Below are 57671 nucleotides of genomic sequence, written 5' to 3'. Positions count from 1 at the left end.
TCTCCTAATTTTTCCCTCTACCGCTCACGATCCACGGCCTTTCGTTCACGATTTCTCCTAATTTTTCCCTCTACTGCTCACGATTCACGGCTTTTCGTTCACGCTTTCTCCTAATTTTTCCCTCTACCGCTCACGATTCCGCGCGTTTCGTTCACGCTTCCTCCTAATTTTTCCCTCTACTGCTCACGATTCTGCGCCTTTCGTTCACGATTTCTCCTAATTTTTCCCGCTGTCGCTCACGATCCACGGCTTTTCGTTCACGATTTCTCCTAATTTTCCCTCTACTGCTTACGATTCCGCGCTTCCTGTTCACGCTTCCTCCTAATTTTTCCCTCTACTGCTCACGATCCACGGCTTTTCGTTCACGCTTTCTCCTAATTTTTCCCTCTACTGCTCACGATTCCGCGCCTTTCGTTCACGATTTCTCCTAATTTTTCCCTCTAACGCTCACCATTCCATTATTTCGCTTAATAATTCCTCTCAGCTTTTTCCTAAATGCGCGGCCAATCGTTAAAACACAAAAGGCCGACTCGAGCCAGTCACTAAATGTAACCTTCGAGTCAGCCTCTAATAAAGTGCCTAACGAAAAACATACAGAAAACAAAATGAGAAGAGGAACTTCAACTAAGTTCCTCTCCTTCCTTTATGATAACGCTAAGATATTATATCCGCAGTCTACGTGGATCATCTCACCAGTAATCCCACGGGCTAAGTCACTCATTAAGAATAGTGCAGTATCTCCAACTTCTTCTTGTGTTGTTGTACGGCGAAGCGGTGCACGTTCTTCAATTTCTTTTAGAACATCATTAAAGCCAGAAATTCCTTTGGCTGCTAATGTACGAATTGGGCCTGCAGAAATCGAGTTAACGCGGATACCGTCTTTCCCTAAGTCATTGGCTAAATATTTTACACTTGCATCCAATGACGCTTTGGCAACGCCCATCACATTATAGTTCTTCACGACACGTTCTCCACCTAAGTAAGTAAGAGTTACAATACTTCCGCCTTCTGTCATTAATGGACGCGCTGCTTTTGCAACCGCTGTTAAAGAATATGAGCTAATATTTTGCGCGAGTAAGAACCCATCACGAGTTGTATTTAAATATTCGCCGTCCAGCTCATCTTTATTTGCAAATCCAATACAATGAGCCAGTCCATGAATGACTCCTACTTGTTCCTTTATGCTGGCAAACGTTTTATCAATTTCCTCATCATTTGTTACGTCACACGGGAGAACTAAATAATCATCGCGCTCTAACGTTGCTGCTAAATCACGAACGTTCTTTTCCAAGCGTTCCCCAGCGTAAGTAAAAATTAAACGGGCTCCAGCTTTTGATAGCGATTGAGAAATCCCCCAAGCGATACTTCGTTTATTCGCAACCCCCATAATGACGTATGTACGACCTTCTAATGATAAATTCATATTTTCCAATCCCCTCCTACTATATTAGAACTATTTAATAGTAACTTCCTCAAATAATGTATACTTACTATTAGTACTAGGTACCAATAGTATAAGTATATCACGTTTTTCAGATGTTGGTACAGGTTTCCCTGTTAATATTCTTCATCAATCGGTATTACCCTTTTTTTGTCATAATATTCCGTTTAATAAAATGACAGTTTTCACATTCAAAAATGACATTTTGGTTCGATTGGGCTGTTAATAAGTGATTTAATGGTTTTTCAAGTTTACATTTAGGACAAATGACGGTTGGTTCCATCTCCATATGCTTTTCCCTCTTTTCTGTAAATGTTTGGTATTATTATCACCAACAAAAAACCTCCTAATAATAGGAGGTTTAAAAATTGTTGTTGTTTTCATATACTTTGTTGCTTTTGGACCGTTTCAAAAGCTTCACGCAAATCGTCAAGGGCCAAGCCCCCGCTTAGCTTAAGGTCATAAAACAAGAGTATCCATCTATGAGAAAAGATCCGAAAATTAATCATCAAATTCCCTTCTCGGAAGTAGAGTTCTTGGTACATCCGTTCCTCTTGAACCACGTAAATCTACTTTATCTCGTTCTGGCGGGAATAAAATAATAAAGCTTTCAGGGATAGACTTCGCTAAGATTCTTGGGATTTCTTCTAACTTTGGATGCCACGCAATCGTTCCTCTTCTAGCACTTAATACAACGACTAAGTCATCTTTTTTGAGCATTAATAGATAATTATCAATCAACTCATTCCAAGTCTTTACGTTCGCAAATTTCATGGAAACATCCGGTTTCATTTGTTCAAATGATTTCTTGTAGTACTTACTATCATCTTTAATGATTAGAACTGATAATTTGGCACCAATGTTATTGGCCATTTCTTTAATTGTCTTTACACCCTCATAATACCCTGATTTATGATCGACACCCGAAGGCAGAATAAGTACGATGCGTTTCGTCGTATTTAATGGATGGCCAAGCATAGATACTAAAACCATCTCATTGGTCAGATTGAGTAACTGATCGAGTACCCCACCAAAAATTTTCTGGGGCGTTGATAACTTACCATTCCAACCGATAACAATCTTTGTAATTCTCGTTTCTTCTATCGCTCTAATTATTCCTGAAGATACGTTTGGATCAACACGTGTTAACAAATGGACGGGAATGTTGGCTCCCGACGCATAAGTCAGTGCTTTGCCTAACATTTTTTCAGCTTCAGCTACTTTTTCTGCCGATCGACCATTTTGTTCCCTAGCAACCGTTAACGGATAGATCGGTTCTGTACTATTTCCTCGAAGACTAAATGATAAATTCAATAAATTTTCTACTGAATTTGGATTGGCCAATGGAACTAAAATACGGTCTGGTGCACTACTCGGTTCATACGGTTGTTGTTCTTCTAATAACGCCAGTCTCCGTCCATACTTTTCAACGGTATACGGTCCAACCATGCAAGTCACAAGGATCATCACAATTACACCATTGACTGTCGCTTGATCAAATAAGCCTAAGTCAAAGCCGACTAGGGTTGCTGCAAGGGTTGCTGCCGCTTGCGGAACAGATAAACCGAACATTAGTCGTACTTCATCTTTTGAATATTTGTAGAGTTTTCCACTTACCCATGCTGCTAAAAACTTACCCAGTTGCACAAACAAAACAATAGCAGCTGCCAAGATCCAAGCACTAGGTTCACTCAATAGTACTCTTATATCCATCAGCATACCGACAGATAATAAGAAGAAAGGAATAAAGATCGCGTTACCAACAAATTTAATCCGGTTCATTAACGGACTATGTTCTAATATAAAACGGTTCAACGCTAATCCAGCTAGGAACGCACCAATGATTGGTTCTAACCCGGCTACCGTTGCGAAAAAAGCTGTCACAAACAAAACGGCCATGACAAAAATATAATCCAACGTGCCTTCACTGCTCATCGAACGGAAAAAGTAACGTGCCAGCGTTGGGATAATGAGGAATACAATCCCAACATAAAGGACTAATGACAAGATCATCGTAAACCAGAAGGCTAGATTTAATTCCCCTTCCATCGACGCTGCTATGATCGCGAGAATAAGTAACGCTGACGTATCAGTCATAATCGTTCCACCGACAGTCGTTGTTACACTTTTATTTTTTGATATCCCTAGGCGACTAGCAATCGGGTATGCGAGTAAAGTGTGCGAGCCTAACAAAGAACCTAATAAAATCGCTGCTGGAACTGAGTATTGAAGCAATAATCCTAGAGACGTCCCAAAAATAAATGGTATAGTGAACGAGAGTGAACCGAACACAATACTTCGTTGACGATATTTTTTGAAGCCTTCTAAATCAATTTCTAGTCCTGCGATAAAAATAATATATAAAAGTCCAACAGTTCCTAATAATATAATTGTCGGGTCACGATCAAGAATGCCCAAACCTTTAGGTCCAATAATGACACCTGCAAAGATTAACCCAATAAGACCAGGTACTTTTATTCTCGCCATTATTATGGGAGCTAACAGGAATACTACCATAGCAATTGCAAAGATTAAGACTGGATTTGATATTGGATTTTCTAAAATATTCATGGCTCCCTCCTTTTTAATCGATTGTTTTCATATGTAATGTTCCATGTTCAATCAATGGTACAAAAACCAACTAATATAGGACACCATATTCCCCTCATTTTATGGGTATTTGGCTTGTACTATGCAGAAGAACAAGTTTTTATAATACTATACTTTTACATTGGAGGAAACTATTATGTCTATAGATATTATTGGTGATATTCATGGTTGTTATGATGAATTCGTCCAACTAACTGAAAAGCTTGGCTATGAGTGGCAAGAGGGCATTCCGCTTCATCCAAACCGGAGAAAGCTTGCTTTTGTTGGCGATTTAACAGATCGAGGGCCTTATTCTATTAAAGTCATAGAAGTCGTTTATGAGCTCGTTAACCGACAGCTTGCTCATTATGTACCTGGAAACCACTGTGATAAACTTTATCGTTATTTTCTTGGTCGGAATGTCCAAACGACTCACGGTTTAGAAACGACAGTCGCAGAACTTGAACAGTTATCTCGCAAAGATTATAATTCAATAAGCTCGAAGTTTCGGAAACTCGTCGAAAACTCTGACTTGTATGCTGTATTAGATGAAGGAAGGCTCGTGATTGCTCATGCTGGTATTAGACAGGATTACATAGGCAGACAGGATAAAAAAGTAAAAACGTTTGTCCTATATGGAGATATTACGGGCGAAAAACATCCGGATGGTTCACCTGTAAGAAGAGATTGGGCAAAGAAATACTCAGGTGAAGCTTGGGTTGTGTACGGGCACACGCCAGTTGCCGAACCACGATTTATTCATCATACCGTAAATATTGATACCGGTTGTGTTTTCGGTGGAAAACTAACGGCACTGCGTTACCCTGAATTAGAAACCATTTCTGTTCCTTCAACAATGCCTTACGTTGGAGAGAAATTCCGAAAGTTTGACGATACAATTGAGTAATTTTAAGAAGGTGAAAAATAATGCATTTTTTAAAACTAATCCTCCTTTCTTTAACACTTTTTGTCCTTGCGAGTTGTGGTCCCCAATTAGAAATTCAAGGGGATATGGAACAAAGCAGAATCATTATGGATGAGGACAGAAACTTGCTGACTTTCTACGTCCGCCTTGAAAATACGAGTAACTTATCTTCTCCTAATTTATTTGCGAAGTTTGAATTACTAAACGAAGAATTAGTTGAAGCATTTGGACAAGAAACACTTGTCTTTGTTAATGAAAGTCAAGTTCCAGAAGCCTTTAAAATTGGAGCAAACAGCGGTTTTTTTATTGGGGAATCATTTGAAGTAGAACAAACCTTTGCTGAAGAAGAGTTAACAGAAGCTGTCGAAGTTGTTATTTTTGATGAAGCGGGCGATGATATCACTCGATTTACAATCACAAATGTTGAACTAGAAACCAATTAATTTTTCTAGTAAGTGTTCAAAAAGGAGGACAAAAAGATCCGAAAAGTTCGAGGAAGCGCAGTCTCTGAGCACTGGAGCGTATGGTGTTAATACGTGAAGCGTGGAAGAGCAAGCTGACAAAGAAATTTGACAGAGATTTTTCCCGGACTTTTTGAACATCCTCTATAAAAGCAGCCTCACCTACTCATTGAATTATGAGAAGGTGAGGTTTTTTATTCAATCCAATTCTTCATATCAGGTGGTAGTGGCGCTTCTAAACTGACTTTTTCCAATGTAAGAGGATGTAAAAAAGAACAGTAAAAGCTATGCAACGCTTGTCTTTCGATTTTTGTACGTTCACCGCCGTATAAGTCGTCACCAATTAATGGATGTCCCAGATTTGAAAAGTGAACGCGTATTTGGTGAGTTCTCCCTGTTTCCAGTTTAACTCGGACTACTGTTTCCTCAGCAGTTCGTGAAAGAACTCGGAAATGGGTAATAGCCTTTTGTCCATCTGAACGGACTTCTCTTTCGATAATACTATCCGTTTTCCTACCGATCGGTGCGTTTATCGTTCCTTTTTGAGTCGTGATGATCCCATGTGTTATCGCTATGTATTCTCTATGGATCCCGCCATTTTGTTGTTCTTTTGCCATTAAGTCATGGGCAAAGCGGTGTTTAGCAATCACAACAATCCCCGAAGTATCTTTATCGAGCCGGTTGACGGCATGAAACGTTGACGAAATCCCATGTTGATCATAATAATATAAGACCGCATTTGCCAGTGTCCCGCTTACATGATCTCTTGAAGGGATTGTCGGCATACCAGCTGGCTTATTCACGACTAGAAGATGCGCATCTTCATATAAGATATCAAGACCTATCTTCTCCGGAACAATACTGCCGCTTCTCACTTCGGCTGGAAAAATAATTTCTACTTCATCATTCATTTGCAATGTTTTCCGAACGGTAGCAAATTCTCCATTGACAAAAATGGAGCCTCCAGCAAATTTTATATCCGCTAAGGCTCGTTTTGACAATTTTTTTTCTTCTTTTAAAAATTCCCGTAACAGTTTCCCGTCCCAATCGTCTCCGACAAGCCATTGAAGTTGTAATCCAGTCATGACTTTTTAGTCTCCAATGAACGATTCTCTTACACGCTTCCAAAATGGAAATGGACGGAACCTTGCAAACTTTATTTTTTCTTCAGCAACCCGGCATTGTATCGACTTCACCTTTTGATGGCTCCACGAGAAATGATCGATTGTAATTTGCAGTTTCACATAGTTTTGAGGTTTTAAAAGACACGTATGGTGCTGTGGTAAAACGAGCGGTGACCCCACCGTTCGGTAGACTCTATTATTAATAGAAGCCATTTCAGCTAATTGAATGCATGCAAGTGAGGGATGCAATATTGCCCCGCCTAGTGCTTTATTGTATGCTGTACTGCCAGATGGTGTAGAAATACACAGTCCATCGCCGCGAAACGTTTCAAACTTTTCACCTTTAATTTCAACGTTACAAACGAGCGACTCTTCGGGACTTTTCACAGTACATTCATTAAGTGCAAGCAAACGCTCAGATTTATTTTCTCCGTAATGCCTTAAAACAACTTCTAACAGAGGATACTCCACAATTTGAAAAGGTGTTTTCGCAATATGGATAACTAATTTTTCTACTTCTTCCGGCATCCAATCCGCATAAAAGCCTAAATGCCCCGTATGAATTCCAACAAACGATGTATCTTCTAACCGATGTTTATATGTATGGAAAGCATGAAGTAAGGTACCGTCCCCGCCGACCGTAATGACAATCTCTGGGTTTTCATCATCAAAAGTTAATCCAAACTCTACTAGATAGGTTTTAATTCTTTGTTGAAGCGCATTAGATACGTTATCCCCTCTAGAAGTCACGGTAAATTTCATAACATCAGACTCCATCTTTAAAGATTTATTAATTACTAACTCGATCATGTTTCTTAGAAAAAATTCTCTGTGCTTCTTGAACTTCTTCACGGATTTCCGACATTTCTTCATCTAATAGGAATGCCGCTTCAGCAGCACGCTGTAATCTTTGTTTAATGTCTTCTGGAATTTCCCCGCTGTATTTATAATTTAACGAATGTTCAATTGTAGCCCAGAAGTTCATAGCAAGTGTCCTGATTTGTAATTCGACATAAATTTGTTTTTTTCCTGCGATCGTTTCTACGGGATACTTTAATACCATATGATAAGATCTATAGCCACTGTCTTTTTTCTGATGTATGTAGTCACGTTCTTCTAAGATTTCAAAATCTGTACGACGTCGAATGAAATCAATAATAGTATTAATATCTTCTACAAACTGACAAACAATACGAATTCCGGCCAAGTCTTGCATGTCTTCTTCAATCCGTGTAAGTGGCATATTTTTACGTTTGGCTTTATCAATAATACTTGCAACAGGCTTTACCCTGCCCGTTACAAATTCAATAGGTGTATGTTTAGATGATTTTTGATATTGTTCACGAATACCTTTAAATTTTATCTTTAATTCTTCAACGGCTTGCTTATATGGGATCAAAAATGTGTCCCAATTGTACATGCAACCACCAACCTATCTTCAATAATCAACCACTTATTAAAGCTATGTTGATTATTTTGTAATAATTCTTCCAACAGCTTCTACCATTTTATCGCCATAATTACTGTTGTCTTGAATATTTTCCAACAGGTATTGAAACTCATCTTTAAAGGAATTACAGTGCAGCTCTTCGTCTGGAAGTAATTCGATATACACGTTTTCTTTTTCCTTCAGTTCTGAATATAACTCAGTCCATAAAAATTCTGGAATACTTACATGACGATACCGTTGATCATCTTCTAAAAGGTAAATGAATGACAATTGGTCTGAATCTGCTAACATTCTTCCAGCAGCCTTTAATGTTGAAGCTTCTTCTTTTAACAAAGGTTGCGAGGTATGTAAAATTATTTTATCCTCTTTTGTTGAAACTTGGTTTATTTCTATAGGTTTCATACTCGGGACCTCCTAATACCACTTATTATTACGTAACTATCTTACCATAAGTTACACATTGACAAGAATATAAATCCATTACGTCACCACATTGTTCCTTATTACCATCTATGACATAATGAGGGGGTGTAAATACCAATTAAATTCTTTTATACTGCAACCTAATATATAAAACTTAAATAGTAAGGAGTTAGATTAATGACTCGGGAAATAGAAATTGAAGCAAAAAACCTCTTAACTAAAGATGAACTTCATCGTTTACAACGCTACTTTTCAATAAAGGACAATCAGTTTGTCTCGCAAACTAATCATTATTTTGAAACCAATGATTTCGCTTTAAAGGGAAAAAAATCAGCATTGCGTATTCGCGAAAAAAATGGACAGTATGTTATGACCTTAAAGCAGCCGAATGAAGTAGGTTTAATGGAAACTAATCAAAGTGTTTCGAAAGAAGAAGCCGACCGGATGATTGAAACAGGTAAGCTTCCTGAAGGTGAAGTGAAAGAGGATATTATAGCATTAAATGTTCCCCTTGATCCATTTACTTGTTTAGGATCACTCACTACTTCCCGAGCTGAGGTCTCTTATAAAAACCAATTAGTTGTTCTGGATATTAGTCAATATTTCGATATGATGGACTATGAACTCGAAATTGAAGGAACAAGTATAGAAGCCGTCAATTCTTTGTTTGAAAGACTACTGCAACAACACGATATACCAAAAAGACCAACGAAAAATAAAATTATACGATTTTTTGAAAGAAAACAGGAGCTACAAAGCTTCTAATTATATGATATCCAAAAATCGGATATTGTCTATTTTTGTAGTGTACTATAAACTAGATTTTAGTATTCTATTCAGTCCGAGGTGCCGTATATGAACATTATGATGTTCCAACAAATTTCAGAAATGAATGCAATTAGACAATTTAGAGGACCAAGTTCCGCAACTGGTAATTCCCCTTTTCAATCTTTATTTTCAGAATTCATACAAGAAGAAATGGGTAAAATGAAAATCAAATTAAATCAAAATCAACGGAATATGGATCTGTTTTTACATCCGATGGCCAAATTAGACATGCCAAAGTTTGAACCACAACATCCCGTATCAACTGAAGCTGTTAAACCGTTAAAGGAAACGGGAAATTCACGTGTTGATAATTATAAACAGTGGATTAACGAAGCTGCGCAAAAATATAACCTAGATCCTAAGCTCATTGTTGCTGTCATTAAGCATGAGTCTAACTTTAACTCAAATGCAACGAGTCGTGCTGGAGCTGGCGGACTAATGCAACTTATGCCTGCAACTGCAAGATCATTAGGTGTGACCAACGTTTATGATCCGCAGCAAAATATCGAAGGCGGTGCTAAATATTTACGGCAAATGCTAAACCGCTATAATGGAGATACTCGTCTAGCGTTAGCCGCATATAATGCTGGTCCTGGAAACGTAGATAAATATGGCGGTATTCCACCATTTAGAGAAACACAAAATTATGTACCAAAAGTAATGAATACTTTCTTAAATGCTTAAATGAATACAGTAGGAATTTAAATTGCTTGGAAAATTAATTTTCAGGCATTTTTTTATGGTTAAAAACCCCATAGTTACAACATGATAGAATTCCAAATCAGATTATTTGATGTTCGTACACACCATTGCTAAAATGGGTTTAAGTAATTAGTTACTAAAACAGCCTCTTAAAGGAGATTACTATGTCAGAACATCAAACACCATATGACGCAATAGGTGGCGCTGAGCTTTTAAGCAAACTAGTGGATACCTTTTATGATAAAGTAAGCCGACATCCTGAGCTTGCACCGATTTTTCCAGATGATTTAACAGAAACGGCAAGAAAACAAAAACAATTTTTAACACAGTTTCTTGGAGGACCAACGTTATACTCTGATGAACATGGCCACCCTATGTTAAGAGCCAGACATATGCCTTTTAAAATTACTCCAACTGGTGCTTCCGCTTGGTTAGCTTGCATGAAAGAAGCGATGGACGAAGTTGGTTTAGATGGACCCGTCCGAGAGCAAATCTTTAGTCGTCTTACCTTTACAGCACATCATATGGTTAATCATCCGCACGATACGGAATAGGAAGGGAGGACTCTCAATGACTTCAAAAGAAAATCAGACTAGCTGTGATCATATTCGAGGCTTTTGTGGTCCTATTGAAGAACCATCCGTATCCCAAGAATCGAACCCTTGCAAGAAAAAGCCGTTAGAAATCTATATATTTATTGATCCATTATGTCCTCAATGTTGGGCTTTTGAACCGCTATTAAAAAAGATGCAAGTTGAATATGGAAAGTACTTTAAAATACGGTATTTTGTTGCCGGCTCACTTGAACTTTGGAATAAGAAACAATCCAAAATAGAGGAAACAAAAATATTAGAGGAAATTGCAAATATATGGGAAAAAACTGCAAGCCGTACCGGCATGAGTTGTGATGGAGATGTGTGGTTTGAAGACCCAATCACTTCCCCTTACACGGCTTCAATTGCAATAAAAGCTGCAGAAATGCAAGGTCAATTTGCAGGGCTCAAATTCCTAAGAAAATTAAGAGAATTTCTATTTTTGAGTAAACGGAACATTACTAAAGAAGAGGTCTTAATTGAATGTGCTGAGTCGGCTGGATTAGATGTTGATGAGTTTATTCGTGATCTACATTCAGAAGGCGCAGTAAAAGCTCTTCAATGTGATGTAAAAATGACAAAAGAGCTTGGGGTAGATTACTCTCCTACCTTTGTCTTTTTTAATGACAACATTGAGGAAGAAGGATTAAAAGTAACAGGGTTCTACCCGTATGAAGTTTATGTTGAAATTATTGAACAGCTACTCGGTTTTTTACCAGAACCTTCCACATCGACTTCACTGGAAGAATTCTTATCTTGCTATAATTTCGTTGCAACTAAAGAAGTAGCCGTTGTCTTTAATATTTCAATGCAGGAAGCTGAAAAACAGCTCAAGCGATTAATGTTAAAACAGCAAGTCGAACGAGTGCCTGTGAAGTATGGTACTTTCTGGAGATACATTGCGGATTAGATATGACAAACAAAAGTAACTTATCGTGAAAAAAGAGCGGAGTTTACTTAAAGTTGAACATTCGAATAAAAATAAAGAGGCTGACATTTATGTCAGCCTCTTTTTAATAGGGGGAGAAAATGTTTAACACTAATTATTTTACAATAATTAATTTAACATATTCAGCACCTGAATAAAACCCTTTGATTTATCGTTCGAAACATCGTCACATTTTTTCTAGTATTTGTTTATTCTTCCTACCAAGTTTTCATATAAATAGCATGTCTAACAGAACAATCACATACTATCTTATAGGAAGGTTGATAACAGTAGAGGTGAGTTTCATGAAAAAAATCTTGCTTACAATTGGTGTTCTCTTAATTATTGTTAGTTTCTACTTATTGATGTTAGGTTTAATGAATGTGTTTCCGTTGTTCCTTGCAGCACCTGCCTTATTTATATCGGTTGTCTTTACAGTATCTGTTTATAATCAACGAAATCGATTTCGCGGATTTCGTTAACTAGTAAAAACACTTGGACGTTGTGTTAATTTGAGATAAATTGTTGCTCTACTAACTTTTTATATAACGGGTGACTCCCCATTAATTCCGCATGAGTACCCGTTCCTGTTACTTTTCCGTGCTCAAGGAATACGATTTGATCGGCTTTCACCACCGTTGAAAGTCGATGGGCAATCACGATCGTTGTTCTTCCATTCATCGCATATTTTAATGCTTTCTGCACTTCAAATTCCGAATTACTGTCTAAGCTTGATGTTGCTTCGTCCAACATTAAAATGGGAGCTTTCCTTAGTAGCGCTCGGGCTATCGCGATCCTTTGACGTTGCCCCCCGGACAACTTAATCCCTCGTTCCCCGACTTCTGTATTCACTCCTTCTGGTAAGTCCATAATAAATTCCTTGGAATTCGCAAGTTCTAATGCATGAAACAATTCTTCTTCCGATACGTCGTGTTTAATTCCTAACATTAAATTTTCTTTTATCGTTCCTGGCATCAGTGGACTTTCCTGAGAAACATAGGCTAATTGTCTTCTCCAGTCACTTAACGAGATCGCCTCGATATTTTCATCTGCAAATGAGATCGTACCCTTACTCGGCTTATAGAACCGTTCGATCATAGAAAAGATTGTTGTCTTTCCACTTCCACTCGGGCCAACAATAGCTGTAATTTTTCCTGGAGAGATCGTCAATGAAACCCCTTTTAATACATCCTCTTTATTCTCATATGAAAAATGAACTACATCAAAAGTAATGGCCTTCTCTCCTGCATCGAGTTCCTGCCCAATTGCTAGGTCCTCACCATCGTGTTGTAAAATTCCTTGAATTCTTTCAGTCGCTCCCATCGCTTTTTGTAATTCAGCGAAGAAGCTTGCAAACTGACTGACAGGGATAATGATTAAAAATAAGTAAAGGATAAAAGCAACTAAATCCCCAGCGGATAAGGCACCGTTCGCAACTCTTACCCCGCCGTACCCTATAATCACTACTAACATTCCCATTAAAGCTAACATGATCAAAGGACTTAGAACAGCTTGTATTTTAGCTTCTTTAATCCCAAATTGAAAAAGACCTTTTATCCGTTCTTCTCCCTTTTTCTCCTCGCCTTCTTCCGCTCGGTATGCTTTGATCAAACGAATATCTGCCAAAACTTCAGACAATACATTTGTGAAGTTAGCCATTTCTTTTTGTGTTCCTTTTGCAATTCTATACATCTTATTCCCAATCGGAATAATAACGAGCAGCATAATAGGCACAGCTGACAACATCACAAGCGTCATTCGCCAATCTAGTAGTAATAAAATAATAACGGCTCCAATAATTGAAATAAAGCCAGAGATTGCAGTTACGACATGTCTCGTAATTAAGGTCATGACTACATTTGTATCATTCGTTATTCTACTGATCGTTTCTCCTGTTCGATGGTTATCATAGTACGGAATAGGTAGATGAAGCATATGGTTCCAGAGCCGTCTACGTAAATTAGCGACAATCGTTTGTCCTGAATATGCTAATAGATAGTAAGATACACCTCCAGCAATGGCTTGCAAAAAGAAAGCCCCCACTAATAATCCGATCATTTTACCTTCAAGGTTACCCGCTGAAAATTGGTCAACAAAATCTCGAGTAAATAACGGAACAATTAGACTTGCTGCCGTTTCAATAAGACTAATGATGATCGCAAACGTCAATAGAAGGATTGGTGGATTACTTTTTTTCAAAAGATTATAAAATGATGCAAATTCTAATTTTGATTCTCTCTTTTTCATATGTACCTGCCTTTATTAATCGTCGTTTTTGCAGTGCACTATATATTTTACATAAATAACTTCTTGTGATCTATCAAAGAAAGGAAAGCTGACTCCATATGGAATCAGCTTCCCCTATTTATTATTCGTTTTCAAGCAGTTTTTCCATTTCAGTTAATGTTTGTTCGAATACTGCACAAGCTTGTTTAATTGGATCTGCAGAAGTCATATCTACTCCTGCTTTTTGCAGTACTTGAATTGGATAATCCGAACTTCCAGCTTTTAAGAATTCCAAATAGCGATCTACAGCTGGCTGTCCTTCTTCTAAAATCTGTTTAGATAACGCGGTTGCTGCACTATAGCCTGTTGCATATTGGTATACATAGAAATTGTAATAGAAATGCGGGATACGTGCCCACTCTAAACCAATTTCTTCGTCTATGGTAATTTCATTCCCGAAGTATTTTACATTTAAATCATAGTAGGTCTTTGTTAATAATTCTGGAGTTAAAGCCTCACCCGCTGCCGATTTCTCGTGAATTAATTGCTCAAACTCTGCGAACATCGTTTGTCTGAACACAGTACCTCGGAAACCTTCTAAGAAATGATTTAACAGATAAAGTTTTTTCTTCTTATCATCTGTTGTTTTTAATAAATAATCATTCAGTAATGCTTCATTCAATGTAGAAGCTACTTCCGCCACAAAAATCGTATAGTCTCCATAAGGGTACGGTTGATTTTCTCTCGTGTAGTAGCTGTGACAAGAATGCCCAATTTCATGTGCCAATGTAAATAAATTGTTCACATTATCTTGCCAGTTCATTAAGATGTACGGCATTGTCCCGTATGCCCCTGAAGAATAAGCACCACTGCGCTTACCAACATTCTCTTCTACGTCAATCCACCGTTTCTCGTAACCTTCTTTAATGATATTTACGTATTCTTCGCCAAGAGGAGCAACACCTTTTAGAACTAGTTCTTTAGCTTCTTCGTAAGGAACTTCCATCTTCACGTCTTTCACGAGCGGTGTATACAAGTCATACATATGAAGCTCTTCTACACCTAACACCTTTTTGCGTAATGCTACGTAACGATGAAGTAAATGTAAGTGATCATTGATTGTTGACACTAACTGATCATACACGACTTCAGGAATATGGTTTTTACTAAGAGCCGCTTGTCTGGCAGACTCATATTTACGTACGTTTGCATAAAAAATATCTTTCTTTACTTGCCCGCTTAACGTACTTGCAAATGTGTTTTTAAATTTATCATACGTTTCATATACAGCTTTAAAAGCATCTCTTCTAACTCTTTGATCAGGTGACTCTAAAAAACGGATGAAGCGTCCATGAGTGACTTCAATCTCTTCTCCTTTTTCATCCGTCACTGTCGGGAATTTAAGGTCCGCATTGTTTAAGCTTCCAAATGTAGAACTTGGTGTACTAAGTGCTTCTGCTGCTTGAGCAAGGATAGCTTCTTCTGCCTCTGTTAAAACATGCGGTCGGCTTTTATTTAATTCTTCTAATGCATGCTTATATAGTCTTAACCCTTCATGTTCTTCTACAAATTGATTAAGGGTATCTTCTGGGATTGACATAATTTCTGGTGTCATAAATGATGCCGTTTGTCCTGCTTTTGCAGCTAACCCTTGCGCACGATCATTTAACCCTTGATAAAAAGAGTTGGTCGTATCTTGGTCATAACGCATATGTGCATATGTATATAACTGATGCAATCTCATTGAAATGTCATCTTGTTGTTTCAACGCCTGATACAACTGTTCTGCTGTTTCTCCTAATTTTCCTTTGTATTGAGCTAACTTTGGTAAGTCACTGTTTACTCTTCCAAATTCTGTTTCCCAGTCTCCATCTGTTGCAAAAATGGCTTCTAGATCCCAAGTTAACTCTTTTGCAATTTCCTCACGTTTTGGTAGTGATTTTGTTGCTTTTGCCATAATCATAAACCTCCAGTATCTCTCTATTTCCTTTTTAAAAGGGTGGACCCACTATTAAAGGATAATTTACATTCTACTTAATATACGTTCTATATAGATAATAACATTCCTTTATTTACACATTAATATTTAATTAATTTTAAAACGGTTTGCAAATGCTTCATCTCTAACGATTGCTTCATCGATTGACTGCGGATATTGGACATTTTTCACTCTAATAAATTCTTTCGTGTTTGTTCTACGAATCACACCACACTGAATTAATAATTGTAAATAAGACATAATTGCATACGAATAGTGTCCATCGTAATAAGTTAGTGTTCGTGTACTGCATACTCCTCTTTCTATTAACTCTTTTATAAAACGGTAAACATCTTTAAACGTAAAATGGGTTTGAATCGGGTAAGTGGAAAGGTAAATGAGGATCAACGTCTGCCAAATATGAGGTGAAGTCTCCATCCATTGATGATTTTTAGTCGGCCAACCGGCTTCGATTGGGTATAGGTAGTGGGAAATATTTTGTTGTAAGCAGTATTCACGAAAAAACTGCTGTGCCCTATTCGGATAAGGTGTAACGCTATAGCGCCATTTCTTTTTAATCGTGAGCCATAATTCGTTCGAGGGTTGTTCCAGTGAGAATTCGCCTTTAATGATCGTTTGAAAAGGGGTTTCTCGTATTTTGCTTGTAACGAGATGCGATAACGCAGATTGGGATGACAGTGACTTACTGTTCATTAAGGAGAAAAATTGACTGATATCGGAACAGTAATAGTGCAAGAAGTTATTCAACTTAACATGTGGCTGTAAGGCTGCCCATTCAATGGGAGATAATGAGAAGAGTGATGAGGATTTACGTGTCATGCGATTACCGCCAAAAATCCAAATGGGAGTTATGTCTTCTTGCAGATATCCATTTGTTCTTTTTTCAAAAGCAGTTAAGGGAATAGGTGAACACTGATATTCGATCGCGTAGTATCGTCCGTCATAATGAACGAGAATATCAGGTCTTTGATGAATAGAGGATAAATACGGCTCAAGGAGGGCTTGAATATGTTGAGAAATGATCCAGTCATAAAGTTGTTCCTTACCTAGCAAATGATAATCAGATTCAGCTTCTAATTCAATAGAACACTTTACTTCACCATAGTGAGAAAAATGCCACCTTCGTTTTGTACCTAGCTTGAGTCTCACTGGCGCCTTACAGACAGGACAGACAAACCGGTGATTGAGACGAAGCTTTTCTAACTGTTCTTTCTCCCATCCTCGGATTAAACTAATTCGTTTTCGATCTTCTGTATATGCAACGAGCAAAAGCTTTCCTCCTTTAAAATAAAATTCAGTTTTTAGTTTCTACTATGCATGCTCAATTCCTCCTGTCTTTATAAAACTTTACAAATAAAAAGACTCTCTTAACAAAGAAAGTCTTTCATAACAGCGGGCTTAACAATCGACACGTTGATTCCATCAATCGATTTATAACCGACCGCTTCTTGAACAGTTCCAAATCCATTTGATTCGAGTGTTCCAAATCAAAGATATAATCACTAACTAGTGTTGTCACACTTTTTGTACGATATAAATAGGCATTGACTTCAAAATTCAGATGAAAACTTCGCATATCCATATTTGCTGTGCCAATTGAAGCAATTTCATTATCAACTATTATCAACTTACTATGCATAAAGCCGCGATTATACTCATAGATTTTCACCCCTGCTTCAAGGAGTTCAGGGAAGTACGAACGAGATGCGTAAAACACAATCCGTTTATCAGGACGATTGGGTACTAAAATTCGTACATCTACTCCACTTAAGGCAGCTATTTTTAAAGCACTTAAAATATCATCATCTGGTATAAAATAGGGTGAGGCAATCCATATCGATTTTTTAGCAGAAGAGATCATCGAGAAGAACAACTTTTTAATAACTTCCCAGCGCGTATCTGGCCCGCTGGCAATCATTTGTACGCCACCCTCATCATTTCGTTCAACTAGTACAGGCGAGAAATACTCTGGATCGAGAACAGCTTCCTTTGTTACATAATACCAGTCTTTTAAAAAGATAAGCTGTAGTGTTCGTACAGCCTCTCCCCTGACATATAAATGCGTATCTCGCCAATACCCGAAATATTGATCTCTTCCTAAATATTCATCACCAATGTTAAGTCCCCCGACAAAGCCAACATGGCCATCAATGACAACAATTTTGCGATGGTTGCGGTAATTAATTTTATGAGTAAAATATGGTAATTTAACGGGAGCAAAAGGGCGCATTTCTACTCCGGCTTCCCGTAACTCCTGTATATATTTTTTAGATAGCTTCCAACTTCCAACCGCGTCATATAAAAAGCGGACCTTTACTCCTTCTTTCGCTTTTGCAATTAATATATCCTTTATTTCTTGCCCTACCTCATCGTGTCGTACAATATAGTAAACGAGGTGAATGTGCTGTTTAGCCATTTTCAATGTTTGTAAAATATGAGCGAAAGTTTCTTTACCATCCGTTAGAACTTTAGTTTCTGTAGAAAAAGAAATCGGATTATTTCCTAGCCGATGAGCTAATCGAAATAATAATTGTTGATGTCCGCCCATTTTTTCGAGACGAGCTTCATCAATTTGTCGGTTTCCTTCAATATTTTCAAACGCTTGTTCATCTTGAATCGCCTTTTGTATAAAGGAACGCTTTTTGCGATAATTTTGACCAAATAAAAGATAAAAGAAAAATCCAACGACTGGGAATACACCTAATACCATTAACCATGTCAGCGTCTTAGTTGGGTGTCGATTTTCAAAAAAGATTACAATTGCAATAAATAAGACAGACATAGAAAATAAAATACTAAATGCCCCGACAATCCAACCTTCCCAGTAATCTCTAAACAAATAAAGAACACCGATAAGTAACAATAAAAAAGCAATAACATTTAACCTAGTTTTCATAGCATTCTCCTTTAATAAAAAAGAGGCTGACTCTTATATTAAGTATCATCTAACCACATGTCATACATAGAATGAACTTCTATAGCATGATATGCGAGAAGAGAAGACACTTATGAGTCGGCCTCACTAAACTCTAAACTACGATCACTCTTTAGTTTGGGAGTGGTTTAAATTAAAGTAGTTACGTACAGTTGTTAATGCACAGTCTTTCATTACTAACTTGCCGTATTCTTGAATGCGATAAATCGTCATTTCAGATTCATAGCCAAATTCTAGAATTTGACTTAACATGTCATCTTGTTCATCCTCATCATAACGTTCGTCGTTAAATACGACATGAAGATAATATTTCCCCTCGTAATGATAAAGTTCATTTTCCATTCCTTCAGGAACAAAACTATGACTTAAGGCAATTAAGTCTTCGAAGTCTGCAAAGCCAATAACGAGTTCTAACAGCTCATTATAGTCTTCTTCTAAGCCATCCTCAGACTCTCCATTACCAAACTGAGCATCCAGCATTTCAACAATATTTTGATCTACTGGAAGGTCAGTCATTTTATCATTTGAGAAAGGAATTTCTAATTTGACATGACCATCTGAAATTTGTCCTCTTGTCACGACAATCTCTAACCCTTTATCTAAAGCTTGTACTTGGATCCACAACGGACCTTCAAGCTCAAATTCTTCTCGATCATGTGCCTCACTCATCATTTCAAAAAAGAGTTCTTCGCCTCTTTCTCTGTTATACCAAATTTCATCCCGGTCGAAACCTCGGGACTCAATATCGTTATACGTAATGTAAAACTTAATCGTCGATTCATTTACTCTTTCGATTTCCATAACTCTCTCCCTCCAGACATTATCAATAGAAGAGCTTCTTCTAATTGATATTCATAGCTACCAAACGACGTAATCCTAACTAAATTTCAAACTACTCATTGAGGGTGTATTGTAAGTTAGAGTTTATCTATATTACTTCTATTGTATGACAAAATCAACGGAATTGGAAATTAAAAACGGGACAATTTTATTTTTTTTTAGAATTGTACGTCAGCCCGTTTAGATTTATGTTCTGAACTTTAACTATGACGTATAGACTAGCAATAAGACAACCTTCTAACCTTAATATCAGGCTATGCTTATTATTAACTATTTATTATGAGTGATTACGGTTTGTTTTGTCAATGAAACAGATAAGGATGATTATTTAAATGGATATTGATTTTTTAATTTCTCTCTTAACTATCATTGGTATCGATATTATTTTAGGCGGTGATAACGCCATTGTTGTTGCTCTAGCTTGTAGAAACCTTCCAAAAGAGCAACGAAACAAAGCGATTGTATTAGGAATAGGACTTGCTTTAGTTATTCGAATAGCATTAACCCTAGTAGCCGTTCAACTTCTAAAAATACCGTTATTATTGGCTATCGGTGGAGCATTATTAATTTATATTGCCTACGACCTTATTTCACAAATGAATAACGAACATAATGTACATAGCGGGACGAGTATATTAAGTGCCATAAAAGCCATTATTATTGCTGATTTTATCATGGGTGTAGACAATGTAATTGCTGTTGCTGGTGCAGCACATGGCTATCCTTCTCTTGTTATTCTTGGATTAATCATTTCAGTACCGATTATTATTTTAGGAAGCAAGCTCATCTTGGTCATTTTTGAACGGTTTCCATTCGTGATCTATATCGGTGCAGGCATCCTTGCATTTACTGCCGGCAGAATGATTACCCACGAGGAAAAATTAGCCCCATTATTTGAAAGTCACCCTATCGTTACGGTTATTTTTCAATTATCTATTATTATCGGCGTACTCCTGGCTGGTTATTTTAAACGACACGGTTTTCTTACCAATTTCTCAACTAGATACTGATTATAGGGAATACAAAAAGAGGCTGAACAATCTATCAGCCTCTTTTTACATTTAGTTGACCATCTTTTGCGCTTCCATTAAATGGAAATTTCTTACTTTTCTTGGTAAGAAGCGACGAATTTCTGCCTCGTTATATCCAACTTGTAATCGTTTATCATCAAAAATAATTGGACGACGAAGTAATCCTGGGTTTTCACTAATTAACTTAAATAAAGTTTGCAGTGGCAATGCTTCTAGCTCAACATCAAGATCTTGAAAAACTTTAGAGCGGGTAGAAATGATTTCATCTGTCCCGTCTTCCGTCATTCTAACGACCTCTTTTACTTCATCCACGGTTAACGGTGCAGCAAAAATATTTCTTTCCTGAAACGGAATATTATGTTCTTCTAACCAAGCTTTCGCTTTTCTACAAGATGTACAACTCGGCGATGTTAATAGGGTTACCATAAATGGACATCTCCCTTCAACAATGTATATCAACATCATTACAATAAATTTTTCCTTACATAAAGCATTATACAATAATAATTCTAATTTGAATACCCCTATTGAAAATATTATGAACACAAATTATACAACATGCTCATGTTAGAAACATTCCTCTTAATAAAAGTCTTTTCCCTCCTGTCTTCAAAAATAAACTTCCCTTTTTTTAACCAAGCTTCCTTCATTTATAGAAAAATGACATGAAAATAACATAGTTGTCACATGATTGTCACATCATATTAAAGTATTCTTATTTATTCAGTCTAACAATATATAGTAATTTGAATTATATAAGTGTGTGTTCAAAAAGGAGGACAAAAAGATCCAAGAAGTTCGAGGCGGTGCAGTTGCGAGTACTGCGAGTACCGCAGCGTATGCTTTTAATACGTGAGGAACGCAGCAACAAACCAACGAGCTTCCACAGGATGTGGTGACTTCGACGTTCCCACAGGACGTGGGGGGCTTAGTCGAAGATCATCTACTGCCAGAGATTTTTCCCGGACTTTTTGAACATCCTCTATAAATACTTTTAAATCGTTGTTAAGAATTAGTATTAGGGGTGACTGTCGGTGTATAAAACGAAGCATTTAATATTCTCTTTAATTTTTTTTCTATTACTATTAATTACAGGTTGTGCAACAGATGATATTACGAGTGATAGTGCAGAAAGACAATCATTATTAGTTTCTGTTGAACAAGCAAAGCAATCAAAAATACGTCAGTCTCTTGAATTAAATGGTCAAATGTTACCAAAAGAACAAGTGCCACTATTTACAGTTGCACCTCTTGAAGTAAAAGAAGTACATAAAAAAGTCGGTGAAGAAGTCAGCAAGGGAGATTTATTAATTACTCTAGATGCAGAATTAGCAAGAGAACAAGTTAATCAAGCTAAAAAAGCAGTAACTGAACTTGATAAGGCTCTTAATCAAGCCAATGAGTTAAATCGAACGGCCCAAAACGAAGTACAAAGACTTCAAGCACTTCAACAAGAACTTGAACAATCGTTAAATGCTACGAGAACTGTAATTGAAAACCTTGATGAAGAAAATGCAGATACAGCCCTACTTGAATTTATTCGTAATTCACTTGAACTGAGCCTTAAACAAGCTGAACTTTCTCAAGCTGCCGGTTCCATACAACAAGTTCCTCGAATTAATACGACCGAGTTAGAAATACAATTGGAAACAGCTAAACATAATGTCAGGCAAGCTGAACAAGGTGTACAAGCCACAAAACTTCATGCACCCATTTCTGGCGTAATTGCGCAAATGGACGTAACAGTTGGTCAAATGGCGGTACCTAATGCTCCACTTGCCGTTATTGTTAATTTAGACCCTGTTGTGGCTGTTTTTTCTGCAAACAGCTTTCAAATTTCAAAAATCACCCCCGGTATGGAAGTATCCATAACAATTAATGGAATAAACGAAACTTATGAAAATTCAATTACAACGGTTTCTCCTGTTGTTAATCCGCAAACCAATTCTTTTACGGTCGAAGCAGAAATAGATAACCCTGAACGAACCATTAAAGGCGGCATGCGTACGACAGGGATCGTTGATTTAGGAACAATTGATGAAGCGGTCGTCCTTCCGATAGACAGTATTTTATATGAAGATAATGAAGCCTTTGTTTTTAAAGTTAATGATGCTACTGTTGTCAGACAAGCGGTTGAATTAGGTTCAAGGGAAGGTAATCTTATTGAAGTTCTTGAAGGAATTAAAGTGAATGATACCGTCGTAACGACTGGAAAAGAGCGTCTTACGGAAGGTGCACAAATTACGATACGAAACGAGTGAAACACAATATGAAGATTGCGAAACTATCTGTTCTTAGACCCGTTGCGATGGGGATGGTTATTTGCCTGGTTCTCATACTGGGCATCGTTTCATTACGGGATTTATCTGTAGACTTATTTCCTGAGCTTAGTTTTCCTATCGTTGCCGTCACAGCCTCCTATGAAGGAGCCGGGCCTGAAGAAATTGAACAACTTATTACACAACCTATCGAAGAGATGATGTCCAGCCTTCCTAGCGTTGAGTCTGTTTCTTCTACATCAAGAACGGGTGGAGCTCTAATTCTTGTCGCCTTCGATTGGGGCACGGATATGGATTTTGCTACTCTTAATATGCGTGAACGGATTGATATGATTCGAGAAGGCTTGCCAAATGAAGTGCCAACTCCACAAGTCCTTCGATTTGACCCAAGCCTCCTTCCTATTGTGCAGCTAGCTGTAAGTGCACCAGATGGAAATATTATTGAAGCTAGAAAACTAGCTGAAAATGACATCAGTCCGCTGCTGGACTCAGTGGATGGAGTCGCTTCGGTTCAAATTGAAGGTGGTGCTGAACAAGAAATTCAACTTCATGTTGACCCTAATCGCTTAACCGCGTACGGATTAACGTTAACTGAACTGCAACAAATCATCGCTAGTGAAAATTTAAACCTTCCTGGTGGGCAACTTCAAGATTTTAACTTGAATTTACCTATTCGAATAACAGGACAGTTTACATCAATCTACGATATAAAATCGCTGCCAGTCCCAACAAGGGAAGGAATATTACCATTATCCGATATCGTCCATGTCGTTGAAACATTAAAGCCAACGACTCAAGCAAGTTATTTAAATGGACAACCAAGTGTAGGAATTTCTGTTCTAAAAGCTTCCGGAACAAACACTGTTGCTGTCGCACGTAATATCAACCGGCAATTAGAAGAATTAGAAGATCTTCTGCCAGATGGAGTAGAAATCCGAACAATATTTGATCAAAGTCGCTTTATTGAACAATCAATCCGTGCTGTTGCATGGAATATCGTGCTCGGAAGCATTTTAGCTGGTACCGTTCTTTACCTTTTTTTACGTAATTTACGGAGTACGATGATTATCGGCTTTTCAATTCCGATATCAATTATCACAACTTTTTTATTTATGTATTTTAGCGGTCAAACCTTAAATGTTCTAACACTCGGGGGACTCGCACTCGGGGTTGGGATGATGGTCGACAATGCCATCGTTATCTTGGAAAACATTTATCGGCTCCGTCAAAAAGGCATGTCAATTAAAGACGCTGCCATTGAAGGTACAACTGAAATCGGCGGTGCAATCATTGCTTCGACGCTCACTACTATTGTCGTCTTTTTACCGATTATATTTGTGGATGGGCTAGCGGCTCAATTATTTAAACCACTCGCTCTAACGGTGGCCTTTTCCCTATTTGCATCTTTATTTACTGCACTAATCATTGTCCCTTTACTCTCATCCACTTTTATGAAGGTCAATGAAGATTCGTCATTTTTTCAGCAAGGGTTTCAAAGGCTGTCCGCATTTTATAAAAAAGTTTTAACGAAGTCTCTTAAGCGTCCCAAAACCGTTATCATTGGTACTTTTGCTTTATTTGCGATATCCTTTGCAGGTATTCCTTTTATAGGAACTGAATTTCTTCCTGCTCAAGATCAAAGTTTTATAAGCATTGACACGCGGCTGCCTGCTGGGAGTTCACTTGAAAGTACTCAAGAAGTAGCCAACGAAATTGAAGAACGAATACAGGAAATTCCAGAAATTGATTTAATCTATGTTACTGTTGGCGGGACTGATAATTTTACAATTGGTGCAGGCACACAAACGAACCGGGCCTCTTATAGTATTTTACTAAAAGAACCTAACAAACGAGCAAAAAGCGATTTGATTGTCGCTGAGGATATCAGAAATCTGCTGCAGGATATTCCCGGTGCCGAAATTTCCGTTTCTGCAAGTGATACAGGATTTACTGAAAACCCAATTTCCATTACGGTAAAGGGTCGTGATTTACAGACATTAAATCAGTTATCTAACGAAGTCATTCGTTTAATTTCAACGGTTGAAGGTGTCAGAGAGCCGTCTTCTAACTTTACTGTTGGCAGTCCTGAAATTACGGTTACGGTTGATAGAGAACGAGCGGCTAACTACGGGGTTGGCAGTGCCCAAATTGCTAGTGCAGTTAATAATGCTACGAGGGGGATGGTAGCGACACGCTTAGCAAGAGGTGGAGATGAACTCGATGTGAGGCTGGTCGTCGAAGAACGATATACGGCTTCTGTTGAAGAATTGAGTCAACTGCTGATTGATACTCCAACAGGTGAACGGATTCCGCTTGAAGCAGTAGCTACCATTGCCAGAGATCAAGGACCAAGCACCATTCGACGTGCTGACCGCCTTCGTGAAGTAACGGTAACAGCGTCTATACTAAACAGGGATTTGGGCAGTGTCGTTAATGATATTCAAGACGTGTTAAAGGAAGAACTTGCTCCTGTATTACCTACAGGCTATCGAATAAGTTTCGGCGGACAAAATGAGCAAATGAATGATGCTTTCTTTAAGTTAGCTGGTGCGATTGCTCTAGCTGTCGTTCTAGTTTATATGGTAATGGCTGCTCGGTTTGAATCACTGTTTTATCCTTTTATTATAATGTTTAGTGTACCGGTTACACTCATTGGAATCGTATTTGGTCTATTAGTAACCTTTCAGCCATTCGGCGTAGGTTCGTTAGTAGGAATTTTAATATTAACCGGGATTGTTGTTAATAATGCAATCGTATTAATTGATTATATTAATACATTGAAACAAAAAGGGCTTTCTAGTTATGATGCCATCGTTGAAGCAGGCCCTACCCGTTTACGACCAATATTAATGACGGCATTAACAACGATACTCGGTCTCATACCGCTCACGTTAGGTTTTGGAGAAGGAACCGAGATACAGCAGCCTATGGCAACCGTCATCGTATTTGGACTAAGCTTTTCTACGTTTATAACGTTAATTCTAATTCCTGTCATTTATTACGCGTTTGATTTACGAAAGCAAAAGAAGCTGTTAAAAAAGCAAGAAATGCAAACATAATATGTAAGATTTTTTGTGGCAGTTGGACCGTTTATCTAAAGCTTCGTTCTATACGTTATAATGTAAGAACGAAGCTTTTGCATTGTCTAATAGCTTAAACCAACAATCTTTTAGAAAAAGGTAGAAAAAAAAGCAGATCTCAACAAAATGACTTGAGTCTGCTTTCAAATACTTTACTATGCAATTGTTTTCGTATTGGTGGTGGGTCTGCGCTTGGGAGCTTCTTTTAAGTTCCTTAATTTATTCCGGAGCATTTCTTTTATTAGTTCACGTTTTCTTCTTTTGCTTTTCTCTCTGCCCTTCATCGTTCTCACCACCTTACATAGCAAATTAGATTTGTTCTTGTTGTTCAACTACCTCTTCATCAAAGGTTAGTACATCATCGACCGGACTATAAGACTGACCATACAATTGCTTATCTTTGTAAGTGTGAATCGTTTCATACGTTTTCTTCATTTTTTCATAAATATTTTCTTCCGACTCATCCGTTGGCGACCAATATAAGATCTCAAGTTCGTTAATTTCGTTTGTTGCAAGTGAACGTCGACGGTAACCAATGGATTCAGCATGTTTAAAACCTTCTCTTGCATAGAACCGCTGTCTTTTTTGTGTGTCTGTATCTTCATAGTCAATTGGTTCTACTTCCAGAATAATCGGTTTTCCTTTCTTTTTCAATTGGTCAATTAATTTTTTTCCTGTTCCTTTTCCCCTTGCATCTTTAGACACGAACAAGTAGTCGATAAAAACAAAATCTTCCATTTCAACATACATGAGAACGTGCTCTTTACTCTCATCTTTAAAATAAATATCCGATTTTTCGGCTAGTAGCAACTCCATGTGTTCCTTTGATTTCATTTCTTCAATTGGAAAGTACTGATTTAGTTTCTCATACCAATTCACTTGACTATGACCTCCATTTGTCTTTAGTCTCTTTATTATATGCAAGAATGTTACAACGATAAACGGCACTAACAGGAGGTTATTGCCAACATTTAATAATATTTAATCATTATTGGGTCTCTCATCTCTTTCTTATATAAATCCCTTGTTTTCCTCAAAGATGATAGCAATCTTTCCCTTTTTGTTAGTACAGTAAAGAACTGAACAATTAAAGCGGTCTCCTTTTTTTGAAATCCCTTTCATTTTTCGCTTCCCTTCTGTACAATAAATGGTAAGAGGCAATCATCAATAGGAGGATGGAAGATGGCTAACTTAGTTATCGACTTTATTTTACTTGCACTTTGTATCATCGGTTTAACTGCATTAATGGGTACAATTACAAACGTATTTGGAATGAAAATATTTGGACGAGGAAATGTCGATAAATTCAAAACCAAATCGTCAAGCATCCAATCCGGCTGGAAAAAAGTCGGCGGTAGGTAAGAAAAGTGGAAGTGGCCGTTTAGCGACGTATGGACTGGAGCCCTCCGTATGAGATAAAGGATACACGGTGACGCAAGGAGCCGATGTTGACTTATCGTAAGGAGGAGAGCGAAGTCCACTAGGCGCTGGCCACTGGAACTAGACATGAAAAGTGGAAGCGGTCTGCTTATCGGCGACAAGCGCTGGAGGGCCAATTGAAGTGTCCTGGTTTTGGACAATTCATTGGACCGAAGCGACCTCGAGCCGATGGTCGCTGGAACTAGACAATTAGAAAGTAATGCTATTTAAAAGGGTGACCGAAACATTTCGGTCACCCTTTACTTTATGGCGTATAATTGACACCTTGCGTATAACGATTACTTGCATTCCACAAAAGATATTCGTTTATTCCATTGTCATTTAATGCTTTGATCTGCGCTTCCACTTCATCTTTACCGTAGCTTTTATAATTGCCCGCTCCCAACCAGCTAGCAGTAAAATCTTGGATCCAAGGCCTCGAAACAGGAGGCGTGTCTAATTGGCCTAATAATTCATTTTCGACCTTTGCATAGGCGTCAACGAGCTCGTATGGATATAGGTCTGGCTTATCAATTCCAAAGTACGAGGTCCAGTGACTTGGATAAATCATCGAAGAGATAACATCGACATTTTCAGAGATCTTCAAAAAGTTCTGTCCAATGCCTGGAGCTTCAGGAATTGTGGCTGCGTAGCCAAAGATATCGACGGATACATCAACATCGTAAGGTGCTAATTGTTCCCTCGCGTAGGCAACAAAATCTGCTACTGCCGTTACTCGCTTTTGTACGTTATCTCCGTCCCCGCCTTCATACTCCCCGACACTATACTTTAAATCCTCATCTCGGCGCTCAAATCCTTCGGGAAAGCGGACATAATCAAATTGAATTTCTTTGAAGCCCATCTTTGCTGCTTTTTCAGCGATCGCTACATTATAATCCCACACTTCTTTTAAAAACGGATTAACAAATGCCTCACCGCGACGATTTTTCCATACTTTTCCGTCAGCCGTCTTAAAAGATAGTTCTGGTTTCTTTTCTGCTAATACAGTGTCTTTAAAAACAACAATTCGAGCGATTGGATAAATTTGCTTTTCTTCCAATGTTTTCATTAAATCTTCTGTGTTTTTAATATAGTTTTGTGAAATGTAATAAAACGGTGAGTCATCTTCAGGTTTGTACGTTAAATAACCATGATCATCTTTTATATCGATAACCATTGCATTCAGTTCCGTGGAATCGATTAATTCCAATAAACTGTTCATCCTCTCTCCACCTGCTGAATTTCCAGTCACATATATTCCTCTAACAGCGTCAGGATATTGAAACGTAAAACCTGAATCAAAAACAAAGCGTGCCATGCGGTCTGGAAATTCCAAATCTTTTTTTACGATTTCCTTTGCCGAATGATATTGAACCGATTTACCCTCGTTCCCTTCAGCGTGTACTTCTTGAACAGTTACAAAAAATGAAAAAACAACCACTTTAATAAAAAGGAGCTTTATTAATTTTTTCCCCATCATCTCACGCCTTTCATGCCTTTACAGTTAGGATTTGTCCTTTTTTTATATGTATGTCTTAATCCTCGTCTTTAACATCAATATCTTCTGGGATATCTTCCAATGCTTCTCTTCTTAGCTCTTCAAACTTTAATTCCAGCTGTTGTTTATGCCATTCGAATTGGTCCTTATTCACTAGATACTGTTGTCCGTCAAAGATCGCTTTTACATTTCCTCTTCGAATTTGTTCAATTAAATACTCTTCGGGCAAACTTAAATATTCTGCCAGCTCTTTTACTGAAATGTACATAAATATCTCCTCCAAGGAAATTATATCGTTAATCATCCAGCCTGACCATAAGAACTACCATAATAGAACTAATGATGCATTTTGTGGTATATCTTGTTTTTTTGTCCAATAAACTTTTTATGGTTGCAAAACGAGTCCTTCCTCAATATAATAGAAAAAATACCTTGAATATGTAAGAGAAGATCTAACATGAGGAGGGAAAGGAAAATGAGAAATGTTACACTACTAGAAATTTATAGTCACCCTATAACTCAAAAGTATGTAAAGCGTTCTGGTTTAGCACATGCAATTGCAACTGCCTATAATGCCCTCAAGCTTTCAATAAAATATGATGTTAATCCCGACTTAGCAACGAAAGCCGCCTTTCTTCATGATATCGGACACTACACATGGTATAAAGATGGCGAATGGGATTTTGAACTTTATAAAGAAAATGACATTCACGCGATTAAAGGTGCAGAGCGAGCTCATAAATTGTTAGTTCGACTCGGTGAAGATCCGCGAAAAGCAAAGCAGATTGCTTTAGCTGTACTTCTCCATACCGACTCGTACCTGCCTGATGGACAGCTGGAGAGAAATAATTTACAAAAAGTCGTAGCACTTGCTGACGAACTAGATGAGGAACCAAACGGACAACATCATTATCGCCAAATAAGTAATGAAAAAGCTTTACAACAAATTAAACATTTAGATGCTTTAGTTGATGCACATATTGTTGAGCATATATATAGGAAGTCTGTCTGAAAAATCTTTGGTGGTTAAGCCAAAGATTTTCTTATTGACTATGAAATGAATCGTATGATAAATTGTACATAATCACATATGCCCTAAAAAGGGGAGTAGCGACCTTTCAAGGTTAATGAGTCGTCATTACGGTGGTCTTCCACTCGGTTCATTGAGCTTTGTTCTGAATTACTTAAACAAAGTACGCAAGACCTTTTTATGAGTGTTTAATTTTCGGGTAAACTCTCATAAAAGGGTCTTTTTTGTGTGGAAATATAGAGAGGGGAAACGATTTATGGTATTTATAATTTTTATCCTATGTGCAGTGATCACAGTCATCTGTGCCATCAAGCTTTCCACATATGCTGACGCTTTAAGTGAAAAAACAGCATTAGGCGGGATGTTAGTTGGTACGATTTTTTTAGCAGGAGCTACTTCACTCCCAGAAGTAACAACAAGCATTACAGCGATTGTCCTTGATAACCCGGATATTGCAGTTGGTAATGTTCTTGGAAGTAATATGTTCAACTTGTTAATTTTAGCTAGTTTTGATTTATATTATCGAAGAAAACAAATTTTTAAAGGTGCTTCCGGAGAACATTTTTACACTGCAAGCATTGGATTATTACTAGCTGTAACAACGCTTTTAGCCTTGACATTAAGACTAAATATTACTCTTCTTGGAGTAGGAATTGATACACTCATAATAGTAACAATATATGCTGCTGGTATGTATGTGCTCACCAGTCGAGCGAAAAAAGATACGTTAGGATATGAAGAACCCGAAGTTGAAGAGGAGAATAAACTTAATACATCAGCCATTTCATTAAAAAGAGCCATCTATGGTTTTATTATTGCAGCTGTTGTTATTTTAGTCTCGGGTTCCTTTTTAACCATTACTGGTGACCGGATTGCTGTTATTACAGGGCTTGGGTCCAGCTTTGTAGGAAGCTTTCTCATTGCTGCTACGACATCGTTGCCAGAAGCGATTGCTGTATTAATTGCTATCCAATTACGAAATTATAATTTAGCAATTGGTTCGATTCTCGGTAGTAATCTCTTTAACATGTTGATCCTGGTAGGTACTGATGTGTTATACCAAAAAGGTGCTGTTCTTTCTTTTGTTTCACCTGTAAACCAAATCACCGCTGCAGCTGTTGCCGTTCTTTCTGTGATCGTACTTTATTCATTATTAAGAAAGAACTATCATTCAGCGACTTCGTATGCTTTTCCATCGGTCCTGTTAATTATTATTTACTTAGTCTCATCTTATCTTATTTTTGTTCATTAAATAATAATTCCAGTAGTCCAACCCTAGGGAGTTGCGATAATTTGGAGAAAATCTGATATAACAGTTTAAAATAAGGATGGAATTGTGCAACATAAATAACAATATAAAAAGCACACAAAAAAGGTTGGGTTTCCTTGAATTTACCCCAACCTATTTAAATTTAAATTGTAATACAATTATTAAATTAAACACATCCATGCCATCATATGAAGGACACGCCACTTGAAGATCTGCCTTGGGGTGCCCTTCATCAAATCTATTCTTTCCCAAGCAAAACAGGAATGTGATTCGGCGTGACTATCCCATTAATTCTTTTTTCGATGATACCTCTTTCGTTCACTAGAAAAGTTGTTGGGATCCCAATAATATGGTAATTCTTCATCACTTTCCCGTCTACATCAAATACTACATCATATTGAGCTTTGTATTGCGATAAAAACGGTCGAACATCGTTTGCGTTTCTCTCTTGACTCGTCATATTTACACCAAGCATAACTATATTTTTATCCTTTAACTGTTCATCTAAATTAACTAATAGAGGCATCTCTTCCTGACATGGCGGACACCATGTTGCAAAGAAATTTAATATTACTTTTTGACCCCGGTAATCTTCCAATGAGACTTTTTTTCCTTCTAAGTTTAATAATTCAAAGTTTGGTGCTGTTTCATTTTCAAATGCCCCAACTTTTGAAGTCGCAGCTACTGTTTCATCAACCTGTTTAAAAATGTGATGTGACCCTTCATATAAATAGGCAACACCAAATAACAGAAAAAATAAAAGACAGCTATATATTGCATTTTTTCGATGTTGCATCACTTCACCCCTTTTTACGAAGCGTTTTTTGTCTGTTATACTAATTTATACGTCTAATGAAAATGAGGTTAGTTATGAATATCCTTCAACTTGCAGCACTTACTATGACCATTATTTTAGGAATTTATGTTATTATTGCCAACCAACTAAATTACACAAATGATTTATTGTTTTTTGTCTTACTTCTCATTACGATAGGTATATTTTCAACCCACCTATGGAAAAAGAAACGAAAGCGGTAGTTCTGTTATCTGACCGCTTGTTGCTTTTGCTCTAATGCTAAAATCATCTCCTCTACTATTTTTTCAGCAGCTGTAGGTTTCTTAATCTTTCTAGCCGAATGTCGCATTTCTTCACTAAGCTTCTTCTGAAATAAAACTCTTTTAATAATCAACGGTAATTCATCATCATCCTGTATTTTTACTGCTGCCCCTTTTTCAACTAAATATTGTGCATTATGTTCCTCATGGCCCGGAACAGGTTTATAGATAATAATTGGTGTTTCACAAATTAGCGCTTCTGACATCGTTAAGCCACCTGACTTTGAAATCACCACGTCACTAGCGCGTAAATAGTCTAAGAAACGATCGGTAAATGGAAGGACTCTTAGATGATGCTTACTTTTGTAACTTTCAATTTTTCTTGCTGCTTTAGTATTCGTCCCCGTCATACATATAATTGTTAATTCTTCATTACTTTTTTCCAGCGCTCGGATTACCTTTACATACTTGGCAAGACCAAATCCGCCGCCAGCAATCAAGACCATTTTTTTATTCTCATCCAATCCTAGAAGCTCACGGCTTTTGGATTTCGTTGATGTAAATGCGGGATGACCTGGTACAGGAATCCCTGTTAAACAAAAGCGATCAACTGGATAGTTATTCTTTTTAGCAAAATGAAAAGATGTTGGATCCGCTGTAAAATAAAGGTCAACGCCTTCTCTTAAATAAGCTGGGTGCATTAAAAAATCAGTGATTACATAATAGATCGGGATATTAATATTCCTTTTTTTCTTTACAGTTGTCAGAAATGGCGTAACAAACGGATGTGTTGAAATAATAAATGGGACATTCTCTTCTTCTGCAATCATTTTATGAAGCCGGTCCGTAAATAATGTGCTAAATCGATCAATGTACAGGAAGTATGATTGCTTTTCCGCATTAAAATAAATCTTCCTCCAAACTGAAGGACCTAATTTTAATAAGTTAAGATAGCTCTTCACAATACAATGATGCAATAGCGGGCTCAGGTTATAAAAGGTATCAATGATCTTTGGTGCATACCCTTTTTTTTCAAGCTCCGTGCACAGAGCTTTAGCCGCTTGTTGATGACCTTGTCCAATTGAAGCTGAAAAAATTAATGGTCTGGCCTTCATCCTGTTTTCCCTCTTTCCCTCAACTAAAATAGTCGATAAACTTCTCTTTCAACAACCTTTATTAAAATATTATTCGTAAAAGAAAAGAAAACATACCCTATTACAAATTCTTGATAATATCTTAATATGAGTAATGTTATTTACTCTTACGTCATAATTCGATAAGATGGTGTATACATACGTTTTTTGGAAAGGAAGAGATAGATGAAGACTGTTTTCTCTGGTATTCAACCGAGTGGGACGTTAACATTAGGAAATTACTTAGGAGCAATGAAGCATTTTGTTGAATTGCAAGACGATCACAATTGTTTCTTTTGTATCGTAGATCAGCATGCAATTACAGTGCCACAAGATAAAGCGGAATTACGAAAGAATATAAAAAGTTTAGCAGCGCTTTATATTGCTGCAGGTATTGATCCTGAAAAATCAACATTATTCATTCAATCTGAAGTTCCTGCCCATGCACAATTGGGGTGGATCATGCAATGTGTTTCCTACATCGGTGAGCTTGAACGAATGACACAATTTAAAGATAAATCAGATGGAAAAGAAGCCGTATCAGCTGCGTTACTTACATATCCTCCATTGATGGCTGCTGATATTCTTCTTTATCAAACCGATATCGTACCTGTAGGTGAGGATCAAAAGCAACACTTAGAATTAACTAGAGACTTAGCCGAACGCTTTAACAAAAAATATAACGATATCTTTACGGTTCCTGAAGTTCAAATTCCTAAAGTCGGCGCTCGTATTATGTCCTTAAATGACCCTTCTAAAAAAATGAGTAAATCGAACCCGAATGCAAAGAGCTATATTTCAATGCTTGATGATGAGAAAACCATCATCAAGAAAATGAAAAGTTCAGTAACAGACTCGGATAATTCCGTTCATTATGACAAAGAAAATAAGCCAGCTATTGCAAACTTAATGTCGATCTATTCGCTATGTTCCGGCAAATCATATGAAGAGATTACTTCGATGTATGAAGGCAGTGGATATGGAGAATTTAAGGAAGATTTAGCAAAAGTTGTTGTAGAGACATTGAACCCAATCCGTGAACGATATGAAGAATTAATTCATTCGCCTGAATTAGATGACATCTTAGATCATGGAGCAGAAAAAGCAAACCGTGCAGCCACAAAAATGCTCGCTAAAGCAGAACGCGCCATGGGATTAGGAAGAAAAAGACGTTAAAAAAACAAGGAGCAGAGAACCCTCTGCTCCTTGTTTTCTTATAGAGGATGTTCAAAAAGTTTGTCCTCCTTTTTGAACACGCACTTATAATGTATGATTGCATTAATATCCTTTTTGCTTCTTCCAAATCGCACCAACTAAGAAAGAAACTCCAAATGTTCCAACTACTACTACAACTGTAAGAAGTTGCATTAGAAAGTGTACAAATCCATCCACGACTATCCCTCCTACAAAAGATTTAGAACATCCATACACAGTTCTATAGAGATCTACTATTATATTATAGAGAACAAAAACTATCGTGTAAATGTCTGAAAGAACGTTTCCAAAAATGCTCACAATTTAAGTGAAATTTAGGTTCATTGATAAAACTGATAAAAATCCCGGGTTAGGAGCAATAACCTACTGGTAAAAACCTGGTTACCTATTAAATCTTAATCCGGCTCCATTTTTACAACATTAGAAAAAAATGAGGATATAAGTTGCTAGTTCCAGCTATTTTTTACATAATTAGTAATATCTGGGTTTATAAACGCTCTTTCTGACCTGCTTTTTACAGGATTAGGAAAATCCGGGGTTATAAACGCTCTTTCTGACCCGCTTTTTACAGGATTAGGAAAATTCGGGGTTATAAACGCTCTTTCCGGCCCACTTTTTACAGGATTAGGAAGATCCGGGGTTATAAACGCTCTTTCCGGCCCCCTTTTTACAGGATTAGGAAGATCCGGGGTTATAAACGCTCTTTCTGACCCGCTTTTTACAGGATTAGGAAAATCAGGGTTTATAAACGCTCTTTCCGGCCCACTTTTTACAGAATTAGGAAGATTTGGGTTTATAAACGCTCTTTCCGGCCCGCTTTTACAGGATTAGGAAGAATTGATCCAGTCCGCTCTCTTTCTGTACCACTTCTTACAAGATTACCCAAGAAGTGTTCAGTCTCAGCTTGTTCAGTACTAATTATTTTATCATCTTAGAAGTCAGTTTCGCTCATGCTGTCCTCAATATCTTAGTTTGAACTAAAAAAGGAGAACAAAGTGTCCTCCTTTTTACTTTATGTAACATTACTTTACGCTTTCACCATGCTCAAGCTCCCACAGTTTTTCAAAGAAGGGTTGTCCTTTCACAATAGCCTCGCAAAGATGATAGTGTCTCTGTGACCAGCCGTTTCTCACTTCTTCAAAAAGGCCTTCCCAAACTTCTTCGAAACTCATTGCTTGAATTTCCATGTATTTTGCAGGTTCCCACTCCGTAAACCAGTATCTAATTTCAGCTGCATTTCCAGTCGAATAGAGTTGATCGAGTGCCATAAAAAGCAATTGCTTTAATTGACGTTCTTTCCTCGTCAATCCTCTCATCTCTTCAGGATTAGGAGATAAGATATGGTACTCTTTTTGAAATTCAACATCCTCAAGATCATATACTTCCATAGTTTCTGACTCAATTAATTCTAAGACGATTTGTTCTTGTCTAGGTGTTAGTCTGCTTTTACGGATCGGTGTTTTATATCCGATCGTATCGACTGCGATAATACGTTCTCCATCAGTTGCTATAAAGCAATAATCAAGTTGAATACGCGACATATTTTTTCTCAGATAACTTTTTCGATGGACGTCTTCTAACAAATTTTCTGGTAAATCTGCAAGATTATTTTCAATGTAACTAAATAATTGTTGAGATACCTTGACAACAATCGCTTGATCTAGCACTTCAATCCTGTCATCAGTTCTCCATTCATAAAAATCACACACATTGTAACCATTTTCTTCACCTTCGAACCAATTAATCCAAACATCCCGAATGTGGACCAACAAAATCGCCCCCTCACGTATATGTGCTTGTACCATCAGTATAGTCAGAGGTTAGGCAATTTATTCCACAAGTACTATATTCATTCCAAATAAAAATTATGCTACTTTTTTCGATGGGTTGGCCAATATATAGATAAGGTAATGATAATTGCACCGATGATTACCATATAAAGTTCAATTCTTGTTGAAATAAAACGGAGATACGTCACGAAATCATATCCAGCGGTTAATAAATTTAAATATGCAAGTAAACTGACTCCACCAGCTACAGCCAAGCCAAATCCGACTAATAAAGAAAACACCCTAAAAATTCGCATCTCCTCCCTTCTTCTAATAGGTGCTCGTCCGTACCGTACCTAACTGTTCTCTTTTTTATATTGGCTGTTAATAGAAAAAACCCTCTTTACAAACTAAAAAGAGGGCAACTTAATCTTTGAAAACGGAATGTTTTAAGATTATTTCTGAGTCTAGTGAAAGTAACTTTTGTATACTATCCGGTTTCTGTTCCATCATCGAGCGGACCATTTCAAAGCCCATAGCATACCCCGACCATAAAGGGATACCTAAAGACTCGCTTCCGAATAGAAATGGACGGTGATAATGCTTACCTTTAACTCGGATTCTTTCTTTATAGAAATGATCCCATAAGGACTGGAGCTTTTCTTTCGTGAATTGATTGTGCCATTTTCCAAGTGCTCGTTCCCCGCATATTACTTTGACCGCATATTCAGCCATTCCTTCGATAATGAGAGAGTCAAGTAACGTTAATTCAGGTTCTCGTTTGCTTAAGTGCATTAAACGACAACTATGGTTATATTCATGTGTAAGAAGTGTTCTAAGATCAAAATGATTCGTTTTGGTCGTTACAAACAATATCACTTTATCTTGAAACCCAATGCCCATTTTTCCGCCTAAATCGTTCATAATAACTTCATTAGCTTCATTGCCTGGTAAGAGAATGACTTTGACGTCTGGCCCTTCCCATTCTTGTTTCAGTTCAAGATATACTTTTTGAACATATGCCCACATTTTTAGTTTTTTCATGTGCATATAAATTGACTTCACGTCTTGATCTGGTGAAAACATCCCCTGTTCAAGTAACGAACGGTGAAGACTGTGAAGAGGCAGATCATAAAAATGACGTGAAACTGGTTCAATGATCGTTTCCATTTGAACATTCCAGTTATTGTATCTATAAGAAGCTTTGCTTGATGCTTCAATAAACCCTTTAATCCATCGGTCAGTTGCAACTGTTCCCATATAAACTCTTCCTTTCTTCACATTACCATTGTATGCATTCACTTAAAGCTTGCGAAGGTGTTTGCCCTAAAACTATTGACATCATCTACATCTTATGTAAAAAAAGAAAGTAAGTGAAAGGAGATCCGTATATGAAAACAGAGCGAGAAAAACAATTCGAAAAATACTATAGACAAATAGAAGCGATTGAAGAAAGTATAAAAAACTTAAACGAACAAGCCGAGCATCTAGGAATTGAAACCCGCTTTATTCCTTATAAGTTATTTAAAGAACAAGTTGAACAGCTTGAAGAAATCCAAACCTATTTCAATGAAGTAAAAATGGCTCCAGACCAAAATACGTCTGAAGCCATCCTTACCATTTCTTTAAAGCAATTTCATCAATTTATTCAAGGTTTAAAGTCTTAAATCGCCTGCTTTTATTAAGTTAGACGATATCTAAGACATCTTTTTTTACTGTAACTTCTATAGGGGTTTCCCCAATGATTTCACCATCCCCATGGATAATCACGGGAATATCAGAAATGACTTTTATATTTTTTCCTTTTAAAACCGTTACCGCAGGATGATTAATATGCTGGCCTAGAAAAACTTTAGGGAAGATTTGCAGGATCTTAAACTTTGAGACGTTATTCACGATACATACATCAAAAACTCCATCATCACTTATCGCATGAGGACAAATGTACATCCCGCCGCCATAGTATGGTAAATTAGCCACGGCGATTAACCAGACTTTTTCATATTCATATGTGACATCGTCAAGCTCTACTGTAACTTTTGTTGGTTTATATTTAAATAATAGTTTTAATACGATAATTAAATAAATAAACTTTCCAAGTCCGAGACTATTTAATATTTTTTTTGATTTAGACTCATTAGCTAACTGTGCGACTTTTCCATCAAAGCCGATGCCAATGACTGTCATACATATACGTTCTCCAATATGGAGTATATCAATTTTTTTCTTCTCACCAGATAGTATTCTTTCAAGTGCATGTTCAAAATTTTTAGGAATAGACATTGAACGAGCATAGTCATTGCCCGTCCCTGCTGGAATAATTCCTAATGGAATTTTCTTGTGTTGTAGCCCATTCACTACTTCATGTACCGTTCCATCTCCACCTACAACAACAACTGCCGTTACTGAGTCAGGGTTTATTGATCTAACAATTTCGGCTGCATGAGCCTTATCACTGGTCAGATGGGCCTTAAAGTTAACTTTTTTATTACGTAATATTTTTTCAATCGATTTCCAAACGATCTCCCCTCTTCCATTTCCAGAAATAGGGTTAACAATAAATACATACATGACGTCACGCTCCCGACAATACCAAACTAGACACACCGTAAATAAACGTTCAACTATATAGTTATAATTTTATTTCCATTTTTTCCGTATACATGTTATTTATTCGAAACTTTACGGTATATACGTATAAACTTTGTATTAAAAATAAAAAAGCCTTGCAGAAAAAAACTTAAAAACCATCTTTAAAATTGAAACTCAAAATCAAAATCAACCTATTACATATAAAGATACCATAAAGTCTTTTAATTTCACTGTAAATTTTGGTATAAAAAGTTTTTATTGACACTTTTTCGCCATAGGCTATATAATGAAATTAACTGAAAATTTTAAACCGAATTGTTTAAAATACTTGCTTATTTTTCATAAAGGGTTAGCAGTGCATCGCTGTGAGTATTTCGCAGAGGTGAAATGAGAACCTACGTGTTAAAGATAAGTAATGGTTCGAAATAATCGGTATATTTCTTTTTAAAGAGATATACCGTTTTTTTACGTAATTTTTGCTATACTTAGGAGATGGAGGTGGGTGCTATGAGTAAGAAGAAAGGACTTCTTGAATCTGAGATTAGCAAAACATTAACGCAATGGGAAAAAGAATACTTAGGTAGAGGTTCTGTTCAAGTTAAAACTGACATTCTAAGAAATCTACTAATTATTCAACTACAAGGTATTCTAACACCTGCTGAACAAGCGTTAACACAATCTGAAACGGGTATGTTAGCCGTCAAACGCAATCGATCAGAACTGATAGAAACGGGAAGTGCTGACTTAAAAAAGATCATTCATGAAATAACAGGTGTCGAAGCTAGGTGCTTCCATACCGATATAAGCACTAGAAGCGGTGAGCGAATCATCGTGTTTACTTTGGCTGAAGACTTAGAAGCCAAACTAGATCAATAATTTAATATTTTGGGAGATTTATTTCAATATCAATTGATACGGAAATGATAGACCAGCCTGTATGTTGAAACCTACAAGGCTGGTCTTTTTCTGTTTAAATAGTTGCCCTAAATCATGAAACAGTAAGGAGTGAAGAACATCATGTTACAAATGGTTATAGAAAATTTACTAAACCCGGCTGTACTCTTCTTTGTCCTCGGTATGGTAGCGGTTGCCCTTGGCTCTAATTTCACGTTTCCTAAAGCTCTTGGGGAAACATTGAGTTTATATTTATTAATTGCGATTGGTTTAAAAGGCGGGATTGAACTTTCACAGTTTTCAATTACAGAAGTTACGAAGCCAATACTAGGTACAATATTTTTAGGTACTCTTACTCCGATCCTTACTTTAATTTACTTAAGAAAAGTTGTTAAACTGGATACCAAAAATGCAATCGCTTTAGCTGCGACTTATGGATCTGTAAGTATTGTTACATATGGTGCAGCTGCAGCTTTTCTAGAAAACCGAGCAGTCAATTATGAAGCGTTTATGAATGCTATGGTTGTGTTAATGGAAATACCTGCAATTTTAATAGCACTTGTTTTACTTGAATTTTTAAAGGGTCGAAATACTGAAGAAGCATCGGTTCGTAAAGTTGGTATTGTTGCACCTTCCTTTTCGTTTAAGTTAAGCAAAGAGCAACTACGTGAATGTTTCTTAGGTAAAAGTATTTTGTTGCTAGCGGGAAGTTTAGTCATTGGGATGATCATTGGATTAGACGGAAAACCGTTAATTCAACCTCTATTTATTGATTTGTACCCAAGTATGCTGACATTGTTCCTATTAAATATGGGTCTTATCGCTGGACAGCGGTTAGCCGTTGTTCGTAAACATGGCTTAAAATTACTTTCTTTTGCTATATTCATGCCGATTATTTATGGAGTTTTAGGTGTATTTGTAGGAATGGCTTGTGGTTTATCAGTTGGTGGAGCAACACTTATGGGCGTATTGGCAGCAAGTGCCTCTTATATTGCAGCACCAGCAGCTATGAGCACATCGGTTCCAGATGCAAATCCTTCGATTTATTTAGGGTTAGCACTCGGGATTACATTCCCATTCAACTTAACTTTAGGTATCCCTATCTTTTACTCAATTGCACAGTGGTTATACTAAACTGAAAATATTGCGTAAAAGTATCAATTACTGAAAAACACCCTTTTCTGCCTGCAAGCTTTTAAGTAAAGGGGATCATTTTGGAAACTAGAACCATCCAAGAAAACGCATCGCCCAAATTTCTTCAGCAAAAAGACTTGAGATTTTGTATCTCAAGTCTTTTTGCAATTTATCCTGTTGGTTAGATCGAGCGTGGATTTACTTTTTACTTTACATTGTTTCTGGAGCTTAATTCCCAGCAACCTTAGTCTTTGCTTTACTCACCGGCGTTCTATACTTGCTAAAAACTCGGGAGTTCTTTTCGCAACTTGCTCTTCCATTCTTTGTAAACCACGAATTCCTACTAATTGATTATTTTTTCCTACTACTTTTAAATACCCATAAATACTTACATCTAAAAATAGTGCATCGCCTTTTTTCACCGTTACATACAGATCATCAGCTAACGTATACTTGCTTCCAAAAGGATCTTGAAATACTTGATCTTTGGCAATAAGCTTCGTGTCAAAGTTATCAAATCCATAATCAAATAACCGGTGCATATCACGATACGCATGTTTAGATGACGGTGCATTTAATGTAACTGCGATTAATTCTGTTTCTCCTTGCTGAACAGAAGTAACTAGCGTGTAACCTGATTTTTGAACATAACCATTTTTTATTCCAGTAGCTCCTTCATAATTCCAGAGCATCCGGTTATGATTATAAATCGTTGTTTCCCAACCTTCGCCGATCCAAGGCAACTCTTTCGTACTGACAATTTCTCGGAACGTATCATTTTTCATCGCATATTTGGCGATCTTCGCCATATCGTATGCAGTCGTGTAATGTTCCTCATCGAATAAACCATGCGGGTTAGTGAAATTCGTGTTATCTACTCCAACTTTTTCGCGCACAAATTGGTTCATTTTCCTTGCAAAGTTCATTTCATTTTCTGAAATGTGTTCAGCTATAGCTAATCCCGCATCATTTCCTGAACTTATTAAAAGGCCTTGGACGAGCTTTTTTAACTCGACTTCTTCTCCTTCTAACAGGTATACACGGGTGCCAATTACTTCACGTGCGTTTTTACTTATAGTAACAGTATCAGATAAATCAGCTTGCTCTATCGCAAGAATACCGGTAATAATTTTTGTAATGCTGGCAGGATACATTTGCTGCTCACTATTTTTTTCATAAAGTACTTTACCAGACTTTCCATCTATTAATATAACAGCCTCACTAAAAAGATCTTCCGAGAAATCAACTTTAACAGAAGCGTTAACTGTTCCATTTCCTAATAAGTATAAAGATATATATAAGATCAACACACCACTAATTTTCCTTAGCATACATTCCCTCCTTTTACCTAAGTTTTAGTATAGTAAAAAAAAAGAGATTTTTGTGTTAATTTATGATGACACTTTGATTACAACAAAAGAAGACTGACTCATAAATGTCAGCCTTCTAAACTATTTTTACTTACTATATTGTCATCCCTTAAATAATTGAACGAACATTTTCCCATACGGTCCGCCATTAATAATCCCAATTCCTACTTCAGTATATTGATGGTTTAGGATGTTAGCTCGGTGTCCGCTTGAGTTCATTAATGCTCGGTGTGCGGCCTCTACCGTTTGATTTCCAGCTAAATTTTCTCCTGCTGTTCTATATGAAACGCCATAGTGTTGTAACATATCAAAAGGAGAGCCGTATGTCGGTGACTGATGAGCAAAGTAATTGTGATCAATCATATCTTGTGCCTTTACGCGTGCAACCTTCGTCAGATCTGTATTTACCTTTAAAGCAGGCAGCCCGACTTTAGCACGTTCTTCATTAACTAAGTTGACCATTTGTTGTTCCTCAGCTGTAATTCCTGATTGGACTTGTTCACTTGATTGAGTCGGCTGCGATTGATTAGTTTGTTGTGTTGTCGGTGTATTCACTTTAGATTGATCAGGTTTGGCCTCTTTTGGTTGTTCCCTTTCCGGTTGCTCAACTTTTATCGTCTCTTTTGACGGGTCTGTATCGTTTTGATTTTGTTGAAGCGGTTCTCTTTTAACAGGTTCCACTTTTACATTTGGATATGTCGCTTGAATTCTTTCTATTATCGATTGAAGGTCTCGATTCGATTTAAGGTCTTTTAATAGATTATCAAATAGCTCTTGATTCATAGTATTAGAGTAAACTTGAACCTGATAGTTAGTTGTTCCTTTTGTTTGCTTCTCAGTAGAAGCATATGCACCTGTTGCAAACAAGCTTGTCATTAGAAGGGCTGCAAATGATGTTGTTAGTATTTTTTTCACTGTAATTCCTCCATTTACTTTGTTTTAGACGAAGAGCCTTCGACTACTTCAATGTAGCATATAAAAAGGTAAAGTCGATGTCACCTTTTCCCATTTTTACGGATTTCATAATTTCCCACAGTGCTATCATTCTATATAAATAAAAGAATTCCCTGTACTTTCAATGTTTTTGTTTCTCTCAGTTTTCTGAAACTTTAGAGACAATTACACAATTGGTAATAGATTCGTAATATTACTCTCAAACACTTGTCCTATAAAGGTTTTTTAAGAGGTCTCCACCAATTGGAAAAGATCTCCTAAGGTAATTGACTCTAATTCTTGTTAGCCTATGTTGAGAGCTTGCTAGAACAAGAGGAGGAATTACAACATGAAAAAAAGAATTTGGTTATCTAGTTTTATCGTTACTGTTACTTTATTAGTATTTGGGTTTACATCAACTGCAGATGCAAATTCAACTCACACCGTACGATCTGGAGAAAGTTTATGGACGATTGGAAACCATTATGGTGTTCCTATCACTTCTATTAAAAGAGCAAACAATAAGACTTCAAATACGATTTTTGCTGGAGAAAGATTAACGATCCCTGCCAGTGTTTCTGCTAGTGATAGAGATTTAATGGCACGCTTAGTTCGTGCTGAAGCTGAAGGTGAACCGTATGCGGGGAAAGTCGCAGTTGCAACTGTTGTATTAAATCGTGTAGATCATAAAGATTTCCCTAACACTGTTCGTGGCGTTATTAACGAAGTTTCTAATGGACATTACGCGTTCTCACCGGTACAAAACGGACGAATTAATCGAGCAGCTGACGCTCAATCTATTCGTGCTGTTAATGAAGCTTTAGCATTCAGAGGACAAGGCTCAGGGTCTCTATTCTTCTATAATCCACGTATCGCAACAAACCATTGGATTGCTACTCGTCAGCATACAATAACAATTGGTAATCACGTATTTGCAAGATAAGCGATTATAAAGGCGCATTGGATTTATTTTTCCTCCAATGCGCCTGTACCTATTATAAGAAAAAGATAATTAACTGAGATGCAATTGCAACAAATATAAGTGCAAAAGGATACGCTGCTGCATAAGCTATCGCAGGGTCATTAGAGTCAATGAGTTGATTGACAGCACCTAACCCTGGAGTGCTTGTCATTCCTCCGCAAAGAGCACCTAACGAATGGATAACACTTAACTTAAATAAGCTTCTCGCAATAAAATAGCCTAAAATGATCGGAGTTAATGTAATCACAGTTCCCCCTAATACAAGTCTTAGCCCTTCGGTTTGAATGACTTCTACTAGGCCTTGTCCCGCAGTTGTTCCAGCCCCCGCTAAAAACAGGACGAGCCCAAGATCCCGTATGACGGCATTAGCAGGTTCATAATACCGTGCTTGTATCGGTCCTAACTTACCGAAGTGTCCAATGATCAACGCAACAAATAACGGACCACCCGCAACACCTAGTGTAATCGTACCTAGACCAGGTAGATAAAATGGTATCATTCCGACTAAAATACCGAGGATTAAAATAATACTTAGAGAAAAAATATGTACGTTTGTAACTGTTAATCTTCTTCTAGTGAATAGCTTTTCAACATTATCTAATCGATCCTCACTACTTACGATTGTTAAGACGTCTCCACGTTCTAAACGCATTCTTGGACTTTGGTTAAGCTCAATCCCGTTCCGCTCAATACGAGTAACAGTGATACCATAATCTCTGCGTAAGCGTAATTCTCTTATACTTTTCCCAACCAGATCATCCGATGCAACCATGACTTTACGAAGTTTAATATTATCTGCATTGCTAAGATCTATCTCTACTTTTTTACCTACATGTTGACAGAACTTTTCAAGGTCTGTTTTTTCCCCTACCGTAACGAGTTTATCTCCTGTTAATAAAACGGTATCGTTAAGCGCAATAATTGTTCGTTGGTTACGAATTACACGACTAATCACAACAGAACTAACTTTTGGAAACTTCAATTCACTTAATGTTTTTTTATTAATTTGCGTATTAGTGACTTCTATGGTCATTACTTCAGGAGATTTATTATTACGAACTGGATTATTAGCCTCATTTAAATCTTGAACAAGATCAATTTTTTTTAATCTTGGTAATAACTGAACAAATAACACAACTGCTAAAACACCAAAAGGATAGGCAATCCCGTACCCAACTGAAGCAAGTGGGTCATTGGTTGCTTGAAGGGCAGCTGCCAGTCCCGGGGTACTTGTTAAAGCGCCTGTCATTAAACCTACACTTAGTGCTGGTGACAGATTAAATACTTTTGATACGATAATTGTTGTTATTACAGAAACGAAGACAACCAGTAAAGCGATTATCCCGAATATCAAGCCATTTGTACGCATCATTCTAAAAAAACGAGGTCCTGCTTGTAGACCTACAGCAACAATAAATAAACTAAGTCCAAAATTTTGGACAACCTGTGACACCTCATATCCAAAGTGACCAAATACCATCGCTACAAGAAGCACTCCTGCTGTTCCTAAACGCAAACCTTTTATACTTAATTGCCCAAACCATGATCCTAAGAATAATATAACAAACAATAATAGCAGTGGTTCTTGAAGCAATGCAGCGACGAATGTCATTTTAATTTCCTCCAACTATGTTCCATGATGAAATAAAGATCTAATCCAATCCCTTATGTTTACTTTATACTGGAAGAATGTATTTTTTATGAATTTCTGCAAACTAATCTCTTTAGTGCTTATCTAATTAGTAATATATCAATAGATTAACGCTTCCATTTTTATTCTTCTTTATTATTTATCCAATTTTGTAATACTAACCGCTTTAGATTGTCCAGGGTATGATTCTAGAACAATGTCATATTCTACTGCTACTTTATCTCCTACGTATAAATTTTCAAATAACTCTTGGTCCTCAACCTCAAACCAAATCGCTTCATATCCTTGGTTAAGTACTTCATCTAAATCAAGTGAATCAAGTTGATCTTTCGTCACATTTTCAATCACCAATATCCGATTTCCCTCTTTTTCTACAATTAATCCTGTCATTACGGACATGTTGGTCTCTTCACTTTGCCCGCAGCCGACGAATAGCAAGGCGATAACAAGAAATAATGACCATAGCTTTTTCATGGAAAACACTCCTTCATTCAATTCCTTTAATATATTTGACGTATTCACTTATAGCAAAGTTACAAGTCATCGTAAAAAATTTTCGTTTGCAGTGAACGTTTTGACCCCTGTGATCGTATTAGTTGTACATAAGATATAGGTGGTGAATAATTTATGATTTTAGTTGAACAGTTAAATAAAACATTTGGAACTCACAAGGTAATAGAGAACATAAGCTTTTCTATTGCGAAGGGGCAAATTGTTGGCCTGATTGGCCCCAATGGTTCCGGTAAAACAACATTAATCCGCTTAATGAACGGTATTATTAGTACGAATGGCGGCGTGATACAAATTAACGGCTTCTCTCCAAATGAAAATGGTGATGACGTCCGATCCTTTTGTGGGACAATGACAGAAAATGCCGGTTTGTATGAAGAGATGACAGGACGTGCTAACTTAATATTTTTTGCTTCTCTCTATCCAAATGTAGATCAGAAAAGGATAGAAGAATTAATTCATCTTTTTCATTTGGAGCCTTTTATTGATCGTAAAGTTGGAACGTATAGTACAGGGATGAAAAAGCGGCTTGGTCTAGCAAAAGTTCTACTTCATCGGCCGAAGATCTTATTTCTTGATGAGCCAACAAATGGACTCGATCCAGATGGTATTCGTCTCGTTCTTTCCTATCTAAAACGATTAAATCAAGAGGAAAATACGACCATTGTCATTTGCTCTCACGTCCTTGAACAGTTGGAAACCGTTTGTGACCGTTATATTTTTATTGAAGAAGGTAAAAAAATTGAAGAAGGCACAAAACAACAGTTGGAGAAAAAGTACCTACACGAAATTCAGTTAAAGCTTACCGGTGATTTTCCGCTTTCTTTGCTAACGGACTTACAAATTCCATTTACTAAAGAAATCGACGGAATTCAAGTTTCCCTTCCTGACCTTGAAACCGTCTCTCAAGTCTTAAAACAAATTACTGATCGAGGAAAGCTGTATTCTGCTGAAATATTAAACAATAATCTAGAATCATTGTACTTTACAATTAGAAGGAGTAATCGCCATGAATAAACAAGCGATGTGGTCCATTGCCATTAAAGATATGAGAGCTATTACGTCAAACATTCAAATCTGGTTACCGATGCTTATTGTTCCGCTCATTTTGGGCGTTGTCCTTCCTAGCGCCTTACTGATCACGGCTAGATTTTTTGATTTATCCATGGTTGGAAACACAGATATGATTGTAAACGTTATTCAGGACCTTCCTGAAGGAGGGTTAAGAGAATCACTTGAAGTCCTCCCTACTCTCAACCACCAACTCATTTATTTTTTCATGCTCTATGGATTTACACCATTTTTTATGCTCATTCCAGCAATGGCTTCAAGTGTGATTTCAGCTAATAGTTTTGTCGGTGAAAAAGAACGCAAAACATTAGAAAGTTTACTTTTTGCCCCAATCTCAATGAAAACTATATTTATTGGAAAAATACTATCAGCGTTTATTCCTGCTGTGGCTATTACTTTTTTTACAGCCATCTTATATGGTATCGTTACAAATATCATTGCCTATCCTTTGTTTGATCAGATGATTTTTCCTACGTGGGAATGGGTTATTCTAATTATTTGGATTACACCATTACTAAGTTTACTAGTCATTTTGTTTAATATTATTATCTCAGCTAAAGTAAAAGGGTATCAAGAAGCGTATCAGCTTGGCAGTATCATTGTTCTTCCGATTGTTGCACTAGTCGTCAGCCAATTAACAGGGTTACTTTTTTTGAGTAATTTTGTTTTGTTATTCATCGGTTTTATCATACTAATCTTAAACATCGTCTTTTTGCAATTAGCGACTAAATGGAATGATCGATTTCGTTTATCTGAACAACAAATTTAAGGAGCTGTCCCTCGCAGCTCCTTAAGTTTTCTCATTTTTTTCTTTTTTGCTTCAACGATTGCCCCAATATTTCGATAAAATGAATAGAGGGGGAGAAAATGATGAACCGAATTACAAGAATTTCTTCTTTACGTGCTAATCGAATTCGTGCAAACTACGTGAATCGAATGAGTGCACAACATGTTAGTAAGATAGAACCGTTAGCACCTGTCGAAAAAGGGAAAAATAACAGTGAACAACCTTCAGAGAATTATCTAGATTCGTATGACCGTTACTATGAAAAGCTCAATGAGCTAAAGAAGGAGTTTAAAACTTTTTATCATCGTGAACAAGAGTTACTTGCTGCAATAAACGACCTGGATAGTCATCAACAAAAGATTGTTAAACATACAGATAATTTAATTTCAAAGTATAACCAGGCACTCAAAGCCCTCTATTCTTTCGATCAAGCGGTCAGCGGCCAGCATGTCATAAATGTCCGACAAACGTTACAAACATTTCACTTGGAAATGAAGCAGTTAGGAATTAAAGAAGATGAATTAGGTTATCTATATTTTGAGCCTAAAAGGTTTGTAAACTTTATTCGAAACGATGAGTCTAACTTTGAAGAATTACTTATTCAATTCAGACAGTTGATCATCGAAAGTTATAAATCATTGACCAAAATTCGCATAAATAATGAACAGAACAACCCTTACGAAGCGAAACCATTCGAATATAAAGGTCTCATCATTGAAGAAGAGACTTAATATGCCCATTTGGTAGCATAGATTTCCAATTCCGGGGAGGATAAACCATTGCAAATCATTATTTCACACGTAAATACAGATTTTGATGCTTTAGCATCGATGCTAGCCGCTAAGAAGCTTTATCCAAATGCAAAACTAGTCGTTTCTGATAAACAAAATGCTGCCGTCAATCAATTTTTAGCGATATACCGTGATAGTATCGACTTAATTCAAGATCATCTCATCGACTGGTCCGACGTTACAGAGCTGATTTTAGTAGACGTTGCTTCACTAGAGAGAACAGGAAATTATGCAAATGAGCTCAATACAGAAAATGTCCAAATTACAGTCTATGATCATCATCCGCCTCAAGATGATGATGTTAAAAGCCTGAATGGTTCAATTGAACTGGTTGGCGCAACAGTAACTTTATTAATTGAAGAAATAAGAAAACGATCGTTACCTGTTTCTTCTTTTGAAGCGACTGTTTTTGGTTTAGGTATTTATACAGACACAGGGTCATTTACTTATTCGAACACGACTTCAAGAGACCTGGCAGCAGCAAGCTTCCTAATGGATCAAGGAATGAATTTAGAAATCATTCAACGCTTTTCGGATCAAATGTTATTTCAACAACAACAAGAAATATTTAACCAACTCCTTTTGCAGTCTACGGAATATGAAATGGACGGCTTAAACATTATAGTCAGTTCCTATCAACAGAAAAAGTTTCAAGGCGGCTTATCAACACTAACGAGAAAGTTATTAGAAACTACTGGTGCTGACGCTGTTCTAACGATTGTTGAAATGCAAAAGCGAGTTTATATCGTTGGAAGAGCCAGCTCTGACCGAATTAACTTTCTTCCTCTCGTTACCGAATGGGGTGGCGGCGGACACGAAAAAGCAGCATCAGCAACACTAAAGAAAGTAGATTTAGATGCTGTCGTTCCACAAGTCATCAGCAAATTGGAACAAATACTCAAGCCCGCTATTACAGCTCGTGTTATCATGGCAAGTCCTGTTAAATCAATTCCTCCAGAAATGACGATCGAAGAAGCTGCGAACTTGATGTACCGGTATGGACATACGGGTTTTCCGATTGTAAAAGACGACGAACTAGTTGGCATTATCTCTCGTCGTGATTTAGATAAAGCAACACATCATGGTTTAGGACACGCACCTGTCAAAGCATATATGAGTTCTAAAGTGATTTCTATTCACCCTGATACTTCTTTAGAAGAGATTCAGACGATCATGATAAAGCATGATGTCGGTCGATTACCTGTTGTCGATCAAGGAAAACTAGTTGGAATATTATCGCGTACAAACGTCATTGAAATTTTACATAATCAAGCGTTAAAAGAAGACTTACAGCAATCTGCGATCAATGAATTGCACAACAACTTGCGGGCAAAAATGAAAAATCAATTACCAGAAGCAGTGTTTCAATTATTAAAAGAAATTGGGACTACAGCTACAAATTCGAATACTTCGGTTTTTTTAATTGGCGGTATCGTTCGAGATATCATTTTAGGCCGTCCAAACGACGATATCGATATTGTTGTAGAAGGAGACGGCATCGGCTTCTCTCATCAATTAGTTAAGGACTACGGTGGTGAAGTCAAAACACATGAAGACTTTGGAACTGCAACCTGGACTCACCCAACAGGACTTAAAATCGATATAACTTCTTCAAGACTCGAGTATTATGACCATCCAGCTGCCTTACCTGACGTTGAGCACTCAACATTAAAGGAAGATTTATACCGTCGGGATTTTACGATTAATGCGATGGCTATCTGTTTAGATCAAAAAAAGTTTGGTCATCTCGTTGATCCGTTTCAAGGCAAAACACACCTTGAAGAGAAAACGATTAAAGTCTTATATAATTTAAGTTTTATTGAAGACCCGACTCGAATTTTACGAGCTGCTCGTTTTGAAACCCGTTTTCAATTTTCAATGGACGACCATACGAAAGAGTTAGCACTCATATCAATAGATAAAATGAAGGCTCTATCAGCAACTAGAATTAACCATGAATTGGAAAAGCTTTTTACTGAAGATTATCCTTCACAGGCTCTAAAGCGACTATTCGAGCTTCAGTTTTGGCAGCAATTCGGCATCCAAGGATCTCATCTAACCCAGTGCTTTACGCACGGTCAACGGCTAGAGGAATTTTACAAGAACAAGCATTCCTATAAAACACTTGACCAGAAACCAAGTTGGTTTATGTACTTCTTAATCCCGTTTTACTATGAAAACGACCTAAAAGGCGCTCAACGTTTTGCTCTAACAAAAAAGGATAATAAATTGCTGAAAGAAATTTCAGATTTAAAGGCCCAGGATCCTTGGAAACACTCTTCTGATATGGGTGAACTGCACCAACTGCTCAAACCTTATTCGGCGGAGTCTATCGTATTTTTTATTACAAATGAACTTCGAGACGATGAACGTGTTTTAAACTATTTACAAGCCCGTGAAAATCTTCCAACTTATTTAACAGGCGAAGATTTGAAAAACTCAGGCCTTAAACCAGGTCCCTTATTCTCATCTGTACTATTAGACCTGGAAATCGCCGTTTTAAATGATCAAGTTCAAACTAAGGAACAAGCATTCAAATGGCTTCATGAAAAAATAAAATGAACGAAACGAACTTGTTATTCGTATAAGAAGTAAAACAACTTGTTTTCTTTCCGAATTCAAAAAGGAGCACCTTTCATGGGAGAAGACCAATTAATTAAAGAAGCTAAGAAAGGCAATAAAAAGGCTCTAGCTATGCTTTTACAACAACACTACTCTTTTTTAAAGCATTATTTGATCAAAGTGACATTGCAACCTGCTCTCGCAGAGGACCTCACCCAAGAAACGATGATTAAATGCATTGAAAAAATACATCAATATAATGGAAAAGCAAAATTTTCAACTTGGCTCATCCAAATTGGAACTAACCTATTTATTGATTCCGTGCGAAAAAAAAAGACAGAAAACAAATGGTTAAAAGAACAGCAATATGGTGAACTCATGAAAAAATCCTACACCGTTCAAGATACGAATTGGCTTGAAACAATAGAACAATTGTATCAATTGTCCGAGGAATTCCGTGTTCCAATTATTTTGAAACATTATTATGGCTATTCGTACGAAGAAATCAGCCGTCTTCTTTCTATCCCGGAAGGTACGGTAAAATCAAGAGTTCATAGTGCTCTTCAACAGCTTAGGAAGGAGTTGAGTAAAGATGAAACACCCTAATAATAATAAAGAATTAGAGCAGTTTGAAAAAGATGTGCGTAATTCGTTATTAAAGCTTGAACACAATGTCGACGTTACTCCACCTTCTATTCTTGAACTTGAACAGCTCGTTGAAACCGTACAGTCTGAGCAAAAGAAAAAGCTCTATCAAGAGTTACTCCTTTTTTGGGGAATTGCTCTTGTCATCGTGTCGTGCGCTTTATGGGGTTATGCCAACTTCTTTTTTATTACCTTTCTTGGACAAATAGCAATTATTGTTTGTGTATCCGGCTATTTCTTCTATCGGTTGAAACCTCCCCTAAGAAAGGGGATTCAAAAATGAATGATTTACAAGACTTGACGATTTACCATTGGCTCTTAATCGCTGCTTTACTGATCATTCAAAGTACGTGGTTATTTATCGATGCTAGAAAACGAGGCCATAATCGCTGGTTTTGGGGGATTTGGGGCCTAATGAATACACCTCTTCCTTTAATTGTATATTTAGTATGGTCGAGAATTTTCGTTAAAAAACTTCCTATAAGAAGAGGCTGATTCAATATCAGCCTCTAATTTCTTTTAAAGTAAAAAGCCCATCTTCTTTGCTTCAAAAGTTAATTCCTCTCTGAATTTCGGATGAGCGATATTAATTAAATTTTGAGTTCGTTCACGAATCGTTTTTCCTCTTAATTTTGCAACTCCAAACTCTGTCACTACATAATCGACATCATTTTTTGAAGTCGTCACAACTGCACCTCTTGGTAAGGTTGGAACAATCTTTGAAATCTCACCATTTTTAGCAGTAGAGTGTAAACAAATAACGCCGCGTCCTTCTTTCGCCATTCTAGCTCCAATCCCAAAATCCCCTTGACCACCTGTCGATGAATAATAGCGTCCACCAATTGTTTCTGAATTACATTGACCAAGAAAATCTACTTCAACAGTTGCATTGATCGTAACCATTCGGTCAATACTCGCAATATGACGTACATCATTCGTTTCATCAACTGGCAGCATAAAAACATCTTTGTTTTCATGCATGAAATCATACAGTCGTTTTGTACCATACGCAAAAGTTGCTGTCATCTTCCCAGGAGCAAGTGGATTTGAGCGATTCGTCACTGCCCCGCTTTCAAAAAGGTCTACAACTTGGTCTGGGATCATTTCTGTAAATATCGTTAAATCTTGATACGCTTTAAGGTCGTTCATAATCGCATTAGGAATTGCACCAAATCCAATTTGTAATGTATCACCATTTTTTATTAAGTCCGCAATCGAGTTACCAATAATTTTATCTTCATCACGAAGTGGAATTGTTGGTGTTTCAGGTAACGGTTGATGATTTTCATAAATGGCATCAACATGACTGATATGAATTTGATTTTTTCCGAATGTTCTTGGCATCTGTTCATTAACTTCTACAATTATTGTTGAATTTCCATTAATTAGATAAGGAATATAATCACAATTCGTTCCAAGTGAAAAATACCCGTTTTCATCCATTGGTGATGTTGTAACCATTAACACACGGTTAGTTGTCATTTCATTTAAAATATATGGTAAATCTGAAAAATGATTTGGTAACAGATCAATCTCATGATCATAAAAGGCTCTTCGTTCGTCCTTGTTTAAAAACATCGAAACAATTTTTACTTTGTTTTTATCTACATTTAATACCGGCCTTAAAGAAAGCATTTGAAATAAACGATTTCCGTCTAAGTGCTCTGCTCTTGGCAGTGAATCTAATAAACCCGGTGGTTCTCCAACAGCTAAAGGGACAATGATATCAGCTTTTGGCTGAATGACAGCGATTGCCTCATCACTCGATGCTTTCCGTTTCTGTTCATACATGTTAGTAATATTCATAAATCCTCCAACAACTCACATAAAAAATTTTTAATACGTAATGAAAATCAACAAATACTATAATTACTTCAGAGTTATTACTTTACTGAACAAAGAACTTACCGTCAATTTAATTGAAATTAGTTTTATTATTTCGTTTTTACTCAATTGTTATTATTGTTTCACTTTTTTATTCTTCCTATTGAACACATCCACATGAAAGGAGGGCGCGTGCAGTATATGAGCTCACGTTTGGATGAACGAAATCGAAAGAAACGTTATAAACGGAAAAGAAGGTTTGCAATTATTACTTCACTTTCTTTCCTCCTATTAATTGGATTTTTGGCTTATGGAAAAATTGGTTATGAAACAGCAAGAAAACATTCCTTGCAAACATTAGAAGAAACATCAACAATTGACCCAAAAATAGAGAACGAACCCATTATTTTTCAAGCGGAACAACAAAAGAAAAATGAACCCATCCATATCTTATTGATTGGAGTAGATAAGCCTGTAGGAGATCGTTCAAGAACGGATACAATTATGATTGCTCAATATCATCCTAATAACGGTACTGTAAAAATAGCTTCCATTATGCGAGACAGTTATGTTAAGATCCCTGAATATCAGGATAATAAAATAAATGCCTCATTTTTTCTTGGTGGACCAGAATTATTACGGAGAACAATTAAGGAGAATTTTGACATAGACCTTCATTATTATGCGATGGTTAATTTCGAAGGATTTGAACGTGTCGTCGATACAATTGCTCCACAAGGTGTTGAGATTAACGTAGAAAATAGAATGGTTAAGTCATCAATGAAAATGGATTTTCAACCTGGAACGCATACTGTCCACGGAAAAGATGTGTTAAAATATGTTCGCTTTCGTGATGACAGTGAAAATGACTTTGGACGAGTGCGCAGGCAGCAAGAGGTTTTGTCTTTATTGAAAGATGAGATCTCAACCATTCGGGGTGTTACAAAAATTCCACAGTTATTCGGATCGGTTGAACCATATATCGATACGAACCTTAATACAAGAAAAATGTTAAGTCTTAGTAAAGACTTTTTTCTCAATCCCGTTGGTGACATAGAAACATTAACGATACCTGTTGAGAACAGTTTCAATGACAAGCGATACTCGCACGCTGGCCTCGTCTTAGAACTAGATATAGAAAAGAATAAAGAAGCTCTACATGACTTTTTTGACTTCAATCACGATGAATGAAAACATAATCTATAAAAAATGGTAGCAGGTCCTTTAGTCAACTAAAGGTACCTGCTACCGGTTCGGTTTTATTCAGCGTATTTTTTTAGAACGATACACGCATTGTGTCCGCCAAAGCCTAAGGAGTTACTAATCGCTGCTCTAACTTCGGTTTTTCTTGCCTCATTTGGTACGTAATCTAAATCACATTCTGGGTCTGGTGTTTCATAATTGATCGTTGGAGGAATAATACTTTCCGCAATTGCTTTTGCTGTAAGAATAGCCTCTACAGCACCAGCTGCACCTAAGAGATGACCAGTCATTGATTTTGTTGAACTAATGGCAAGGTTTTGAGCATGGTCCCCAAATACTGTCTTTATTGCCATCGTTTCAAACTTATCATTATATGGTGTACTTGTACCATGTGCGTTCATATAATCAAAATCCTCTGGTTGAAGACCTGCGTCCTCAATCGCTTGACGCATAGCTCTTACACCGCCTTCACCTTCTGGAGCAGGCGCTGTCACATGGTAGGCATCACCGGTTGCCCCGTAACCAACAATTTCAGCATAAATTTTAGCCCCGCGTTGTTGTGCCGATTCAAGGGATTCTAAAATTAAGATACCCGCGCCTTCACCCATAACAAATCCGTCACGGTTTAAGTCAAAAGGTCTTGAAGCAGTCTTCGGATCTTCACTTGTTGAAATCGCTTTTGCCGCACTAAACCCTGCTACAGCCATATCTGTAATTGGCGCTTCTGCCCCGCCTGTTATCATAAAATCAGCATCTCCACGCTGAATGACTTTAAATGCATCTCCTATTGAGTTCGTACCCGAAGCACAAGCCGTTACGGTACAAGAATTAATGCCTTTTGCACCTGTAACAATCGAAACTTGTCCTGATGCCATGTCTGGGATCATCATTGGAACGAAAAATGGACTAACACGGCGGTAGCCTTTCTCCTCAAATGTACGAAATTGTTGTTCATACGTTTCCATACCGCCGATACCCGAACCAATCCATACGCCTACTCGCGGTGCGATTTCATCTGTAATTTTTAAATCTGCATCTTCAAGTGCCATTAACGAAGCTGCAACTGCAAATTGAGTAAAACGGTCCATCTTACGAGCTTCTTTTTTATCCATGAATTGAGTAGGATCAAAGTCAGAGACTTCCGCTGCTACTTTCATAGGGAATTTTGATGCATCTACCCGTGTTAGTGGTCCAACCCCTGATACACCAGAAATCGCATTATCCCACATTGTCGCAACATCACAACCAATGGGTGAAACTGTTCCTAAACCTGTAATTACTACTCGTCTTTTCATTTTCTTCTCTCTCTCCTTTAATAACGTCATTTAGTACGTATATTCAAAATCTGAAAGATTATCGACCCCAACGGATTGCGACTGCTCCCCATACAAGACCAGCACCAAACCCAACCAGGACTACTACATTATCATCCTTAATTTTACCAGCTTTCAATTCTTCTACAAGTGCGATTGGAATAGACGAAGATGACGTATTTCCATATTTATTGACTGTGACTGACATTTTTTCGATTGGAAGTTCTAACCTTTCTCTAGAAGCTTCCATAATACGAATATTAGCTTGATGTGGGACTAAGAAGTCAACATCTTCTTTCGTTAATCCCGCTTTTTCTAATACTCTCAATGAAGATTCACCCATTTGACGAACAGCAAATTTAAATACTTCCCGTCCATTCATATGAATGTATTCTTTTTGATGAATGTGCATGGCTCCACTGCCATCAGCACCTAGCTCAAACGACAAAATACCTCTGCCTTCTGAAACAGGTCCTAACACTGCAGCTCCTGCACCATCACCGAAAAGCACAGCTGTATTTCGATCTGACATGTCAGTAACCTTCGATAACTTTTCTACCCCTACAACAAGTATATGCTTGTACGCTTCTGTTTGGATAAATTGTTGTGCCGTAACAATTCCATATATAAATCCAGCACAAGCTGCACTAATATCCATAGCTGCAGCGTTTTTTGCACCTAATTGTTCTTGAATCATTGCCGAAACAGAAGGAAATGGCATATCAGGAGTTACCGTTGCTACTAAAATTAAATCAATTTCTTCCGGTGTCACACCAGAGTCCTCAATCGCTTCTTTGGCAGCTTCAAGTGCCATATGAGAAGTGTTCATTTCTTCAGAAGCAAAACGTCTTTCTTCAATGCCTGTTCTTGTTTTGATCCATTCATCCGTTGTATCCAGAATTTTTTCAAGATCTGCATTCGTCATGACACGGTCGCCAACAAAACTGCCCATACCTAATATTCCAGCATTTATTTCTTTTCCCATTTTCCTTCCCCCTTAACAGATGGCAAACGTATATTCACATTTTCATTTTATATCAATTATTATGACCTAGTACTAATTTTATCTCAAAAATATGGTGATGTCTATAATTCTTATACACTACATCTAAGGAAAAGGGCGTTTGCACTAAACACTATTCATTATGTACTAGCATATTTATTA

At 37.2% G+C, this 57671-nt stretch carries 57 protein-coding genes; 27 read left to right on the top strand and 30 right to left on the bottom strand.

The features are described 5' to 3' along the window. Window positions 1-163: 163 nt before the first annotated feature. The 4 genes from N7Z68_RS04610 to N7Z68_RS04595 all read right to left on the bottom strand — a co-directional run bounded on the left by N7Z68_RS04610 (window position 164) and on the right by N7Z68_RS04595 (window position 4012). Window positions 164-313: a hypothetical protein gene (locus N7Z68_RS04610; RefSeq protein WP_275117287.1), complete on the bottom strand. Its 150-nt coding sequence runs from the start codon at window positions 311-313 to the stop codon at window positions 164-166. A 330-nt stretch (window positions 314-643) separates the two neighbouring features. After that, window positions 644-1423 carry an enoyl-ACP reductase FabI gene (fabI, locus tag N7Z68_RS04605; protein WP_275117286.1) on the bottom strand — a complete coding sequence of 260 codons (780 nt, stop codon included), beginning with the start codon at window positions 1421-1423 and terminating at the stop codon, window positions 644-646. Window positions 1424-1580: 157 nt separating this feature from the next. Continuing rightward, a complete protein-coding gene (locus N7Z68_RS04600) occupies window positions 1581-1730 on the bottom strand; it encodes a hypothetical protein (protein WP_275117285.1) in 150 nt (49 codons plus the stop codon). Between the two features lie 212 nt (window positions 1731-1942). After that, window positions 1943-4012 (bottom strand): cation:proton antiporter, encoded by a 2070-nt coding sequence (locus tag N7Z68_RS04595; protein WP_275117284.1) that lies wholly within the window; start codon window positions 4010-4012, stop codon window positions 1943-1945. 175 nt (window positions 4013-4187) lie between these two features. Here N7Z68_RS04595 and prpE point away from each other — a divergent pair, with 175 nt between their 5' ends. Beyond that, complete coding sequence (prpE, locus tag N7Z68_RS04590; RefSeq protein WP_275117283.1) at window positions 4188-4937, top strand: bis(5'-nucleosyl)-tetraphosphatase PrpE; 750 nt, start codon at window positions 4188-4190, stop codon at window positions 4935-4937. A 20-nt stretch (window positions 4938-4957) separates the two neighbouring features. Continuing rightward, on the top strand, window positions 4958-5398 hold the full coding sequence (locus tag N7Z68_RS04585) for a hypothetical protein (protein ID WP_275117282.1): 441 nt from the start codon (window positions 4958-4960) through the stop codon (window positions 5396-5398). A gap of 212 nt (window positions 5399-5610) precedes the next feature. Here N7Z68_RS04585 and N7Z68_RS04580 read toward each other — a convergent pair whose 3' ends face one another. The 4 genes from N7Z68_RS04580 to N7Z68_RS04565 are packed head-to-tail and all read right to left on the bottom strand — an operon-like array spanning window position 5611 to window position 8392. Further along, entirely contained in the window at window positions 5611-6501 is an 891-nt protein-coding gene (locus N7Z68_RS04580) for an RluA family pseudouridine synthase (protein WP_275117281.1), read from the bottom strand. A 6-nt stretch (window positions 6502-6507) separates the two neighbouring features. Next, on the bottom strand, window positions 6508-7302 hold the full coding sequence (locus N7Z68_RS04575; protein ID WP_275117280.1) for an NAD kinase: 795 nt from the start codon (window positions 7300-7302) through the stop codon (window positions 6508-6510). A gap of 28 nt (window positions 7303-7330) precedes the next feature. Beyond that, entirely contained in the window at window positions 7331-7960 is a 630-nt protein-coding gene (yjbM, locus tag N7Z68_RS04570; protein WP_275117279.1) for a GTP diphosphokinase, read from the bottom strand. A gap of 51 nt (window positions 7961-8011) precedes the next feature. Continuing rightward, entirely contained in the window at window positions 8012-8392 is a 381-nt protein-coding gene (locus tag N7Z68_RS04565; RefSeq protein WP_275117278.1) for a UPF0738 family protein, read from the bottom strand. A 198-nt stretch (window positions 8393-8590) separates the two neighbouring features. Between N7Z68_RS04565 and N7Z68_RS04560 the strand changes: the two genes are divergently transcribed. The 5 genes from N7Z68_RS04560 (at window position 8591) to N7Z68_RS04540 (ending at window position 11946) form a co-directional block, all read left to right on the top strand. Further along, window positions 8591-9178 carry a CYTH domain-containing protein gene (locus N7Z68_RS04560; RefSeq protein WP_275117277.1) on the top strand — a complete coding sequence of 196 codons (588 nt, stop codon included), beginning with the start codon at window positions 8591-8593 and terminating at the stop codon, window positions 9176-9178. 90 nt (window positions 9179-9268) lie between these two features. Further along, window positions 9269-9925 carry a lytic transglycosylase domain-containing protein gene (locus N7Z68_RS04555; RefSeq protein WP_275117276.1) on the top strand — a complete coding sequence of 219 codons (657 nt, stop codon included), beginning with the start codon at window positions 9269-9271 and terminating at the stop codon, window positions 9923-9925. A gap of 182 nt (window positions 9926-10107) precedes the next feature. Further along, window positions 10108-10497 (top strand): globin domain-containing protein, encoded by a 390-nt coding sequence (locus N7Z68_RS04550; protein ID WP_275117275.1) that lies wholly within the window; start codon window positions 10108-10110, stop codon window positions 10495-10497. A 16-nt stretch (window positions 10498-10513) separates the two neighbouring features. Next, complete coding sequence (locus N7Z68_RS04545) at window positions 10514-11446, top strand: ClpXP adapter SpxH family protein (RefSeq protein WP_275117274.1); 933 nt, start codon at window positions 10514-10516, stop codon at window positions 11444-11446. 323 nt (window positions 11447-11769) lie between these two features. Beyond that, entirely contained in the window at window positions 11770-11946 is a 177-nt protein-coding gene (locus N7Z68_RS04540; protein ID WP_275117273.1) for a hypothetical protein, read from the top strand. Window positions 11947-11971: 25 nt separating this feature from the next. Here the strand turns inward: N7Z68_RS04540 and N7Z68_RS04535 are convergent, their stop codons facing one another. The 5 genes from N7Z68_RS04535 to mecA all read right to left on the bottom strand — a co-directional run bounded on the left by N7Z68_RS04535 (window position 11972) and on the right by mecA (window position 19425). Beyond that, window positions 11972-13711, bottom strand: coding sequence for an ABC transporter ATP-binding protein (locus N7Z68_RS04535; protein WP_275117272.1), 1740 nt, complete (start codon window positions 13709-13711; stop codon window positions 11972-11974). 121 nt (window positions 13712-13832) lie between these two features. Beyond that, the gene (pepF, locus tag N7Z68_RS04530; RefSeq protein WP_373323100.1) at window positions 13833-15647 is read right to left on the bottom strand and encodes an oligoendopeptidase F; all 1815 of its coding nucleotides are present in this window, start codon (window positions 15645-15647) and stop codon (window positions 13833-13835) included. A 129-nt stretch (window positions 15648-15776) separates the two neighbouring features. Continuing rightward, window positions 15777-16958 carry a competence protein CoiA gene (locus N7Z68_RS04525; RefSeq protein WP_275117270.1) on the bottom strand — a complete coding sequence of 394 codons (1182 nt, stop codon included), beginning with the start codon at window positions 16956-16958 and terminating at the stop codon, window positions 15777-15779. 115 nt (window positions 16959-17073) lie between these two features. Further along, a complete protein-coding gene (gene cls, locus N7Z68_RS04520) occupies window positions 17074-18585 on the bottom strand; it encodes a cardiolipin synthase (RefSeq protein ID WP_275117269.1) in 1512 nt (503 codons plus the stop codon). Window positions 18586-18729: 144 nt separating this feature from the next. Next, window positions 18730-19425, bottom strand: a complete 696-nt coding sequence (gene mecA / locus N7Z68_RS04515) for an adaptor protein MecA (protein WP_275117268.1) — start codon at window positions 19423-19425, stop codon at window positions 18730-18732. Window positions 19426-19796: 371 nt separating this feature from the next. On the opposite strand from mecA, the gene N7Z68_RS04510 reads away from it, so the two are divergent. Then, complete coding sequence (locus tag N7Z68_RS04510; RefSeq protein WP_275117267.1) at window positions 19797-20474, top strand: TerC family protein; 678 nt, start codon at window positions 19797-19799, stop codon at window positions 20472-20474. Between the two features lie 51 nt (window positions 20475-20525). Here the strand turns inward: N7Z68_RS04510 and spxA are convergent, their stop codons facing one another. Then, window positions 20526-20921 (bottom strand): transcriptional regulator SpxA, encoded by a 396-nt coding sequence (gene spxA, locus N7Z68_RS04505; protein ID WP_275117266.1) that lies wholly within the window; start codon window positions 20919-20921, stop codon window positions 20526-20528. Between the two features lie 608 nt (window positions 20922-21529). Between spxA and N7Z68_RS04500 the strand changes: the two genes are divergently transcribed. Together N7Z68_RS04500 and N7Z68_RS04495 are read left to right on the top strand one after the other, a co-directional pair. Next, entirely contained in the window at window positions 21530-22756 is a 1227-nt protein-coding gene (locus tag N7Z68_RS04500) for an efflux RND transporter periplasmic adaptor subunit (protein ID WP_275117265.1), read from the top strand. Window positions 22757-22764: 8 nt separating this feature from the next. Further along, on the top strand, window positions 22765-25833 hold the full coding sequence (locus N7Z68_RS04495; RefSeq protein ID WP_275117264.1) for an efflux RND transporter permease subunit: 3069 nt from the start codon (window positions 22765-22767) through the stop codon (window positions 25831-25833). A gap of 330 nt (window positions 25834-26163) precedes the next feature. On the opposite strand, the gene N7Z68_RS04490 is transcribed toward N7Z68_RS04495, so the two are convergent. Next, complete coding sequence (locus tag N7Z68_RS04490; RefSeq protein ID WP_275117263.1) at window positions 26164-26733, bottom strand: GNAT family N-acetyltransferase; 570 nt, start codon at window positions 26731-26733, stop codon at window positions 26164-26166. Between the two features lie 303 nt (window positions 26734-27036). Here N7Z68_RS04490 and N7Z68_RS04485 point away from each other — a divergent pair, with 303 nt between their 5' ends. Beyond that, window positions 27037-27216 (top strand): hypothetical protein, encoded by a 180-nt coding sequence (locus tag N7Z68_RS04485; protein WP_275117262.1) that lies wholly within the window; start codon window positions 27037-27039, stop codon window positions 27214-27216. A gap of 322 nt (window positions 27217-27538) precedes the next feature. Here the strand turns inward: N7Z68_RS04485 and N7Z68_RS04480 are convergent, their stop codons facing one another. Both N7Z68_RS04480 and N7Z68_RS04475 read right to left on the bottom strand, forming a co-directional pair. Then, window positions 27539-28750, bottom strand: coding sequence for a putative glycoside hydrolase (locus N7Z68_RS04480; RefSeq protein ID WP_275117261.1), 1212 nt, complete (start codon window positions 28748-28750; stop codon window positions 27539-27541). Between the two features lie 58 nt (window positions 28751-28808). Then, entirely contained in the window at window positions 28809-29039 is a 231-nt protein-coding gene (locus N7Z68_RS04475; RefSeq protein ID WP_275117260.1) for an excisionase family DNA-binding protein, read from the bottom strand. A 207-nt stretch (window positions 29040-29246) separates the two neighbouring features. Between N7Z68_RS04475 and N7Z68_RS04470 the strand changes: the two genes are divergently transcribed. Further along, window positions 29247-29783: an HD domain-containing protein gene (locus N7Z68_RS04470; protein ID WP_275117259.1), complete on the top strand. Its 537-nt coding sequence runs from the start codon at window positions 29247-29249 to the stop codon at window positions 29781-29783. Window positions 29784-30057: 274 nt separating this feature from the next. Next, on the top strand, window positions 30058-31053 hold the full coding sequence (locus N7Z68_RS04465) for a sodium:calcium antiporter (RefSeq protein WP_275117258.1): 996 nt from the start codon (window positions 30058-30060) through the stop codon (window positions 31051-31053). Window positions 31054-31309: 256 nt separating this feature from the next. Here N7Z68_RS04465 and N7Z68_RS04460 read toward each other — a convergent pair whose 3' ends face one another. Next, window positions 31310-31867: a peroxiredoxin family protein gene (locus tag N7Z68_RS04460; RefSeq protein WP_275117257.1), complete on the bottom strand. Its 558-nt coding sequence runs from the start codon at window positions 31865-31867 to the stop codon at window positions 31310-31312. 74 nt (window positions 31868-31941) lie between these two features. On the opposite strand from N7Z68_RS04460, the gene N7Z68_RS04455 reads away from it, so the two are divergent. Beyond that, window positions 31942-32109, top strand: a complete 168-nt coding sequence (locus N7Z68_RS04455; protein ID WP_275117256.1) for a hypothetical protein — start codon at window positions 31942-31944, stop codon at window positions 32107-32109. Window positions 32110-32114: 5 nt separating this feature from the next. Here the strand turns inward: N7Z68_RS04455 and N7Z68_RS04450 are convergent, their stop codons facing one another. Beyond that, complete coding sequence (locus N7Z68_RS04450) at window positions 32115-33242, bottom strand: MGDG synthase family glycosyltransferase (RefSeq protein ID WP_275117255.1); 1128 nt, start codon at window positions 33240-33242, stop codon at window positions 32115-32117. A 204-nt stretch (window positions 33243-33446) separates the two neighbouring features. On the opposite strand from N7Z68_RS04450, the gene trpS reads away from it, so the two are divergent. Next, window positions 33447-34436 (top strand): tryptophan--tRNA ligase, encoded by a 990-nt coding sequence (trpS, locus tag N7Z68_RS04445; protein WP_275117253.1) that lies wholly within the window; start codon window positions 33447-33449, stop codon window positions 34434-34436. Window positions 34437-35497: 1061 nt separating this feature from the next. Here the strand turns inward: trpS and N7Z68_RS04440 are convergent. The 3 genes from N7Z68_RS04440 to N7Z68_RS04430 form a co-directional block, all read right to left on the bottom strand. Then, the gene (locus tag N7Z68_RS04440; RefSeq protein ID WP_275117252.1) at window positions 35498-36244 is read right to left on the bottom strand and encodes a YjbA family protein; all 747 of its coding nucleotides are present in this window, start codon (window positions 36242-36244) and stop codon (window positions 35498-35500) included. A gap of 101 nt (window positions 36245-36345) precedes the next feature. Continuing rightward, a complete protein-coding gene (locus tag N7Z68_RS04435) occupies window positions 36346-36561 on the bottom strand; it encodes a YuzI family membrane protein (protein ID WP_275117251.1) in 216 nt (71 codons plus the stop codon). A gap of 109 nt (window positions 36562-36670) precedes the next feature. After that, on the bottom strand, window positions 36671-37504 hold the full coding sequence (locus N7Z68_RS04430; protein ID WP_275117250.1) for a DUF2268 domain-containing putative Zn-dependent protease: 834 nt from the start codon (window positions 37502-37504) through the stop codon (window positions 36671-36673). A gap of 131 nt (window positions 37505-37635) precedes the next feature. Here N7Z68_RS04430 and N7Z68_RS04425 point away from each other — a divergent pair, with 131 nt between their 5' ends. Then, window positions 37636-37911: a hypothetical protein gene (locus tag N7Z68_RS04425; RefSeq protein ID WP_275117249.1), complete on the top strand. Its 276-nt coding sequence runs from the start codon at window positions 37636-37638 to the stop codon at window positions 37909-37911. A 19-nt stretch (window positions 37912-37930) separates the two neighbouring features. Here N7Z68_RS04425 and N7Z68_RS04420 read toward each other — a convergent pair whose 3' ends face one another. After that, complete coding sequence (locus N7Z68_RS04420) at window positions 37931-38815, bottom strand: diacylglycerol/lipid kinase family protein (RefSeq protein WP_275117248.1); 885 nt, start codon at window positions 38813-38815, stop codon at window positions 37931-37933. A 528-nt stretch (window positions 38816-39343) separates the two neighbouring features. On the opposite strand from N7Z68_RS04420, the gene N7Z68_RS04415 reads away from it, so the two are divergent. Both N7Z68_RS04415 and N7Z68_RS04410 read left to right on the top strand, forming a co-directional pair. Next, window positions 39344-39712, top strand: a complete 369-nt coding sequence (locus N7Z68_RS04415; RefSeq protein ID WP_275117247.1) for a Na-translocating system protein MpsC family protein — start codon at window positions 39344-39346, stop codon at window positions 39710-39712. Window positions 39713-39853: 141 nt separating this feature from the next. Further along, the gene (locus N7Z68_RS04410) at window positions 39854-40864 is read left to right on the top strand and encodes a sodium-dependent bicarbonate transport family permease (RefSeq protein ID WP_275117246.1); all 1011 of its coding nucleotides are present in this window, start codon (window positions 39854-39856) and stop codon (window positions 40862-40864) included. A 260-nt stretch (window positions 40865-41124) separates the two neighbouring features. Here N7Z68_RS04410 and N7Z68_RS04405 read toward each other — a convergent pair whose 3' ends face one another. Together N7Z68_RS04405 and N7Z68_RS04400 are read right to left on the bottom strand one after the other, a co-directional pair. Next, window positions 41125-42195, bottom strand: a complete 1071-nt coding sequence (locus tag N7Z68_RS04405) for a D-alanyl-D-alanine carboxypeptidase family protein (RefSeq protein WP_275117245.1) — start codon at window positions 42193-42195, stop codon at window positions 41125-41127. A 141-nt stretch (window positions 42196-42336) separates the two neighbouring features. Further along, window positions 42337-43149: a CAP domain-containing protein gene (locus N7Z68_RS04400; protein WP_275117244.1), complete on the bottom strand. Its 813-nt coding sequence runs from the start codon at window positions 43147-43149 to the stop codon at window positions 42337-42339. A gap of 367 nt (window positions 43150-43516) precedes the next feature. Between N7Z68_RS04400 and N7Z68_RS04395 the strand changes: the two genes are divergently transcribed. Beyond that, on the top strand, window positions 43517-44110 hold the full coding sequence (locus N7Z68_RS04395) for a cell wall hydrolase (protein ID WP_275117243.1): 594 nt from the start codon (window positions 43517-43519) through the stop codon (window positions 44108-44110). 52 nt (window positions 44111-44162) lie between these two features. Here the strand turns inward: N7Z68_RS04395 and N7Z68_RS04390 are convergent, their stop codons facing one another. After that, complete coding sequence (locus N7Z68_RS04390; RefSeq protein ID WP_275117242.1) at window positions 44163-45761, bottom strand: aspartate:alanine exchanger family transporter; 1599 nt, start codon at window positions 45759-45761, stop codon at window positions 44163-44165. A 174-nt stretch (window positions 45762-45935) separates the two neighbouring features. After that, window positions 45936-46274, bottom strand: coding sequence for a DUF3221 domain-containing protein (locus N7Z68_RS04385; RefSeq protein WP_275117241.1), 339 nt, complete (start codon window positions 46272-46274; stop codon window positions 45936-45938). Window positions 46275-46427: 153 nt separating this feature from the next. Here N7Z68_RS04385 and N7Z68_RS04380 point away from each other — a divergent pair, with 153 nt between their 5' ends. The 7 genes from N7Z68_RS04380 to N7Z68_RS04350 all read left to right on the top strand — a co-directional run bounded on the left by N7Z68_RS04380 (window position 46428) and on the right by N7Z68_RS04350 (window position 52661). Further along, window positions 46428-47327 carry an ABC transporter ATP-binding protein gene (locus N7Z68_RS04380; RefSeq protein WP_275117240.1) on the top strand — a complete coding sequence of 300 codons (900 nt, stop codon included), beginning with the start codon at window positions 46428-46430 and terminating at the stop codon, window positions 47325-47327. Continuing rightward, the gene (locus N7Z68_RS04375; RefSeq protein ID WP_275117239.1) at window positions 47320-48150 is read left to right on the top strand and encodes an ABC transporter permease subunit; all 831 of its coding nucleotides are present in this window, start codon (window positions 47320-47322) and stop codon (window positions 48148-48150) included. Before N7Z68_RS04380 ends, N7Z68_RS04375 begins: the two co-directional genes overlap by 8 nt. A gap of 98 nt (window positions 48151-48248) precedes the next feature. Then, the gene (locus N7Z68_RS04370; protein ID WP_275117238.1) at window positions 48249-48899 is read left to right on the top strand and encodes a hypothetical protein; all 651 of its coding nucleotides are present in this window, start codon (window positions 48249-48251) and stop codon (window positions 48897-48899) included. A 48-nt stretch (window positions 48900-48947) separates the two neighbouring features. Continuing rightward, window positions 48948-51521: a CBS domain-containing protein gene (locus N7Z68_RS04365; protein ID WP_275117237.1), complete on the top strand. Its 2574-nt coding sequence runs from the start codon at window positions 48948-48950 to the stop codon at window positions 51519-51521. 75 nt (window positions 51522-51596) lie between these two features. Further along, the gene (gene sigY, locus N7Z68_RS04360; RefSeq protein ID WP_275117236.1) at window positions 51597-52127 is read left to right on the top strand and encodes an RNA polymerase sigma factor SigY; all 531 of its coding nucleotides are present in this window, start codon (window positions 51597-51599) and stop codon (window positions 52125-52127) included. Continuing rightward, window positions 52114-52449, top strand: coding sequence for a YxlC family protein (locus N7Z68_RS04355; protein ID WP_275117235.1), 336 nt, complete (start codon window positions 52114-52116; stop codon window positions 52447-52449). Before sigY ends, N7Z68_RS04355 begins: the two co-directional genes overlap by 14 nt. Continuing rightward, complete coding sequence (locus N7Z68_RS04350) at window positions 52446-52661, top strand: sigmaY antisigma factor component (protein ID WP_275117234.1); 216 nt, start codon at window positions 52446-52448, stop codon at window positions 52659-52661. The genes N7Z68_RS04355 and N7Z68_RS04350 overlap by 4 nt, the downstream gene beginning before the upstream one ends. Window positions 52662-52685: 24 nt before the next feature. Here N7Z68_RS04350 and N7Z68_RS04345 read toward each other — a convergent pair whose 3' ends face one another. Then, complete coding sequence (locus tag N7Z68_RS04345; protein ID WP_275117233.1) at window positions 52686-53972, bottom strand: acetyl-CoA hydrolase/transferase family protein; 1287 nt, start codon at window positions 53970-53972, stop codon at window positions 52686-52688. A gap of 219 nt (window positions 53973-54191) precedes the next feature. Here N7Z68_RS04345 and N7Z68_RS04340 point away from each other — a divergent pair, with 219 nt between their 5' ends. After that, window positions 54192-55181, top strand: coding sequence for an LCP family protein (locus tag N7Z68_RS04340; RefSeq protein WP_275117232.1), 990 nt, complete (start codon window positions 54192-54194; stop codon window positions 55179-55181). Window positions 55182-55249: 68 nt separating this feature from the next. Here N7Z68_RS04340 and fabF read toward each other — a convergent pair whose 3' ends face one another. Both fabF and N7Z68_RS04330 read right to left on the bottom strand, forming a co-directional pair. Next, window positions 55250-56488, bottom strand: coding sequence for a beta-ketoacyl-ACP synthase II (gene fabF, locus N7Z68_RS04335; protein WP_275117231.1), 1239 nt, complete (start codon window positions 56486-56488; stop codon window positions 55250-55252). Between the two features lie 58 nt (window positions 56489-56546). After that, window positions 56547-57479: a beta-ketoacyl-ACP synthase III gene (locus tag N7Z68_RS04330; protein WP_275117364.1), complete on the bottom strand. Its 933-nt coding sequence runs from the start codon at window positions 57477-57479 to the stop codon at window positions 56547-56549. Window positions 57480-57671: the final 192 nt, after the last annotated feature.

Source organism: Alkalihalobacterium chitinilyticum (assembly GCF_029028005.1).
Lineage (GTDB): Bacteria > Bacillota > Bacilli > Bacillales > Bacillaceae_F > Alkalihalobacterium > Alkalihalobacterium chitinilyticum.
Note: the sequence above shows the minus strand (reverse complement) of the source record. Positions and strands in the feature narration are given on the sequence as shown.

Coding starts and splice junctions, on each gene's coding strand:
- N7Z68_RS04585 (WP_275117282.1), top strand. CDS start 4,958: ATGCATTTTTTAAAACTAATCCTCCTTTCTTTAACACTTTTTGTCCTT.
- N7Z68_RS04420 (WP_275117248.1), bottom strand. CDS start 38,815: ATGTATGTATTTATTGTTAACCCTATTTCTGGAAATGGAAGAGGGGAG.
- N7Z68_RS04370 (WP_275117238.1), top strand. CDS start 48,249: ATGATGAACCGAATTACAAGAATTTCTTCTTTACGTGCTAATCGAATT.
- fabF (WP_275117231.1), bottom strand. CDS start 56,488: ATGAAAAGACGAGTAGTAATTACAGGTTTAGGAACAGTTTCACCCATT.
- N7Z68_RS04450 (WP_275117255.1), bottom strand. CDS start 33,242: ATGAAGGCCAGACCATTAATTTTTTCAGCTTCAATTGGACAAGGTCAT.
- N7Z68_RS04495 (WP_275117264.1), top strand. CDS start 22,765: ATGAAGATTGCGAAACTATCTGTTCTTAGACCCGTTGCGATGGGGATG.
- sigY (WP_275117236.1), top strand. CDS start 51,597: ATGGGAGAAGACCAATTAATTAAAGAAGCTAAGAAAGGCAATAAAAAG.
- N7Z68_RS04410 (WP_275117246.1), top strand. CDS start 39,854: ATGTTACAAATGGTTATAGAAAATTTACTAAACCCGGCTGTACTCTTC.
- N7Z68_RS04565 (WP_275117278.1), bottom strand. CDS start 8,392: ATGAAACCTATAGAAATAAACCAAGTTTCAACAAAAGAGGATAAAATA.
- N7Z68_RS04575 (WP_275117280.1), bottom strand. CDS start 7,302: ATGAAATTTACCGTGACTTCTAGAGGGGATAACGTATCTAATGCGCTT.
- N7Z68_RS04355 (WP_275117235.1), top strand. CDS start 52,114: ATGAAACACCCTAATAATAATAAAGAATTAGAGCAGTTTGAAAAAGAT.
- N7Z68_RS04340 (WP_275117232.1), top strand. CDS start 54,192: ATGAGCTCACGTTTGGATGAACGAAATCGAAAGAAACGTTATAAACGG.
- fabI (WP_275117286.1), bottom strand. CDS start 1,423: ATGAATTTATCATTAGAAGGTCGTACATACGTCATTATGGGGGTTGCG.
- N7Z68_RS04385 (WP_275117241.1), bottom strand. CDS start 46,274: ATGAAAAAGCTATGGTCATTATTTCTTGTTATCGCCTTGCTATTCGTC.
- N7Z68_RS04580 (WP_275117281.1), bottom strand. CDS start 6,501: ATGACTGGATTACAACTTCAATGGCTTGTCGGAGACGATTGGGACGGG.
- yjbM (WP_275117279.1), bottom strand. CDS start 7,960: ATGTACAATTGGGACACATTTTTGATCCCATATAAGCAAGCCGTTGAA.
- N7Z68_RS04535 (WP_275117272.1), bottom strand. CDS start 13,711: ATGAAAAAGAGAGAATCAAAATTAGAATTTGCATCATTTTATAATCTT.
- N7Z68_RS04395 (WP_275117243.1), top strand. CDS start 43,517: ATGAAAAAAAGAATTTGGTTATCTAGTTTTATCGTTACTGTTACTTTA.
- N7Z68_RS04545 (WP_275117274.1), top strand. CDS start 10,514: ATGACTTCAAAAGAAAATCAGACTAGCTGTGATCATATTCGAGGCTTT.
- N7Z68_RS04415 (WP_275117247.1), top strand. CDS start 39,344: ATGAGTAAGAAGAAAGGACTTCTTGAATCTGAGATTAGCAAAACATTA.
- N7Z68_RS04485 (WP_275117262.1), top strand. CDS start 27,037: ATGGCTAACTTAGTTATCGACTTTATTTTACTTGCACTTTGTATCATC.
- N7Z68_RS04555 (WP_275117276.1), top strand. CDS start 9,269: ATGAACATTATGATGTTCCAACAAATTTCAGAAATGAATGCAATTAGA.
- N7Z68_RS04550 (WP_275117275.1), top strand. CDS start 10,108: ATGTCAGAACATCAAACACCATATGACGCAATAGGTGGCGCTGAGCTT.
- N7Z68_RS04435 (WP_275117251.1), bottom strand. CDS start 36,561: ATGCGAATTTTTAGGGTGTTTTCTTTATTAGTCGGATTTGGCTTGGCT.
- N7Z68_RS04470 (WP_275117259.1), top strand. CDS start 29,247: ATGAGAAATGTTACACTACTAGAAATTTATAGTCACCCTATAACTCAA.
- trpS (WP_275117253.1), top strand. CDS start 33,447: ATGAAGACTGTTTTCTCTGGTATTCAACCGAGTGGGACGTTAACATTA.
- N7Z68_RS04380 (WP_275117240.1), top strand. CDS start 46,428: ATGATTTTAGTTGAACAGTTAAATAAAACATTTGGAACTCACAAGGTA.
- N7Z68_RS04375 (WP_275117239.1), top strand. CDS start 47,320: ATGAATAAACAAGCGATGTGGTCCATTGCCATTAAAGATATGAGAGCT.
- N7Z68_RS04560 (WP_275117277.1), top strand. CDS start 8,591: ATGACTCGGGAAATAGAAATTGAAGCAAAAAACCTCTTAACTAAAGAT.
- N7Z68_RS04475 (WP_275117260.1), bottom strand. CDS start 29,039: ATGTACATTTCAGTAAAAGAGCTGGCAGAATATTTAAGTTTGCCCGAA.
- prpE (WP_275117283.1), top strand. CDS start 4,188: ATGTCTATAGATATTATTGGTGATATTCATGGTTGTTATGATGAATTC.
- N7Z68_RS04455 (WP_275117256.1), top strand. CDS start 31,942: ATGAATATCCTTCAACTTGCAGCACTTACTATGACCATTATTTTAGGA.
- N7Z68_RS04460 (WP_275117257.1), bottom strand. CDS start 31,867: ATGCAACATCGAAAAAATGCAATATATAGCTGTCTTTTATTTTTTCTG.
- N7Z68_RS04510 (WP_275117267.1), top strand. CDS start 19,797: ATGGATATTGATTTTTTAATTTCTCTCTTAACTATCATTGGTATCGAT.
- mecA (WP_275117268.1), bottom strand. CDS start 19,425: ATGGAAATCGAAAGAGTAAATGAATCGACGATTAAGTTTTACATTACG.
- N7Z68_RS04390 (WP_275117242.1), bottom strand. CDS start 45,761: ATGACATTCGTCGCTGCATTGCTTCAAGAACCACTGCTATTATTGTTT.
- spxA (WP_275117266.1), bottom strand. CDS start 20,921: ATGGTAACCCTATTAACATCGCCGAGTTGTACATCTTGTAGAAAAGCG.
- N7Z68_RS04350 (WP_275117234.1), top strand. CDS start 52,446: ATGAATGATTTACAAGACTTGACGATTTACCATTGGCTCTTAATCGCT.
- N7Z68_RS04425 (WP_275117249.1), top strand. CDS start 37,636: ATGAAAACAGAGCGAGAAAAACAATTCGAAAAATACTATAGACAAATA.
- cls (WP_275117269.1), bottom strand. CDS start 18,585: ATGAAAACTAGGTTAAATGTTATTGCTTTTTTATTGTTACTTATCGGT.
- N7Z68_RS04465 (WP_275117258.1), top strand. CDS start 30,058: ATGGTATTTATAATTTTTATCCTATGTGCAGTGATCACAGTCATCTGT.
- N7Z68_RS04480 (WP_275117261.1), bottom strand. CDS start 28,750: ATGGGGAAAAAATTAATAAAGCTCCTTTTTATTAAAGTGGTTGTTTTT.
- pepF (WP_373323100.1), bottom strand. CDS start 15,647: ATGGCAAAAGCAACAAAATCACTACCAAAACGTGAGGAAATTGCAAAA.
- N7Z68_RS04405 (WP_275117245.1), bottom strand. CDS start 42,195: ATGCTAAGGAAAATTAGTGGTGTGTTGATCTTATATATATCTTTATAC.
- N7Z68_RS04345 (WP_275117233.1), bottom strand. CDS start 53,972: ATGAATATTACTAACATGTATGAACAGAAACGGAAAGCATCGAGTGAT.
- N7Z68_RS04430 (WP_275117250.1), bottom strand. CDS start 37,504: ATGGGAACAGTTGCAACTGACCGATGGATTAAAGGGTTTATTGAAGCA.
- N7Z68_RS04600 (WP_275117285.1), bottom strand. CDS start 1,730: ATGGAGATGGAACCAACCGTCATTTGTCCTAAATGTAAACTTGAAAAA.
- N7Z68_RS04540 (WP_275117273.1), top strand. CDS start 11,770: ATGAAAAAAATCTTGCTTACAATTGGTGTTCTCTTAATTATTGTTAGT.
- N7Z68_RS04595 (WP_275117284.1), bottom strand. CDS start 4,012: ATGAATATTTTAGAAAATCCAATATCAAATCCAGTCTTAATCTTTGCA.